Below are 54,696 nucleotides of genomic sequence, written 5' to 3' on the forward strand. Positions count from 1 at the left end.
CCCGACGGCAAAGAGAGAGCCTAGCGACCGTGTGATCGCCAGGCTCTCCCCAGCCGTCGTTCAGCCCCCGTGCGCGCTCGTTACTCCTGCCACCACTCCGCGTCGTCCTCGGCCTTGGCCTCGGCCTTGGGAGCGGGCGTCGTCGCCGGAGCGGCCGGCTCGGCGGCCGGCGCCGCGGCGGCAGCGAGAGCGGGCTTCGGCGGAGCCGCGGTGACCGCGGCCTCGGAGGGCTCCATGCCCGGCAGCGCGGCGCCGCCGAGGAGCTGGCGGAGCTGGGCCAGGTGGCTGGTGATGCTGTCACGCTGGCGGGTCAGCTCGTCGACCTGGCGCTGCATGGCGGTGCGGGTGCGCTCGGCCTCGTTCTTCGCCTCGGTGACGATGGTCTCGGCGCTCGTCTTGGCCTCGGCCACGATGGTCTCGGCGCTCTTGCGGGCGTTGGCGACCAGCTGCTTGGCGTGCAGGTCGGCCTCGCGGCGGGTCTGCTCGGCCTGCTGCGTGGCCTTCGTGGCCCGCGACTCGGCGGTGGCGGCGCGCTGCTCGGCCTCGGCGACCAGCTTCTGTGTGGCGGCCTGGGCGGTGGCGTGGCGCTCTGCCTCCTGGCGCTCGGCCTCCTCGCGGCGGGCGGCGAGCTGGATCTCGAACTCGGCCTCGTCCTGGGCCCGCTTGGCCTCGGACTCCTCCAGCACCCGCTGCGCCTGCGCGCGCATCTCGTCGGCCTGCCGCTTGGCGGTGGTCAGCACCTCGTCGCGCTCGCGCTTGGTCGAGGCCCGCAGCTGGGCGACCTCGCGCTCGGTGGTGGTGCGGAGCTTGGCGATCTCCCGCTCGGCGTCGGCGCGCTTCTCCGCCACCTCGTGGTCGGCGGTGGCGCGCAGCTTGGCGGCCTCGCGCTCGGTGGTGTTGGTCAGCTCGTCGGCCTCGCGGCGGGCGGTGGAGCGGATGTCCTCGGCCTCGCGCTCGGCGGTCGTGCGCATCTCGTCGCTCTCGCGGGCGGCCTGGGCGCGCTTGTCGGCGGCCTCGGCCTCGGCGGCGGCGCGCAGGTCGGCGGCCTCGACCTTGGCGGCGGCCTTGATCTCGTTGGCCTCGGACCTGGCGGCCTGGACGAGCTCGGTGGCCTGCTCCTCGGCCAGGCGGAGCAGCTGCTCGATGCGGGCGCCGAGACCGGAGTAGGTGGGGCGCTCCTGCTCCTGCAGCTGGCGCTGGGAGTCGGACAGGTCGCGCTGGAGGGCGGTGACCTGCTCGCGGGCCTGGCGGAGCTCCCCGTCGAGCTGCTTGAGATGGTCGTGGACCTGGTGCCGGTCGTAGCCGCGCAGCACCACGTCGAACTCGCGTGCTGGGGCGTCCTCGAAGAAGTTGTTGAGCTGGGCGTCGATGTCGGACTGCATGGAGGCTCGATCCTGGGTTGTCGAGACGGCTACACGGGCCGGACGGGGGGTTCGGGGCATCCGTACCAGGAGCCTGTGCCTCTCGGCAGGCCCCATGTCCGGTGGAAGGTCAAGCGTACTCCGCTGGTGCCGCGTGCGAAGCCCCGTCCAACTTTCTGCGTGACTAGTTACATATGAACGGTTTTTACGTTTTGTGGTGGTCTGCTATCGCTTGGCCGCTTGGACCAGCTCTGTAAGCATTCCGCCCACGTCCTTGGGATGCAGGAACGCGATTTCCGAGCCCATCGACCCGTGCCTGGGACGCTCGTCCAGGAGTCTCACACCTTTCTCGCTGATCTGGGACATGGCCTCGGCGACGTCGGGCACCCCGAATGCCACGTGATGGACGCCCTCGCCCCGCTTAGCCAGGAATTTTCCCACAGGCGAGTCGTCGGAGAGCGGCTCGAGGAGCTGAATGTAGGAGCCCCCGCCTTCGCCGTCGGCGATGTGCAGCATGGCCTCCTTCACCCCCTGCTCCTCGTTGACCTCCCTGGCGACGACCTCCAGTTCGAACAGGCGGGAGAACAGCTCGATCTTCTCCTCGAGATCGCGGCAGGCGATCCCTATGTGGTCGATACGCAGGAACATGTGTGGTCCACCTCCATGGCGAGCGGCGTAGTACCCGTGGGTATGGTGTCAAAGACCCGACGCGCGAGCACAGGAGGCCGTTGTCATGTCAGGTTCCGTCATCGTCGCCGGAGCTCGCACCCCCATCGGCAGGCTGCTCGGTTCGCTGTCCGGGCTGCAGGCCGTCGAGCTCGGCGGCATCGCCATCAAGGCGGCGCTGGAGCGGGCCGGGGTCGCGCCCGACGCGGTCGAGTACGTCATCATGGGCCAGGTCCTCCAGGCCGGCGCCGGGCAGATCCCCTCACGCCAGGCCGCCGTCAAGGCCGGCATCCCGATGACCGTCCCCTCCATCACGATCAACAAGGTGTGCCTGTCGGGCCTCGACGCCATCGCGCTGGCCGACCAGCTCATCAGGGCGGGCGAGTTCGACATCGTGGTGGCCGGCGGCATGGAGTCCATGACCAACGCGCCCCACCTGCTCCCGGGGCTGCGCAGGGGCGTCAAGTACGGCGGCTCGGAGGTCGTCGACTCGATGGCGCACGACGGCCTGTTCTGCGCGTTCGACCAGTGCGCGATGGGCGAGTCCACCGAGCGCTACAACGCCAGGCTCGGCATCGGCCGCGAGGAGCAGGACGGCCTGTCGGCCCGTTCACACCAGCTCGCCGCCGCCGCGATCAAGAACGGCGTCTTCGAGGACGAGATCGTCCCCGTCGAGATCCCGCAGCGCAGGGGCGAGCCGGTCGTCGTCAAGGAGGACGAGGGCGTACGCGGTGACACCACCGCCGAGACGCTCGCCAAGCTCCGCCCCGCCTTCGCCGCCGACGGCACGATCACCGCGGGCTCCGCCTCCCAGATCTCCGACGGCGCCTGCGCGGTCGTCGTCATGTCGAAGTCGAAGGCCGAGGAGCTGGGGCTGCCCTGGCTGGCCGAGATCGGCCGCCACGGCAACGTCGCGGGCCCCGACGCGTCCCTGCAGTCGCAGCCCGCCAACGCCATCAAGCACGCCATGGCCAGGCAGGGCGTCACGGCCGACGACCTCGACCTGGTGGAGATCAACGAGGCGTTCGCCAGCGTGGTGCTCCAGTCGGTCAAGGAGCTGGGCGTGCCGCTCGACAAGGTCAACGTCAACGGCGGCGGCATCGCGCTCGGCCACCCGATCGGCGCGTCGGGCGCACGCATCGTGCTGACGCTGGCCCACGAGCTGCGCCGCAGGGGCGGCGGGCTGGGCGCGGCCGGTCTGTGCGGCGGCGGCGGCCAGGGCGACGCGCTGCTGATCAGCGTCCCCAGGTCCTGAGCCCGATGTCAGGGGTCGGGCTCCGTCGTCATGCGGACGTCGGCGGCGTCGCCGGTGGCGATGACGCCTGAGTTGTCGCCCTTGACGACCACGGAGCCCGGTCCTGGGCCTGCGGGCGGGCCGCCGCGGACCATGCCGTACACCGAGACGCCCAGCCCGGCCAGGCCGACGAACGCGCCGATCACCCCGGCCAGCTTGTCGGCCTCGTCCAGCCCCGTCCGCGCGACGTAGACGACCAGCCCCACCAGGGCGACGACCGCGACCGCGGAGCCGCTCCACACCAGTGCGCGCCTGCTCATACCGGCATCATCCTCCGCACACGAGCGGTCGCACAATGTGACGGCAGGCGGGCAGACGCGAAGCCCCGGTCCGCCAGGAACGGGACCGGGGCCTCGGAATGCCGTCTCCCTGAGCCCGACCAGGATTCGGGCGGGGAACGCGGCCGCCCCGCTAAGGAGGCGCTTCAGCCCGGCCGCGAGGGAGGGTGCGGCCGGGCTGCTTGTGGGCGGTCATGAGGACAGCAGACGGGCGAACACCGAGCGGTGCCGGCGCTCGGCCGGCCGCTCCTGCCCTGCCTCGCGTGCGCGGCGGTGCTCGGCGGCCGCGCGGCGCAGTTCGGAGGCGTGGTGCTGCATGACGGTGTATTCGAGTTCGGCGTGCATCCGAGTGCTCCTTCGGTTCGTTCCCTGCACTCTTAAGACTCCGCCTAAGGCCCCCATCCGCACATCGGGCGGATGTCCTATCTCTCGGCATCGCGCAGACAGGAAGTACTTAGACGGGTGCGAGGGAACGCCTAAGGCGCCTCTCTAGGGCTCGTCGGTGAACTTCACCGTGACCTTCGTGAAGCCCAGCGACCTGAGCATGCCGGACAGCATCGCCTTGGTGTTGGCGTCGGCCCTGGCCCGCAGGTCGCTCGCCACGGCCGCCTCGGTGATCTTCTTCTCCGCCAGGAGATAGAGCTCGCGCTGGTCGGCGGGGGAGCCGGACAGGAAGTCGCTCACCCGGTCGAACAGACCGCGCTGGTGGGCGAAGACGTAGGAGCGGTTGTTGTCCAGGTTCGGCTTCTCGAGCTGCGCGCGCGGCACGCGTACGGTGGCCTCGGTGCGGTCCTGCGACACCGTCACGCCGTTCGTGGCGAGCGTCGAGAAGTCCACGTACGCGTCCACGCCGCCCGCGCCGACGAACAGCGTGCGCGTGCCCTTGATGGCGTCCGGCAGGAACGCGGCGTCCTTCTCCAGGTCGACGACCACCTGGAAGTTCCCCGTCGCGGCCTCGAACCTGCTCAGGTCCTTGATGGACTGCAGCAGCACCGGCTGGCTGCGGTCGATGGTCCGCTCGCCCAGCGGGTCGAGCCACGACCAGGCCAGCCGCCCGGCCACCACCAGCAGCACCGCCACGACCAGCAGGCCCGCCGCGAGCCGCCACCACCGGCGGCGCCCCGAGGCCACCGCGGGCGGCGTCGTCTGGGAAGTCGTCATGCGAGCATGACTACCCGCTGGGCGATCATCAGTGCCCGCTCTATGGTGACAACTTGGCTCCTTTTAGGAGACGTCCCCGGTGTTCGCCACCGAGCTCACCCCGCCCGCGCCGGGCGTCTGCGGCGCCGACCTGGCGGAACCGCCGGGCGTCGGGTAGACGGGGTAGACGTGGCTCGACTCGGGGGTCGGGCGCACCGACGGGGTCATGCCCGCGTGCGCGGGGCCGCCGCCGAAGTGCGTGCTCGACAGCCGGCAGCCCTGGAAGTCGGTGTAGAACATGCGCAGCCACTCGCGGCGCTGCGGCTCGCTCAGCGATGAGAACCACTGGGTCGCGTACTGGTGCTCGGGCAGCGGGGTGCCCGGCAGCGGCTCGCCGCGCAGCCAGGCCGTGACGATCTGGCGGTAGCCCTCGGCGACTGTGGTCGGGCAGCGGGGCGCGAGCGACTCGACGTACTCGTACGCCGCCTCCTCGGCGAACCCCGCCGACAGGTCGGGCACGTGCACGGGGGCCAGCCCGTTGGCCGGCTTGAGCGCGTCGTCCAGCGGGCGCTGCTCCACCCGCGTGAACGCGGCGGGCGTGCCCGCGAGCCGCGAGGCGATCTGCGTGAACGCCGCCCCCAGCTCGGTCAGCCCCGCCCGCATGCCCGGATGCACGCACACGGTGATCGGCCACTCCTGGCAGCTGTAGGCGATGTCCACCGCGGCGGCCGGCTTCGCCTGGGTCAGCACCCGCGAGACGCCCATGCCGGCCGCGAGCACGGCGAGCAGCGCGCACGCCAGCACCATGGCCTGCCTGGTCACCAGCGCCGCCCAGCCGAGCAGCAGCGCGGCGGTGAGGCCGAGCAGCCAGATCGTCTGGTCGAAGAACGGCGCCCCGCTGAGCCCCTGGAACAGGTCGTACGGCTCGCCGGTGCCCGGCGCGAGCTTGTCGGCCCACCCGCGGTCGTCGGCCAGCCACGAGAACACCCCGTAGCAGGCCAGCCCCGCGACTGGCGGCGTGTACGGCTTCGGCACCACCCATCCGGCCACCCACCCGATCACCGAGTAGAGCGCCAGTCCCGCCATGCCCATGCCGAGCCCCGAGAGGCTGAGCCGGCCGGCCTGGTCGGTGAGCACCGTCTTGACGGCGAGCACCAGCACCGTGGCGCCGAACGAGCCCAGCACCACCACCACGATCGCCAGCGGCGCCTTGAGCGCCCGCCACGTCGTGAGCGAGCGCCCGCGCAGCGCCCGGCGCTTGCGCAGCGCCACCCAGGCGGCGAAGGCCGCGGCGACGGGCCCGGTCAGCCGGAGCGAGCCGATGACCGCGGCCACGATGTTCTCCCACGCGTCCACACCCGGGATCAGGACGTTCCACGCCGCGATCAGGCCGACAGCAAGCAGGACGGCAACCGTGACGGCCGCGCTGTGCTTCAGCTCCTCCCGTGAAACGCCCGCGTGCTCACGCACCCTTATCCCCGTTGACGTTCATCAAGCACCCCCCGTGCCCCTAGGCGACGCGGCCGCCGCGCGGTCCTGGCCCGTCCCCACAGGCCGTGAACTTGGCGTCCGCGTCACCATACGTACGAGAACCATAACTGAGCGTGATGATTGGCGTCCGGATTCTTGGTCAAGCAAAGAGAGCTGTCGCTGAGAGTAATCAGACGAACCGGGATGACCGGCGCGCTACCGTATCGCTGTGTCGCAGCCGAAGCCGCTCAACCTGCCGTTCGACCCCATCGACCGCGCCGCGGAGAGCTGGCGCGCTCACTTCGGACCTTCCTCCGCCATGGCCGCCGTCACCTCGATCATGAGAGCGCATCAGATCCTGCTGTCGCAACTTGACTCGCTCCTGAAGCCATACGACTTGACCTTCGCCAGATACGAGGCGCTGGTGCTGTTGACCTTCAGCAGGACGGGCGCGCTCCCGCTGTCCAAGATCGGCGAACGTCTCATGGTTCATCCCACGAGCGTGACGAACACGGTGGACAGGCTGGAGAAGTCCGGGTTCGTGACGCGTCGCCCCAACCCCCGCGACGGCCGCGGCGTGCTCGCCGAGATCACCGAGGCCGGCCGGGACGTCGTGCGCCGCGCCACCGCCGACCTCATGGCCGCCGAGTTCGGTCTGTCGATGTACGCCGAGGACGAACTCCACCAGATGTTCGACCAGTTGCGCACGCTACGGGTGGCGGCGGGTGACTTCCCGGCTTCGTCCATGCGGCAAGATGAAGGGCATGGCGGACTTCTCTAAGCCCGGGTCACTCTACGGAGCGATAGACCTGGGCGCGCGCAAGCAGGCTCTTGAGGCGCAGGCCCGGCGGGAGGCGGCAGGTCCCCAGGCGGCGTCGGCCTCAGTCGTCGACGTGACCGAGGAGACGTTCACGGCCGATGTCATCGAGCGCTCGATGACCGTGCCGGTCGTCCTCGACCTCTGGTCGCCGCGGGCTCCTGGCAGTGCCCAGCTCAGCCCGGTGCTGGAGAAGGTCGTCGGCGACCTGGGCGGCAAGGCCGTCCTGGCGAAGGTCAACGTCGATGCCAGCCCGCAGATCGCCCAGGCGCTGCGCGTGCAGGCCGTGCCGACCGTGCTGGCGATCTTCCAGGGCCAGGCCGTGACCGGCTTCCAGCAGGTGCTGCCCGAGCAGGAGGTGCGGCGCTGGCTCGACGAGCTGATGGGCGCGGTCGAGCAGTTCTACCAGGCCAACCCCGGCGCCAGGCCGCCGGAGGCCGAGGGCGGCGAGCCCGAGGCGCAGGCCGGCCCGCCGGCCGACCCCGACCTGGTGGCGGCCGAGCAGGCCATCGACGCGGGCGACTACGACGCGGCGATCGCGGCCTACGAGCGGCTGCTGGCCCGCGCGCCCGGCGACGAGGACGCGAAGATGGGGCTGGCGGGGGTCAGTCTCATCAAGCGCACGGCCGAGGCCGACCCCGCCGAGGTGCAGCGGCGCGCCCAGGACCCCGACGACCTCGACGCCCAGCTCATGGCCGCCGACCTCGAGATGCTGTCAGGCTCGGTCGACGAGGCGTTCAACCGCGTCATCGCCGTGGTCAAGCGCACCTCGGGCGACGACCGCGACCGTGCGAGAAAGCATTTGCTGGGGCTTTTCGACGCCTTGCCGGCCGAAGACCCATCTTTGGCGAAGGCGCGTAGGGCGTTGGCGAGCGCCCTGTTCTAACCTGGGGATATGCGGGTCGTCACCATATCGGCGACATACGGCACGGCCGGCAACCAGATCGGCCCGGCCGTGGCCGAGCGGCTCGGCGTGCCCTTCGTCGACCGGGCCATCCCCAGCACGGTGGCCCAGCACCTGGGCTGCACGCTGGAGGAGGCGCTGGCCCACGACGACCGCGCCGAGCACGGCCTCGGCCGGCTGTTCTCCGGGGCCATGCGGCTGCCCACGGTGACGTTCGGCGGCGTCGACATGTACGTCCCCGGCGCGATGCCGCTCGCGCCCGAGGAGTTCGTCCGCCACACCGAGCGGCTGCTCAGGGAGATGGCCGGCGACCACGGCGGCGTGTTCCTCGGGCGGGCCGGCGCGGTGGTGCTCGCCGACCATCCCGGCGCGCTGCACGTCCGGCTCGACGCGCCGCTCAAGCGGCGCGTCAGGCAGACGGCCACGCTCGCCGAGCTGAGCGAGCGCGAGGCGCGGCGCGTCATCGAGGACAACGACCGGGCGAGGACCGCGTACGTACGCCACTTCTACCGCGTCGACCCGGCCGATCCGTGCCAATATCACCTGGTTCTCGACAGCACCACCATTCCCGTGACGGCGTGCGTCGAGCTGATCGTCCTGGCCGCCGAGGCACTGGGTTGACCGAAAGCCCCCTAACATGGGAGGCATTCTTGGTCAGTCCCGAAGGAGCGATTGACGTGGCGACCGTCCCGAGTGTGTCGTACTCCATCACCGTGCGGCTCGAGGTGCCCGCAGGCGGCAAGGCCGTCAGCCTGCTCACCCACGCCGTAGAGTCGGCAGGGGGCGTCGTCACCGCCCTCGACGTCACCAACGCGGGGCACGAGAAGCTCCGCATCGACGTGACCTGCGCGGCCAGGGACACCGACCACGCCCAGGCCATCGTCGACCAGCTCGAGGCCGTCGAGGGCGTCGTCATCCACAAGGTGTCCGACCGCACGTTCCTCATGCATCTCGGCGGCAAGATCGAGATGAAGTCGAAGGTGCCGCTGCGCAACCGCGACGAGCTGTCCATGGCGTACACGCCGGGGGTGGCGCGCGTGTCGATGGCGATCGCGCGCAACAAGGAGGACGCGCGGCGCCTGACCATCAAGCGCAACACCGTGGCCGTCGTCACCGACGGCTCGGCCGTGCTGGGCCTCGGCAACATCGGGCCTGAGGCGGCGCTGCCGGTCATGGAGGGCAAGGCGGCGCTGTTCAAACGCTTCGCCGGCATCGACGCCTGGCCGATCTGCCTCGACACCCAGGACGTCGACGAGATCGTCCGTACCGTGCAGGTCATCGCGCCCGGGTTCGGCGGCATCAACCTCGAGGACATCGGGGCGCCGCGCTGCTTCGAGGTCGAGCGCCGGCTGCGCGAGCTGCTCGACATCCCGGTCTTCCACGACGACCAGCACGGCACCGCCATCTGCGTGCTCGCGGCGCTCACCAACGCGCTGCGGGTGGTCGACAAGAGCATCGAGACCGTCAAGATCACCATGGCGGGCGCGGGCGCGGCGGGCAACGCCGTGCTGCGGCTGCTGCTGGCGGCCGGCGCCCGCAACGTCGTCGTCTGCGACTACCTCGGCGCCGTCCACAAGGGGCGCGACGACCTCGACGAGTCGCTGCGCTGGATCGCCGACCACACCAACGCCGAGGGCTACGCCGGCGACCTGCGCGGCGCGGTCAAGGGCGCCGACGTGTTCGTGGGCGTGTCCGCGCCCGGCATCCTCACCGGCGACGACATCGCCGCGATGGCCGACAGCCCGGTCGTGTTCGCGCTGGCCAACCCCGAGCCCGAGGTCTCGCCCGACGAGGCCCGCGAACACGCCGCCGTGATCGCCACCGGCCGCTCCGACTACCCCAACCAGATCAACAACGTGCTGGCCTTCCCCGGGGTGTTCCGCGGGCTGCTCGACGCGCAGGCCACCGAGGTGACACAGGAGATGCTGCTGGCCGCCGCCGGCGCGCTCGCCGCCGTCGTCACCCCCGAGGAGCTGGGGCCCAACTACATCATCCCCAGCGTCTTCCACCCCGACGTCGCCACCGCGGTGGCCGCCGCCGTCCGCGAGTCGGCCGGTGGCCGCGCCCGCGGCTTCACCGAGGCCTGACCTCCCGGGGCGGGGCGCTCAGGTGATCGCCCCGCGAGCGTTTCTCTCCACCAGCCCGACCCGCCCACCGCACCTGGGCCGGTCGGGCTGTTCGCTTGCCGCACCGTTGTGGTGAGGTCAAGGGGAAGGCGACGGCGGCCTGCGGGCAACAACAGGTGACCGACGTCCCGCCGACCACGAGGCCGCGCAATGAATGAGCCGCACCTGGCCGACCCCCCGGACACCGCCTCACCGTCGCAGGACGACGCAGCGGCGATCGAAGGGTCCTGGCAGGAGCCCGAGCGTTTCGGCGCCGTCTTCGACGCGCACTACGCGGAGATCCACCGGTACGCCTCCCGCAGGCTCGGCCCGCAGGCCGCCGACGACGTCTCCGCCGAGACGTTCGCCCTGGCCTTCCGCGAGCGTCGCCGCTACGACCTGCGCCGTCGCAGCGCCCGCCCCTGGCTCTACGGCATCGCGACCAACCTCATCAGCCGGCACCGGCGCGACGAGGTACGTCTCCTCCGCGCCGTGGACCGGCTTCAACCGGGGGCGAAGCCGGTCGGAGGCCACGAGGACGAGGTGACGGCGAAGGTGAGTGCCCAGGCCGTCAAGAGGACCCTGGCCAGGGCCATCGCCGCCCTGCCCGCGGACCAGCGTGACGTGCTGCTGCTGGTGGCGCTCGGCGAGCTGAGCTACGAGGAGGTGGCGCAGGCGCTGGACGTGCCCTTCGGGACGGTCTCCTCGCGGCTCAACCGGGCCCGCAAGAAGCTCGTCGGGCGTGACCAGGACCGTCAGCGCGAAGTCCGGTGCCTGGCAGGAGGACGATCCGGACGCCGGAGGCGGCGGCATCTTCCACATCCCCGGCATCGGTCAGTTCACCTATCAGGAGCTCCAAGAGCTGCCCACCGACTCAGCAGGGTTGTACGAGTTGCTGTGCGAGGGCTCGGTCAGGTTCCTCGACGGCGGGTCGGGGGCGCCGAAGCGTTGCGACAACCCCAAGAAGGTGCTCGACCAGGCGTTCTCCGTCCTCACCGACACACCCGTGCCGCCCAAGGTGCGAGCCGGTCTCATGCGCCTGATCACCGACTATCCGGGCGTGCGGGGGCTGGGCGCCGTCAGGGATCTGCTCGGCCGTCCCGCGGTCGGCCTCGCCGCATCCTTCGAAACCGCTGACGGGCGCGGCACCCTCCAGGAGGAGGTGCTCTTCGACCAGCGGACCGGCAAGGTCCTCGGCCGTCGCCACGTCCAGCTCGAACCCGGCCCTGACAGCGAGAAGTGGCAGGTTCCCGGCAGGACGCTGGACTCCTGGCTGATCATGGACTCGGGCTGGAGCGACGCCAAGCCCGCCCTTCCCGGCTAGGGCCGTCCCATGGCGGTCAGGAGGTCGGGATGGCGGTGGTCAGGGCGGGCATCAGGCGGTAGCTCTCCTGGAAGACCAGGTTGTGTGCGTCGGCGGCGGCGATCGCGCGGAGCAGGTCGAGCTGCCCCGCCGCGTCGGACTCGTCGAAGACGTTCAGCGGCCAGTCGCCGACCGTGTTGCCGCGCAGGTGCGGGTGGTGGAAGTCGCAGCCGAAGTGGGCGACGACCGCGATCGGCTGCTCGCCCGTGGCGCGCTGTTCCGGCCAGGTGAGCGACCACATCGCGTTGAGCCCGCCCTCCCTCGACCGGGTGACGCCGCTCGCGACCACCTCCCCGGTGCCGAGCAGCAGATCGGCGTTCGCCTCGTCGAGCACCCTGCGCGCCACCGGGTCGAGCAGCTCCACGGCTCGGGCGAAGAGGCGTTCCTTGTCGTCCCGCGTGACGGCCTGGCCGTGCACCCCGTCGCGCAGGTCCGTGAAGTGCCTGATCAGGGCTTCGTTCATCGGTGTACGCATGCCCACCCCCTGCCCTGGCCGAGCCCTGCGCCACCTCTGTTCAGGTGCAACTCCCTCTGCAGATAATCTCTATGCACAAGTTGCGAAAAGTTGCTCATGGAGTTATAAGTTTTGCTGATCCGGGGGAAGTGCGACACCGCCCCGACCGCTGTTCCTCTGTCAGCCGTGGGTCCAGGAGTCCTTGTGGGGGGACATGTCTGTGCTGGATTTCCTCGGCCGTGACATGGCAGTCGACCTTGGCACGGCCAACACGCTCGTCTACGTCCGCAACCGGGGCATCGTCCTCGATGAGCCTTCGGTCGTGGCGCTGAACACCAGGACCGAGAAGATCGTCGCGGTCGGCGCCGAGGCCAAACAGATGATCGGCCGCACGCCCGGTCACATCGTGGCCATCCGCCCGCTCGCCGACGGCGTCATCACCGACCTGGAGGTGGCGGAGCGCATGTTGCGGTACTTCATCCAGAAGGTGCACCGCCGCCGTCTCTTCACCCAGCCGCGCCTGGTCGTGGCCATCCCGAGCGGCACCACCGGGGTGGAGCAGCGGGCGGTCAAGGAGGCGGGTTACCAGGCGGGGGCCCGCAAGGTGTACGTCATCGAGGAGCCCATGGCGGCCGCCATCGGAGCCGGGCTGCCGGTGCACGAGGCGGTCGGCAGCATGGTCGTCGACATCGGCGGCGGCACCACCGAGGTGGCGGTTATCTCGCTGGGCGGCATCGTGACCGCACGGTCCCTGCGGGTCGGCGGCGACGAGCTGGACGAGGCGATCATCGCGTACGTCAAGAAGGAGCACTCGCTGCTGCTGGGCGAGCGCACGGCCGAGCAGATCAAGATCGAGCTGGGCTTCGCCTGGCCGCAGGAGGAGGAGCCGAAAGCCGAGATCAGGGGCCGTGACCTGGTCAGCGGGCTGCCGAGGACGGTCACCATCTCGGCCGGCGAGGTCCGCGAGGCGATCGAGGAGCCGGTGCACGCGATCATCGACGCCGTGCAGACCGCGCTCGACCAGTGCCCGCCCGAGCTGGCCGGCGATCTGGTCAGGACCGGCATCACGCTGACCGGCGGCGGCGCGCTGCTGCGCGGCCTGGACCGGCGGCTGAGCCAGGCGACCGGCATGCCGATCAACACCGTGGACAACCCGCTGCACTCGGTGGCGCTGGGCTCCGGGCGCTGCGTGGAGGAGTTCGACCGGCTGCACGGCGTCCTGGTCCCCGAACCGAGACGGTGACCCGAGACGGTGACCCGACACGGGCGCCGACACGCGCTAAGGCGGTGACTGCGCCGTCACGTGCTGTGGCGGTGCCCTGTTGACGTCGGGTGCGGTGCGGGGCGGTTCGTCGCGATGGAGCCGGATGTGCGGGGCGGCGTGGTGAGCGGTGTGGAGTGAGGCGCGTGAGCTGAGGGGGTGCATGATGCGGGGGCGGTTTCTGCGGCGTCATCGGGTGCTGGTGGGGTTGCTGGTCGCCGGTGCGGTGCTGGTCACGCTCGACCTGCGGGGGCATGCGTCCGTGGTGCGGACGGCCTCCGCCGCGGTCATGGGGCCGGCTGAGCAGGTGGTTGGGGCGGCCACCAGGCCGTTCGGGACGATCGCGGAGGCCGATGAGACGCGGCGGCGGGCTGAGGAGGCCGAGCGGCGGGCCGCCCGGCTGGCGGCCGAACTGTGGGCGGAGCGGGCGGCGCGGGCCCGTGAGGCCCAGCGCCACCGGATCGAGGCCGCGCATCCACGTCTGTCACTCGTGCACGCGCGGGTGGTCGCGGTACGCGGCGACAGCGTCACCATCGACGCGGGCACCCGGGCGGGCATCGGCGAGGACATGGCCGTCGTCACCGCGGACGGCCTGGCCGGCCGGGTCGTGGAGGCCGGGCCCGACGTCGCCACGGTGCTCGCGACCACCGCCTCTTCGGCCGTCACAGGGGTCAGAGTGGCCGGATCCGGCGCGATCGGCACCGTCGAGGGCCGCCGTGACGGGCTGCTCACCCTGCGGCTGCTCGACCCTGACACCGAGCTGCGGCCCGGCCGGCGGGTGGAGACACTGGGATCGAGCGGGAGCAGGCCATACCCGCCCGGCGTGCCCGTGGGCACCGTCGAACGCGTGGAGCCCGCTCGCGACCAGCTCACCCGCACCGCCCTGGTGCGCCCCGCCGTCGCCTTCGGCGCTCTCGATGTGGTGGGGGTGATCAGGGATGCGGGTTAGGGTCGCGATCGCCCTGGTACGTCTTCCGTCGCCTTCGGCGCTCTCGATGTGGTGGGGGTGATCAGAGGTGCGGGTTAGGGTCGCGGCGGCGGTGGTGCTGGGCCCGCTGCTCCAGGTGACGCTGCTGGGGCGGCTGCCGTTCCCGGTGCCCGACCTGTCGCTGCTCGTGGCGGTGGCGGCGGGCGCTGCGACGGGGCCCGTCGGGGGAGCGGTCGCCGGGTTCGCGGCGGGGCTGGCGGCCGACCTGGTGCCGCCCGCCCTGCCGCCCGCTGGACGTACCGCGCTGCTGCTCTGCCTGGCCGGGCACGTCGCCGGGCTCTTCGCACGGCGGCTGTCCGGCACGGCGGGGGTGAACGCCGGGAGCGTGGCGGGCGGCCTGGTCCCGGTGCTCGCCGCGAGCGCGGCGGGCGGCCTGCTGCCGGTGCTCGCCGCGCTGGTCCTGAAGGTCTGGCCGGGCGTGCCCGGCCACGCCCCCGACGCCACGGCGATCGGCCTCTCGACGGACGCCGCGGCTGTCGCACTTCCGCCTGATCTGGGGGCGGCGCTCGCCGCGTTCCCGTGCAACCTGATCGCCGGCCCGCTGATGTGGCGCCTGCTGACCGGGCGCCGCAGGGCCTCACGGAGACTTACCGATGCGACAATCACGCTCCCGGCTGCCGCTGGTGCACCTGCTGGTGGCCGCGCTCTTCCTCACTCTGCTCGGACGTCTGTGGCAGGTGCAGATCCTGGACGGCGAGCGCTACACCAGGGCCGCCGTCGCCGACCACGTACGCCACATCACCGTCCCGCCCGTGCGCGGGCGCATCCTCGATGACCGCGGCCGCCCGCTGGCCCGCAACCGCGCCGAACTGACCGTCTCGGTCGACCGGGTGGCGCTGCGCCGGCAGCCCGACGGTGGCCGCGCCACGCTGCGCGCGCTGGCCGAACTGCTCGACCGGCCCTACATGGAGCTGGCCCGGCGGATCCGGCTGTGTGGGCCGAAGACGGGCGAACCGTGCTGGGCGGGCTCGCCGTACCAGCCGATCCCGGTGGCGGAGGGGGTGCGGGAGCGTACGGCGACGCAGATCCTCGAGCGGCCCGAGGACTTCCCCGGCGTGAGCGCGGCGCCCGCCCCCGTACGCGACCACCCGCGCGGCGACCTGGCCGCGCACGTGCTCGGCTACCTGTCGCCCGGCGAGGGGAAGGGCGCGGACGGGCTGGAGGCCGCGTACGAGGCCGACCTGCGGGGCCGCCCAGGCAGCAGGGAGGTGGTGGTGGACAGCGCGGGCCAGGTCCTGCGCACGGTGCGCGAGCAGCCACCGGTGCCCGGTTCGACGCTCGTCACCAGCATCGACGCCGACGTGCAGCGGGTCGTGGAACGGGCGCTCGAGAAGGCGGTACGCGGGGCGCGCGGCGCCGACTCGGGGGCGGCCGTGGTGCTGGAGGCGCGTACCGGGAGGGTCGTGGCCATGGCCTCCGTCCCCGGCTACGACCCCCGGGTGTGGACGGGCGGCATCGGCGCGGCCGACTACCGGCGGCTGACCAGCGACGACCGGCTGCTGTCGCGGGCCGTGCAGGGCCAGTGGCCGCCCGCGTCCACCTGGAAGATCGTCTCCGCGGCCGCGGCCGCTGCCTCCGGATACGCCCTGGACGGCCGCTACGACTGCCCTGGCTCGTACCGGGTGGGCGACCGCGCGTTCCGCAACGCGGGCGGCGCCGACCTCGGCACCATGAACCTGCACCGCGCGCTCGTCGTCTCCTGCGACACGATCTTCTACCGGTTCGCCGCGCAGCTGTGGGGCAAGGGCGGCGACGAGGGGATGCAGCGCATGGCGCGGGCGTTCGGGTTCGGCGCGAAGACCGGCGTGGACCTGCCGGGGGAGGCGGCCGGCCGGGTGCCCGATCGGGCGTGGAAGAAGGCGTACTGGGCGGCTACCAGAGACGAGACGTGCGAGCGGGCCCGGAAGGGGTACCCGGAGACCGCGAAGAAGGACCCGCGCAGGGCCGCCTACCTCAAGGCGGTGGCCGCCGAGCACTGCGCGGGCGGGCACGCGTGGAGTGCGGGTGACGCCGCGAACTTCTCGATCGGGCAGGGGGACGTGCTGGTCACGCCGCTGCAGCTGGCCCGCGCGTACGCGGCGCTGGCCAACGGCGGCACGCTGTTCAGCCCGCGCGTCGGCAAGGAGGTGCGCGGGCCTGATGGCACGCTGGTCCGCGAGATCACCCCGCCCGTCGCGGGCCGGCTGCCGGTGCCCGCGACGACCCTGCGCTACCTGCGGGACGCCCTCGCCGAGGTGCCGAGGTCGGGCACGGCGGCGCAGGCGTTCGCCGGTTTCCCGTTCGGCGAGCTCGCGGTGGCCGGGAAGACCGGCACGGCGGAGGCGTACGGGGCCGCCGACACCTCCTGGTTCGCCTCCTTCGCCCCCGCCGGCAAGCCTCAGTACGTGGTGGTGGCCGTCGTCTCGAAAGGCGGCGCCGGCGGCGAGGCCGCCGCACCCGCCGTCCGCGAGATCTGGTCCGGCATGTACGGCCTGGAAGGCGAAAAGCGCGCCCTCGTCGAACGGACCCGCCGATGACCAGAACCCCCGCGCCGTCAGGCGCACAGCCCGAGCGGATGACCAAAACCCCTGAGCCATCAGACGCGCTGTCCGAGCGGGGGCGCCGATGACCGCGACACAGGACCCCCAGGTCATCAGGCGCCTGCGGGCCGCCGGGGCGCTGCCGGGCGGTCGGACGCGGCGGCTCGCCCGGGCTGTGGACTGGGCGTTGGTCGTGCCCGCGCTCGTGCTCTCGCTGGCGGGCGTGCTGCTGGTCTGGTCGGCGACCCGGCCGAGGATGGCGGCGGCCGGGGAGGACCCGCAGACGTACCTGGTGCGGCAGGCCGCGAACGTGCTGGTCGGCCTGGCCGTCATGGCCGCCGTCGCGGCGCTCTCCGGAGCGCTGCGCGCCTGGACGCTGCCCGCCTACCTGGCGAGCGTGCTGGGCCTGGCCGCCGTGCTGACCCCGCTGGGCAGGACCGCCAACGGCGCCCAGTCGTGGCTGAGCGCCGGCGGCCTGGAGGTGCAGCCGTCGGAGCCGGCCAAGGTGACGCTGGTGCTCATGCTGGCCGCGCTGCTCGCCGAGCGGTCACGGCAGCGGGTGCCGCTCGCGCTGGCGGCGGCCGGGCTGCCGCTCGGCCTCATCATGCTTCAGCCCGACCTCGGCACCGCGATGATCATGGTGGTGACGACCGGTGGCATGCTGGTGCTGGCGGGCGTCCGCCGGCGGTGGCTCGCATTGCTGGCCGGGGCGGGCGCGGGGGCGGCGGTCGCGGCCTGGTTCCTCGGGCTGCTGCGCCCGCACCAGGTGCAGCGGCTGCTCACGTTCGCCGACCCGATGGCCGACCCGCAGGGCGCCGGTTACAACGCGGCGCAGGCGCTGGTGACGGTCGGCTCCGGCGGGCTGTTCGGCCGCGGCCTGTTCCAAGGGGACCAGACCGGCGGCAGGTTCGTCCCGGAGCAGCACACGGACTTCATCTTCACCGTCGCGGGCGAGGAGCTGGGGTTCGCGGGGGCGGCGCTGCTGCTGGCCCTGCTCTGGCTGGTGCTGCGCAGGGCGCTGGCGATCGCCGCGACGGCTCCCACCGCGTACGGCAGGCTGGCCGCGGCCGGGATCGCCTGCTGGCTGGCCGCGCAGACGTTCATCAACGTCGGCATGGTGGTGGGGCTGACCCCGATCGTGGGCGTGCCGCTGCCGTTCGTCTCGTACGGCGGCTCGTCGATCGTGGCCTGCCTGGCGGCGGTCGGCGTGCTGATGGCCGTGCGCTGCCAGGCGACCACGTGACCTCACCCCAGCAGGGTGGCGATCCGCTCCCGCACCTCGGGCGTGTCGAGGCCGCGGACGGTCAGGGTCGTGCGGCGGCGTACGACGTCGTCCACCGTGGCCGCCCACTCGTGGTCACGGGCGTAGACCGCCTGCGCCCAGATGTCGGGCCCGTCGGGGTGGATGCGCTCGCCGAGTGCCGGGTCCTCGCGGATGAGCCTGGCCAGGTCGAACGCGATCGAGCCGTAGTGGGTGGCGAGGTGCCTGGCGACCAGCGGGTCCATGCGGGCGTCGCGGTCGCGGTCGGTCCACAGGCGCAGCGCCACCGCGTCGGGGCTGGCCACGCCGGGCAGCGGCACCGCGGGCAGGATGTCGGCCAGGTCGTCGCCGAGCGGCCGGCCGGGCAGGTGGGCGAGGATGTCGAGCACGTGCTTTCCGATGTGCCGGTACGTCGTCCACTTGCCGCCCGCCACCGACAGCATGCCGCCCGACCCCCTGCTCAGCACGGTCTCCCGCTTGGCGGCGGTCACCTCCTTCGGCCCGCCGGGCAGCACCCGCAGGCCGGCGAAGGCGTAGGTGATGTCCTCGCGCCTGAGCTGGGCGTCGCGTACGGAATGACCCGCCTCGTCGAGGATCTGTGCGATGTCGGCCTCGGTCGGGCGCACGTCGGCGGGGTCGCCCTCGTACGCCTCGTCCGTCGTGCCGAGCAGCAGATGGTCCTCCCACGGAATGGCGAACGACACCCGGTACTTGTCGATCGGCGTGGTCAGCGCCGCCTTCCACGGCTCATGCCGGCGCAGCACCAGGTGGGCGCCCTTGGACAGCCGGATGCTCGGCGCCGCGCCCGGGTCCTCCATGCGCCGCAGGTGGTCGACCCACGGCCCGGTGGCGTTGAGCACGAGCCTGGCCGACACCCCGAACTCGGCCCCGTCGAGCCGGTCGCGCAGCTCGGCGCCCGTCACGGTGCCGCCCGTCTTGCGCAGGCCGACGACCTCGGCGTGGTTGAGCACGGTGGCGCCCGCGTCCACGGCCGCGCGTACGGTCATGACGGCCACGCGGGAGTCGTTCATCTGGTGGTCGCCGTAGACGGCGGCGCCCCGCAGCCCTTCCGTGCGCAGCGCCGGCACCTTGGCGAGGGCCTGGTGCGGCGTGATGACCTTGCCCATGCCGTCGCCGAACACCGACAGCGCCGAGTACAGGAACACGCCCGCGCCCAGCTTGGCCGCGCCGTGCGGCCCGCCCTTGTAGATGGGCACCAGGAAGGTCAGCGGCTTGACCAGGTGGGGCGCGATGTCGGCGGCCAGGGCCCGGCGCTCGCGGTGGTTCTCGGCCACCAGCTTGACGTTGCCGGTCTGCAAGTAGCGCAGGCCGCCGTGGACGAGCTTGGACGAGGCGCTGGAGGTGGCGCCGGCGAAGTCGCCCGCGTCCACCATCGCCACCCGCAGCCCCGCCTGCGCGGCCATCCAGGTCACCGAGGTGCCGAGGATGCCGCCGCCGATCACCAGCAGGTCGAAGGTGGTGGTGGAGAGCTCCTGCCGGACCTGCGCCCGGTCGGTGCCGATCGTGGTCGTCATGCGGTCTCCTCCTGCTCGACCCAGTCGAGGGTCCTCGCCACGGCCTTCTTCCAGTTGCGGTATTCGCGCTCGCGGGCCTCCTCGTCGATGGCCGGCCGCCACTCGGCCGCCTTGTGCCAGTTGGCGCGCAGGCTGTCGAGGCCGGGCCAGTAGCCGGTGGCCAGCCCGGCGGCGTACGCGGCGCCGAGCGCGGTCGTCTCCGACACCATCGGCCTGATCACCGGCACCGCCAGCACGTCGGCCAGCGTCTGCATGAGCAGGTTGTCGGCCGTCATGCCGCCGTCGGCGCGCAGCGTCGTCAGGTCGAGCCCGGAGTCGGCGTTCATGGCGTCCACGACCTCGCGGGTCTGCCACGCGGTGGCCTCCAGCACGGCCCGCGCGATGTGCCCCTTCGTCACGAACCCGGTCAGCCCCGCGATCACGCCGCGCGCGTCGGAGCGCCAGTGCGGCGCGAACAGCCCCGAGAACGCCGGGACGAAGTAGCAGCCGCCGTTGTCGTCCACGGTCCTGGCGAGGGTCTCGATCTCGGCCGCGCTGGAGATCAGGCCGAGGTTGTCGCGCAGCCACTGCACCAGCGAGCCGGTGACCGCGATGGCGCCCTCCAGCGCGTACGTGGCCGGTCCTTCGCCGATCTGGTAGCCCACGGTGGTCAGCAGGCCGTGCTTGGAGACGACCGGCTCGTGCCCGGTGTTCATCAGCAGGAAGCTGCCCGAGCCGTACGTGCTCTTCACCTCGCCGGGGGAGAAGCAGGTCTGGCCGAACAGCGCCGCCTGCTGGTCGCCCAGCGCCGACGCCACCGGCACGCCCGCCTCCGTGTGCCCGTAGACCTCGGCCGACGGCCGGATCTCCGGCAGCATCGCGCGCGGCACGCTGAGCGCGGCCAGCAGCTCGTCGTCCCAGGTCAGGGTGTGGATGTTCATCAGCATCGTGCGGCTGGCGTTGGTCACGTCGGTGATGTGGCGGCCGGTGAGGTTCCACAGCAGCCAGCTGTCCATCGTGCCGAACAGCACCTCGCCGCGCTCGGCGCGCTCGCGCAGATCGTACGCGTCGAGCAGCCAGCGGATCTTGGGCCCGGAGAAGTAGGTGTGCAGCGGCAGCCCGGCCCGCTCCCTGAACAGCGGCTCCTGCTCGGCCAGCGACCGGGTGAGCGCGTCTGTGCGGGTGTCCTGCCAGACCACGGCGGGGCAGACCGGGCGGCCGGTGGCGCGGTCCCACAGCACGGTGGTCTCGCGCTGGTTGGTGATGCCGAGCGCGGCGATCTGCCCGTCGTCGATGCCGGCCCCGGTGACCGCCTCGGCCAGCACGCCGCGTACGGACTGCCAGATCTCGTCGGCGTCGTGCTCGACCCAGCCGGGGCGGGGGAAGATCTGGCGGTGCTCGCGCTGGGCGACGGAGATGATGTGGCCGCCCTCGTCGAAGACGATGCACCGGCTGGACGTGGTGCCCTGGTCGATGGCTGCGATGTACTGGGGTCCAGGCACGGGGTTCCTCGCTAGTGCTGCTGGTTCGACATTGTCGAACGGTCTGCCGAACGAATGCTATGGGGTCGCTGGTAGGTGTTCAAGTGTCATCTGGCCAGGTCACGGCTTATCGCCCGGGCCGCGTCGCGGACGTAGGAGACGAACTCCATGTGCAGCTCGCCGCCTGGCGCCAGCCGCTCGACGGCGCCGCGGATGCCGATCGCGCCCACGACGATGCCGCGCGGGTCCTTGATGGGCGCGGCGATGGCCACCTCGCCCTCGGTCAGCTCCTCCATCTCGCACGCCCAGCCGCGCGACCTGACCCGGTCGAGCTCCGCCGCCAGCGCGGCGGGATCGGCCAGCGTGTGCTTGGTGTAGGGCTCCAGAGGGGCCGCGGGCGGCTCGTCGTACGGGTCGTAGGCGAGCAGCACCTTGCCGAGCGCGCTGGCGTGCACCGGCAGATACGTGCCCACCTGGAGGGTCTGCATGCTGTCGTCGGGCCTGAAGACGTGGTGGATGACCAGCACGTGGTCCTCGTGCAGGGTGCCGATCCAGGCGCTCTCCCTGCTGCGGCCGGCCAGCGCGTCGGCCCAGTTGATCGACCTGCCGCGCAGCTCGTTGACGTCGAGGTAGCTGCTGCCGAGGTGGAGCAGCGTGGCCCCGAGGCGGTACTTTCCCGTCGCCTGGTCCTGCTCGACGAACCCGACGCGCACCAGAGTCCGCAGGATGCCGTGTAGCGTCCCCTTCGGCAGTCCCAGGGCTCTGGCCAGTTCGGCGACCCCGAGCTGTCTCGGGCCGGAGGCGAGCAGCCGCAGGATCGCGGCGGCTCGTTCGACGGACTGAATCGTCTCTCCCACAGGAGCGACATTAGCGCAGTTCCGTTCGGCAATGCCGAACGAGCTGCTAATGGAACAAGAGTTTCGATAATATGGTCGGCTACACGGCGAGGAGACTCGATGGACCAACCCTCCCGTTCCGCGGGAACCGTACGGCCGGGTGGCCGTACCGCGCGGGTGCGCGCCGCCGTCCTGGAGGCCACCCAGGACGCGCTGGTCGAGCACGGCTTCCACGCGTTGACCATGGATCAGATCGCGGCCAGGGCGGGCGTCGGTAAGACCACCGTCTACCGGCGCTGGGGAAGCCCCGCCGGTCTCGTGACCGATCTCATGAACGAGTTCGCCAACCAGTCCTCGCCGCACGCCGACACCGGAAGCATCGAGGGCGACCTGCGGGCCAACGCGCTGATGGTGATGGAGGCGCTCAACGACCCGCGGCTCGGTGTGACGCTCCAGGCCGTCATCGCCGCGGCCACCAGCGACGAGCAGGCGGCGCTCGCGCTGCGCACCTTCTACCTGCGCCGCATCGACGAGTGGGCCACCGTCGTGGAGCTCGCCGTCGCCAGGGGCGAGCTGCCCCGGGGCACCCATGCGGAGGAGCTCATCAGGGCCGTCTCCGCGCCGCTCTACTACCGGCTGGTCGTCACGCGCGAGCCGGTCACGCGGGAGGTCGCGGAGGCGTCCGTGGCCCGCGCGCTGGCCGCCGCCAGGGCGGGAGCCTTCGTGACCGCAGGAGACCGCTCACCTTAGGACGAGCGCGGCCAGATCGAGCCGTACCACCACAGGATCCCGCCCATCACCACCATGCCGCCCGCCGTCGCGAGCTTGGCCAGGAGATCGGTGGGCGGGCCCGTGAACGGCAGCTGCTTGCGGTGGTGACCCCACGGGCAGTCGTTCTCCAGCCGGGTGGAGTCGATCAGCGTCTCGGGGGCGTTGTCGCTCACCGAGAACGCCTCGATCTCGGCGCCGCTGCCCCTCGTCACCCGTACGTGCCGGACGATCGTCTTGCGCGCCGGGATCGAGCCGCTGGCCACGCTGACTCCGTCCGACTTCAGGTCGAACCTGGCCAGCTGGCGGGTCTGGTTGTGCAGGCGTACGGTGGCGCGGCCGGTACGGCAGGCGACGCCGTCCACCGTCATCGTGAACGGGTCACCGGTGTCGGACCCGGGCCAGGCGTGGGCCGGCAGCGTCAGGAAGAGCAGGAAAGCCCCCAAGGGGAGACAGACCAGGACGAGACGAGTACCGATGCGCATGTGCTCCCCCGAATGTGATCTTCGCTACCTAAAGTTCCCAAGCGTGCACGAAAAGTAACATGGGGGACTCGGGGGAGCGCGCACCCCACCGGAGCCTTCATGATGGAGGTATGGCGGAAGCGATCTACGTCGGCGGTTTGTTGGTGGCGACGCCGCTTCTCGACGACCCCAACTTCCGGCGTAGCGTCGTGCTCATCCTCGAACACGACCACGACGGCGGCACACTGGGCGTCGTGCTCAACAGGCCGAGCGACATCTCGGTGACCCAGGTCCTGCCGGTCTGGGATCCGCTGGTGACCGGGCCGCCGGTGCTGTTCGAGGGCGGGCCCGTGCAGACCGACAGCGCGCTCGCGCTGGCCGCGGTGCCGAGCGGCGAGGAGCCGCTGGGCTGGCGCCGGCTGCACGCGGGCACCGACGCGGCGGCCAGGCTGGGCACGGTCGACCTCGACGCGCCCCCGGAGATCCTCCAGGACGAGATCGCCCAGATGCGCATCTTCGCCGGTTACGCGGGCTGGACGTCGGGACAGCTGGAGAGCGAGATCGCCGAAGGGGCCTGGTACGTCGTCGACTCCGAGGTCGGCGACACCTTCCATGCCGACCCGTCCTCCCTGTGGCGCCAGGTGCTGCGCCGCCAGCGCGGGGAGCTGGCGTTCGTGGCGACCTGCCCCGACGACCCGACGATGAACTGAGGCCGGGTCAGGGCTGCTGGTCCCACCCGGGCCGCAGGCAGCGCTCGGTCAGTTCCAGCGTCTGCGCCATGCGCTCCTTGATCTCCGCCATCGGGGCGTCGCGGCGCGGGCACTCGAACCCGACCCGCATGGTGGACATCGCGAACGCCACGATCAGGTGAGCGAGCTGGTCCTCGTCGGGGTCGGTGCCGCGACGGGCGGCGACCTTCTCGGCCAGCCGCCGCTCGGTCTCGGCGCCTCTGGCCGCCGAGAGGCCGACCAGGTGCGGGTGCGACTCGAACAATCTGCGAAGCTTGAGGAACCTCTCCGCGTCCTCGGGCGTTGACTCATCCAGGTCGGCGAGCAGGGCGCGCAGGCCCCACATGAGCGAGGCGAACGGCGGCTCGTCGTGCGGGCGCTCGGCCAGGGCGTCGAGCATGATCTCCTCGCCGTGGTCGTGAAACCACAGCACCAGGTGATCCTTGCTGGTGAAGTAGCGGAAGAAGGTGCGGGGGGAGATCTCGACGGCCCCCGCGATCTGCTCCACAGTGGTCGATTCGTATCCTTGTTCGAGGAAGAGATCGAGCGCCGCGTCGAGGATCGCCAGGCGCGTCTTCTCCTTCTTGCGTTCCCGCAGACCCACGGTCGTCATCTCCTCGACACAAAGCTGTCATAGTGTGCCATAAGTCATAGCCCGCCGACTTTAAGTCAGTTGTGAAGTGTCACCCTGTGCCATAGATTACCGGAGGCTTAGGACTTTTCTGCCCCGGTGTGGGGCGATCTGTGGAAATAGGGGGACTTAATGGCTCACGCGAAGGCGGTCGACGCACCGTCATCGCCCGGCCCGGCCGGCACGGGGACCGGGGGCAACCCGTGGCTCGTTCTGCTGGCGGTCAGCCTGGGCGTCATCATGGTGATGCTCGACGGCACGGTCGTCGGCATCGCCAACCCGGTCATCCAGACGGACCTCAAGGCGTCGCTCTCCGACCTGCAGTGGGTGACCAGCGGCTATCTGCTGGCGCTCGCGGTCTTCTTGATCACCGCCGGCAAGCTCGGTGACCTGTTCGGGCACAAGCGCGTCTTTCTCATCGGTGTGGGGGGCTTCGCCGTCTCGTCGGTGGGCATCGGCTTCAGCGCCGAACTCGCCGACGTCGTTCCCGGTGTCACGCCCATCGGCGCGCTGATCGGCCTGCGCGTGCTGCAGGGCCTGTTCGGCGCCCTGCTGCAGCCCGCCGCCCTGGCGCTGCTGCGCGGCGCGTTCCCCGGGCCGAAGCTGAACCAGGCCATGGGCGCCTGGGGCGCCATCATCGGCCTGTCCAGCGCGGCCGGCCCGATCGTGGGCGGCCTGCTCGTCGGCGGTGGCAACTGGGAGTCGGTCTTCTTCATCAACGCCCCCGTGGGCGTCATCGCCCTGGTCATGGGCATCATCCTGATCAAGGAGAACCGCGCCAAGAGCCTGGCCAGGATCGACTGGCTCGGCGTGGTGCTGCTGTCCGGCGCCATGTTCTCGCTGGTCTGGATGATCATCAAGGCGCCCGACTGGGGCTGGGGCGACAGCACGACGCTGACCTTCCTCGCCGTGTTCGTGGTGCTCATCGGCCTGTTCGTCTTCTGGCAGAGCCGCGCGAGCCAGCCGCTGGTGCCGCTGTCATTGTTCGCGAACCCGTCCATCTCCATCGGCACGTTCCTGATGATGATGGTCGCCTTCGCGATGTTCGGCGCGATGTTCTTCCTGGGCTTCTTCTTCCAGGGCGTGCACGGGCTCGAGCCGCTGGACGCCGGTCTGCGCATGCTGCCGATGAGCGCGGGCATGATCGTCGCATCGCCGCTGGCCGGCATGATGCTGAGCAGGTTCGGCCCGAAGATCACCATGGCGGGCGGCCTGCTGATCACCGCGTTCGCGATGTTCCTCATGTCGCGGCTCGGCATCGACGCCTCGTTCATCGAGAGCGGCATCCCGTTCGTGCTGCTGGCCTTCGGCCTCTCGCCGGTCTTCGTGGGCGCCACCGAGATCATCGTCGGCAACGCTCCCGTCGAGCTGAGCGGCGTCGCCGGTGGCGTGCAGCAGTCGGCCATGCAGGTCGGCGGCGCGCTCGGCACCGCGATCCTGGGCGCCGTGATGGCGTCCGAGATCTCCAGCAAGATGCCCGGCTACCTCGGCCCGATCGCCCAGCAGATCCCGCCGGAGCAGATGACGGCGCTGGAGAAGGCCGCCGCCTTCGGCGCGGCGCCGCCCGGGCTGCCCGAGCCCATCGTCAGCGCCGTGCACAACTCCTTCATGGACGGCATGCACCTCGCCTTCGTGGTGAGCACCTGCATCGCGGTGCTGACCGCCGCGCTGACGATGTTCGTCAGGGCCGGAAGGAAGACCGAGGGCGCTCCCGTCCACATGGGCTGATCGCTTCTCTCGTACGGCCTCCGTCCCTCACGGGCGGGGGCCGTCGCGCTGTGCGGGGTCCTGGGCGGGCATAAACTCGATGGGGTGAGCACGAAGATCCTCCCAGAGCAGGAGACCACTCCGCGGACGTCGCACGGCGACGGCGATCACGAGCGGTTCGCCCACTACGCGGACAAGCACAAGATCACCGAGAGCATGGTGACCGGCACGCCCATTCGCGCCCTGTGCGGCAAGATCTGGGTGCCCAGCCGCGACCCCAAGAAATATCCGGTCTGCCCGGAGTGCAAGGAGATCTACGAAGGTCTGCCTCCCGGCGGCGGCGAGGGCGACGACAAGCAGTGAGTGTTGCTGTGCGCTAATCCCCACACGGAGGGTTACGGTCTGTAGCCAGATCGTCTCAAGCCGTGGGGGATATGCATGGTCCGGCGCGCGACCGCCGTCTCGTTGGCATGCCTGCTCGCCGCCGGGCTCATCCCGCCGCTTCCTCACGGATCGGCGGCGGGCGCCGGCGCCGCGCTGAGGTCGGGGTCCGCGCCGGCGGATCGGTGCGCGGGGGGACAAGCGGGCGGACAACGCGCCGAGCAGCACCCCAGGCGCCACGCTGGGCGGCGCCCGATGACCGGCCCTGCTCGCGCGCCCGTGCCGCGCTCGCCCAAGCCGGAAGACGTCGCCAAGGTCGTCGGCGAGCTCGGCCGCCGCCTGGCCGGTGTCACCCCGCCGACCCGCATCACCGTGCCCACACGCGTGCACGTGATCGCCTCGGGCCCCGACCACCAGGTCTCAGAAGAGACGGTCAAGGCCCAGATCGAGGTGCTCAACGCCGCGTACGCCGGCAAGTTCGGCGGCGTCGACACCGGCGTGCGCTTCCGCCTCGACAACATCTCGCTCCGGCGCAGCGCGGCCTGGTTCACCGACCCCGTCGGCAACGAGAAGGTCATGAAGAAGGCCCTGCACGAAGGCGGGGCCGACACGCTCAACCTCTACATCGCCCAGCTCAGCGAGCTGATGCTGGGCTTCGCCAGCTACCCCTACTGGTACGCGGGCGCCCCCGCGCTCGACGGCGTCGTGATCGACTGGCGCACCCTGCCGGGCGGCGCGATGAGCAACTACAACCAGGGCTTCACCGGCGTGCACGAGATCGGCCACTGGCTCGGCCTGTTCCACACCTTCGAGAACGGCTGCCGCGAGCCCGGCGACGGCATCGACGACACGCCGGCCGAGGCCAGGCCAACCGAGGCGTGCCCGCAGGACAAGGACACCTGCGCCGACCGGCCGGGCAAGGACCCGGCGCACAACTTCATGGACTACGCCCACGACCGCTGCATGTGGGAGTTCACCGCAGGCCAGGCCCACCGGATGCACGAGATGTGGGCCGCGTTCCGGGCCTCGTCCGCGGCCTGAACGGGGCGAACTACGATGTCCAGGTGACAGCACCAAAAGCACTCGACACTCCCACAAAACCGCCCGGCATCTTCGACACCGCGTATCGGGCGGCCACGTTAGGGATCCTCCTGGTGGTCACGCTGATCGCCTTCGAGGGCATGTCGGTCGGTGTGGTGATGCCGTCCATCGCCAAGGAGCTGAACGCCCTCGACCTCTACGGCATCAGCTTCTCCGCCTTCCTCATCGCCAGCCTGTTCATGAACGTCGTCTCCGGGCTCTGGTCCGACAAGCGCGGCTACCCGGCGCCGTTCCTGGCCGGTGTGGTGCTGTTCGCGGCCGGCATGGGGCTGGCCGGCGCCGCGTCGTCCGCGGAGATGTTCCTGCTGGCGCGGGTCGTGCAGGGGCTCGGCGGCGGCTCCGCGATCGTCGCCCTGTACGTGATGATCGCCCGCGTCTACCCCATGGACGTGCGGCCCAAGGCGTTCGCCGCGCTGTCGGCCGCCTGGGTCGTGCCCGCCATGGTGGGGCCGTCCGTGGCCGGGTTCGTCGGCGACACGTGGGGCTGGCGTTACGTCTTCTACGGCATCGTCCCGCTGGTCATCCCCGCGCTGGTGATGCTCGTACCGGCGTTGCGGATGGGCTCGGCGCACGAGGCCCAGCCCAGCACCGGGCCGCGTTCCAAGCCGGTGGCGATGACGCTGGCCGCCACCTCGACCGCCGGCGGCGCCGGGCTGCTGCTGTACGGCGTGGACGGGCTGCACCGCGACGTGCTGCCCGCCGCGGTGGCGAGCGTGGCCGGGCTGGCGCTGCTCGTCATCGGGCTCTACCGGCTGCTGCCGCCGGGCTCGCTGCTGCTGCGGCGCGGGCTGCCGACGACCGTCCTCATGCGCGGGTTCTTCTCGGCCTCGTTCTTCGGGGTCAACTCCTTCATCCCGCTGGCTCTGCAGGAGGTGAAGGGCTTCGAGACCACCGCGGCCGGCATCGCGCTCACCACGGGCGCGCTGGGCTGGTCGGCCGGGGCGTACCTGCAGAGCAGGCAGTCCGCCGACCCGCACAGGCGGATCAGGCTGGGCGCCGGCTTCGTCACGGCCGGCATCCTGGTCAGCCTGCTGTCCGTGCTGCCGGGTGTCACGGGGTGGATCGCCGTGCCGGCGTGGATTCTGGCCGGGCTCGGCATGGGCTACGGCATCACCACGACCAACGTCACCGCGCTCAAGCAGTCGCCGGTGAACGAGCAGGGCGCGAACTCGGCCTCGCTGTCGGTCTCCGACCAGCTCGGTTCGGCGCTGTCCGTCGGGATCGGCGGCGCACTGGTGAACGTGATCGGTCACGCGCCGCAGCAGATCGCCACCGGGTTCCTCGTCATCTCGGGCCTCATGGCGGCCATCGCGCTCAGCGGGACGCTGCTCGCCGGTCGTACGCGCTGAAATTCCGTCCCTCCCGTCACACCGGTCACAGTTCGCCTGTCGCCGGTCGCTAGGAGTGATAGGACAGCGGGCGAGGAGGTGACATGGACGATGATCACCGGGTCTGGCCCCCGCAACCGGGGCCCAGGCACCGCCGCCCGCCGTCGCCTCCCCCCGATCCGGCCCCGCCCGACGACGTCCCGCCGCCGCGCCCCAAGAGGACGCGGCCGCCGTACCAGGATCAGCAGCGCCAGGTCGAACGCCAGCGCGCCGAGCAACACTGGGCGGAGGCCCGCCCCGCCGCGCCCCTGTCCGAGCCGCCGGCCGCCTGGAGGCGCCGCGACGAGCCGCCCGCCGACGCGGAGTGGGGCCGCTCCGACGGCTCAGGGTGGGCGCGCACCGAAGACCGGCAGCGGCGGCATCCGCTCGACCTGGAGCCGGACGAGTCGTTCTGGAACGAGGACGACCCGGACGACGCGGACGAGCCGTCGTGGAGCCCGCGCATCCGCGGCGCCCGCGACGACTCCGACGACCTGCCGCCGTCGGCGCACCTCTACGGCGCTCCCACCGCCCCCGGACAGCGCGCGGGAGGCGCCCAGAGCGGCACGGGGACGCCGCGGAAGGTGGCGGCCGTGCTGACGGCTCTGGCGGCCGCTGCGGCGCTCGTGACGGCGGCCACGGTCACCGCCCTGCGCTTCGTCACCGAGCAGCCCGAGCCGGGCCGCCTGAGCGACCCACGGGCCGGCGTGACGGCGACACTCCCCGAGGGCTGGCGGACGGACCCGGTGCCCCCGGTCACGGGCTTCACCTCGGTCGCCCGCGACGACGCCGGCGGGCTCGTGATGGCCCGCCCCATGAAGGGGCCGATCGAGGACGCCAAGAAGGCCACGGCCCAGGCCACCGAGCTCTACTCCAAGCTGCTGCTCAAGGGCGACCGCGTGACGGTCGTGGACGACCGCCGCACCCAGGACGGCCACACCCGGGCGCTGCGCGCCGAATACCGCGACGTGGTCAACCGGCCGGCGTACCTGCGCGTGATGCTCGTCACTCGCCAGGGCAGGCCGGTGCTGCTCCTCGGGCTCCTCCAGCCAGAGGAGGAAAGCCGCAGGCAGGCACTCGACACGGTGCTGACGAGCCTCCGATAAGCCGCATAGCACGTGAGGAGAACGTTGGCCAGAATCCTCGGCTCACGGCACGTCTTGTCGGTGGGCCCGATTACCCTTGGGTCACTGTGAGAGAGCGAAGCACACCAACCTCAGAGGTGATGCGGTGAGCACCTTCGCCGCGTCCCACCTTTCGCCTTCCTATCCAGACCGCGCCGCATGGGGCACCGCCCCCAAGCTCAGGGCCTGGCAGCAGGAGGCGTTCGACCTCTACTTCAGGCGCGAGCCGCGTGACTTCCTCACCGTGGCGACGCCGGGCGCCGGCAAGACCACCTACGCCCTGCGCATCGCCAGCGAACTGCTCGCCAACGGGGTGATCAAGGCGATCACCATCGTGACGCCCACCGAGCACCTCAAGCGCCAGTGGGCCGACGCCGCGGGCAAGGTGGGCATCGCCATCGATCCCGAGTTCAAGAACAGCCAGGGCACCACCTCGCGCGACTACACCGGGGTGGCGGTGACCTACGCGCAGGTCGCCATGCATCCCGCGCTCCACAGGGCCCGCACCGAGGCCCGCAGGACGCTCATCATCTTCGACGAGATCCACCACGCCGGCGACGCCAAGTCGTGGGGCGACGGCGTGCGCGAGGCGTTCGAGCCCGCCACCCGGCGGCTGCAGCTCACCGGCACGCCGTTCAGGTCCGACGACAACCCCATCCCGTTCGTCGCCTACGAGGAGGACGGCGAGGGCGTCAAGCGCAGCGTCTCCGACTACTCCTACGGCTACGGCCCCGCGCTCGCCGACGGCGTCGTCCGTCCCGTGATCTTCCTCGCCTACTCCGGCGAGATGAAGTGGCGCACCCGCGCCGGCGACGAGATCGCCGCGACGCTCGGCACCCCGCTCACCAAAGACCAGCTCTCCCAGGCGTGGCGGGCCGCGCTCGACCCCAAGGGCGACTGGATCCGCCAGGTCATGCAGGCCGCCGACCGCCGGCTCACCGAGGTGCGCAGAGGCGTGCCCGACGCGGGCGGCCTGGTCATCGCCACCGACCACGAGACCGCCCGCGCCTACGCCCGCCACCTGCGCAACATCACCGGCGAGGGCGCCACGGTCGTGCTGTCCGACGACCCCGGCGCATCGAAGAAGATCAAGCAGTTCGCGGCCTCCGAGGACCGCTGGCTGGTCGCCGTCCGCATGGTGTCCGAGGGCGTCGACATCCCGCGCCTGTGCGTGGGCGTCTATGCCACCTCCACCTCGACCCCGCTCTTCTTCGCCCAGGCCGTGGGCCGCTTCGTGCGTGCCCGCAAGCGCGGCGAGACCGCGTCCGTCTTCCTCCCCTCGGTGCCGACCCTCATGGGCCTGGCCAACGAGATGGAGGCCGAGCGCGACCACGTGCTCAACAAGCGGCCACCCGAGGACGGCCTCGACGACACCTTGCTCGACCAGGCCAACCGGCAAAAGGACAACCCGGACGTCCTCGGCGACGAGCTGCCGTTCGAGACCATGGAGACGTCGGCGACGTTCGACCGGGTGCTGTTCGACGGCGGCGAGTTCGGCACGGGCGCCGAGATCGGCTCCGCCGAGGAGGAGGACTTCCTCGGCCTGCCCGGCCTGCTCGAGCCCGACCAGGTGGCCACGCTGCTGCGCAAGCGGCAGTCCGACCAGCAGGCCGCCAGGCGCAAGCAGCAGACCGCTGAGCCCCGGCAGGAGCTCGCGCCCCACGAGCAGATCGCCGAGCTGCGGCGGGAGCTCAACGGCCTCGTCGGCGCCTGGAACCACCGCACCGGCCAGCCCCACGGGGTGATCCACAACGAGCTGCGGCGGGCGTGCGGCGGGCCGCCGATCGCGCAGGCGACGGTGGAGCAGATCCAGGAGCGCATCGCCATGATCCGCCGCTGGGCCACCCAGCGCCGCTGACCCTCACGGCCGGCGGGCGCGCCCGCCGGCTGAGGCGCAGGTCAGCAAGGGTGGGGATGGCCGTCACGGTACGTGACTATGCGCATTTGGTCACAGAGCACTGGCCTTCTGTTAGAAGCTCGGCGGAACCGGCAACAACCACTCTTGGCTGTCTTGGGATACGCAGAAGGACTTTGCCCATGTCGTCTGAGGCCACCGGAAAGCCGACGCTCACCGTCACTTCAGGCCTCTCTCGAAACGCCATCATCGTCAGGCTCGAAGGCGAGCTCGACGTCAACGCGTTGCCGATTTTCCAGGAGAACCTGCAGCAGATCTGGGAGCTGCTGCCCCAGCCCTTTCTGATCCTCGACCTCAGCGAGGTCTCGTTCTGCGACTCCATGGGCATGAACGAGCTCGTCCACCTCATGCAGCGCTGCGAGGCGGGCGGCACCAGGCTGGTGCTCGGCGGGGTGCAGGGGGTCATGGCGCGGGTGCTGTCGATCACGGGGCTGCGGCACGCGTTCGAGGTGTACGCCAGGATCGACGACGCGCTGCGGCTGGCCGTCACCCACGCCTGACGCGGCTCAGGCGGGGCGTGAGGGGATCGGGCGGCCGCTGCGGCCGTCGACCGGCACCACGCCCGTCTCCGGGTGCAGCGGCACCGTCAGCGAGGCGGTGCCGTCCTTCACGTGGACGGGCCGGGTGTAGGAGTGGCGCGAGGGTGCCCGGCCGGGGTGGCCGGCCGCGTACAGCCAGATGAGCAGCTTTTTGCCGCGGGGGAGCACGACGACCTCGGCGGTGCGGCACTCGCCGGGGACCGCGGGCCACGTCAGCACCAGGTGCCGGCTCACGTCGGCTGTGCGGGGGACGGGCGCGCGCCCACGGCAGGACGGCTCGGCCGGGGTGGCGGCGACGGCCACGGCCTGCGGGGAGGGGTCGGCGGCGGGGGCGGGCGGTGGGCGCAGCGCGCTCATGGCGACGGTGCCCGCCTCCAGCAGGACGAGCGTCACGACGGCGGCGGCGCGGTCGATCGTGGTGCCCCTGACCAGCAACCACAGGGCGAGGGGCCCGAGGACGAGCCAGGCCACGCCGAGGGACAGAGGCAGCATGGAGAACCTCCCACCGCTTGGAAGAGTGATCACTCTCCGTGGTACTCCGGCTTCGGAGCGGGGTCCGTTCTCCTCGATATCACATGACCGCAGCGTTGCAAACTGTGTACGTATCGTGATCGGCTCAGCCGACGGCGGGAGCGCCCTGGAGGGTGATGCCCGCCTGCTCCATCTCCGCCAGCGCCGCCTGCGTCGTCGCGGGCGCCACGCCGGCCGTCAGGTCGAGCAGGACCCGCACCGCGAAGCCGTGCTTGACCGCGTCGAGGGCGGTGGCGCGGACGCAGTGGTCGGTCGCGATGCCCACCACGTCGACCTCCGTGACCCCGCGCTCGCGCAGCCACTGATCCAGCGGCACCTCGTCGCCGGAGGCGCCCTCGAAGCCGCTGTAGGCCGCCTCGTAGGCCCCCTTGCTGAAGACCTCCTCCACCTTCGAGACGTCGAAGTCGGGGTGGAACTCGGCCCCGGGCGAGCCGGCCACGCAGTGGGCGGGCCAGCTGGCCGCGTAGTCGGGGGTCTCGGCGAAGTGGTCGCCGGGGGAGATGTGGTAGTCGCGAGTGGCCACGACGTGGTCGTAGGGGTGGCCGGCCACGTGGCGGCTGATCGCCGCGGCCACCTCCGACCCACCCGCGACGGCCAGGCTGCCGCCCTCGCAGAAGTCGTTCTGCACGTCAACGATGATCAACGCGGTGCCCATAGACAGCACCATACGTCAGGCGAACTCGGTCGGAATCGCCGCGTACCCCCTGCCGAGCTGCAGCGCCTCCTGGGGGAGGGTGGCGACGGCGGCGGCGTGGCGGTCGCGGGCGGCCGACAGCGGCTCGCGGCCGACGACCTCGCCGTCGCGGACGAGCTCGTGCAGCAGCGGCACCCCGCCCTCGGGGACGAGCCCGCCGGTGGTGATCAGCTCGGTCTCGGCGTGGCCGGCCGCGTCGACCATCCGGTACGCGTCCTTGCGCCCCCCGCGCGACGGCTTGCCCACCGACCGCTTGGCCACCGCCTCCAGCTTGCCCGTGGCCGTCTCACGGGCCACCAGCTTGTAGACCAGGGCCGCCGTCGGCACCCCTGAGCCGGTCACCAGGGACGTGCCGACGCCGTAGCCGTCGACGGGGGCGGCGGCGAGCGCGGCGATGGCGTACTCGTCGAGGTCGGAGGTGACGAGGATGCGGGTGTCGAAGGCGCCGAGCGAGTCGAGCTGCTCGCGCACCTCCTGGGCGGCGGCGGCCAGGTCGCCCGAGTCGATGCGGACCGCGCCCAGCTTCGGCCCTGCCAGCTCGACGGCGGTGCGCACGGCCCCGGCCACGTCGTACGTGTCCACCAGCAGCGTCGTCTCCGGCCCCAGCGAGGCGATCTGGGCCTCGAACGCGTCGCGCTCGCTGTCGTGCAGCAGCGTGAACGCGTGGGCCGCCGTGCCGGCCGTGGGCACGCCGTACAGGTGGCCGGCCATCAGGTTGGAGGTGGAGGCGAACCCGGCGATGTAGGCGGCTCTGGCGGCGGCCACGGCGGCGTGCTCGTGCGTGCGCCGCGAGCCCATCTCGATGATCGGCCGCTTGCCCGCCGCGTTGGTCATGCGGGAGGCGGCGGAGGCGATGGCGCAGTCGTGGTTGAGTATCGACAACGTGAGCGTCTCCAGCAGCACGGCCTCGGCGAACGTGCCCTCCACGACCATGATCGGGGAGGCGGGGAAGTAGAGATCGCCTTCGAGATAGCCGTAGATGTTGCCGGAAAACCGGTAATCGGCGAGAAACGCCAGGGTCGCCTCGTCCACGACGTGATGGTCGCGCAGAAAGGTGAGTTCATTGTCACCGAAACGGAAGTGTTCCAGCTCGTCCAGAACACGCCCGGTACCAGCGACGACGCCGTAACGCCGTCCACCGGGGAGATGCCGGGCGAACACCTCGAAAACCGCCCGCCGGTGCGCCGCGCCGCTGCGCAGGGCGGCCTGCAACATTGTCAGCTCATAGTGATCTGTGAGCAACGCAGTGCTCATGGTCATTCTCACGACTCGAAGACTACGGCCCAGATAGGGCAGACTCGGGGATGTGGGTAGCACCGCTCCAATCGCCGTTGAGCGTCCGTCATCGGACGTCCGGCCCGATCTGCCATGGGTGACCATCGTCTGGAACGACCCCGTCAACCTCATGTCCTACGTGACCTATGTCTTCCAAACGGTCTTCGGCTACACCCGCGAGAAGGCCGAGAAACTGATGCTCGACGTGCATCACAAGGGCAAGGCCGTCGTGTCCAGCGGCACGCGCGAGGAGATGGAAAGGGATGTGCAGATTCTCCACTCCTACGGCCTGTGGGCGACGCTCCAGCCGGACTCGGTCAAGTGAGATCCACGGGCCGCGGCACTCCTACCGGGAAGAGGCACAGGTGAGTTCGGGGTTCTCGCGGGGCAAGGACGGCGGCGTCGTCGCCGAGTTCGAGGCGGCGGAGATCTCGCTGCTGCGCTCGCTGGTCTCCATGATGCTGGGCATCGTCTCGCCGGGTCAGACCAGCGACGACCCGCTCGAGCGGGCGCTCGGCATCGGTGACAGCGCGGCGCCGTCCGATCCGGTGCTGGCCAGGCTGTTCCCCTCGGCGTACGAGGACGACAAGGACTCCGCCGAGTTCCGCCGCTACACCGAGGCGACGCTGCGCGACGGCAAGCGGGCCGACGCCCAGACCGTGCACGCCACCGCCAGGGCGGGCCGGGCCGAGCTGTCGGCCGAGGAGGCCCAGGCGTGGCTGCGCTCGCTCAACGACCTGCGCCTGACGCTCGGCACCAAGCTCGACGTGACCGAGGAGGTCCACGACGAGATCGCGGTCATGTCCGAGGACGACCCCCGCTACCCGGCCTACGTCACCTACGACTGGCTGACCTACCTCCAGGACAGCCTGGTCCGGGCCCTCTGGTAGCTTCCGGGCATGCTGTCGATCTCGCAGGAACTGGCGGACAAGATCGTCGCCCACGCCCGCGCCGATCACCCCGACGAGGCGTGCGGCGTCATCGCGGGCCGTAACGGCGTGCCCGAGCGTTTCATCCCGATGGAGAACGCCGAGCGCTCGCCCACCTTCTACCGCTTCGACTCGATGGAACAGTTCAGGGTGTGGAAGGAGATGGACGACCGCGACGAAGAGCCCGTCGTCATCTACCACTCCCACACGGCCACCGAGGCGTACCCGTCGCGCACCGACGTCTCCTACGCTTCCGAGCCCGACGCCCACTACGTGCTGGTCTCCACGCGGGACGAGAACGAGGTGGAGTTCCGCTCCTACCGGATCCTCGACGGGCAGATCACCGAGGAAGAGGTAAGGTTTCTCCCATGATGGTCAGGCCTGTGCAGAGCTTCCTGTTCGCACACACTCCTGCCGTCGTCGTCTACGACTGTCCGGCGGGCGAACCGCCGGTTTCCCGCCCGTAGGACATCCGTCCGCGCGTGGCGCTATCGGCGTACGAGCCCATGGAATCCGCACCCCTCCATCGGCGTTGCTGCCGATGGGACGACGACTGACACCTTGAGGAGACTGACCGCGATGGCCATCGAGGTACGCATTCCGACGATCCTGCGCAACTACACCGACGGCGCGAAGGCCGTGAACGCCGAGGGCGCCACGCTCGAAGAGCTGATCAGCAATCTCGAGTCCCGCCACCCCGGCATCAAGGACCGCCTGGTCGACGACGGCAGCCTGCGCCGGTTCGTCAACGTCTACCTGAACGACGAGGACGTCCGCTTCCTCGGCGGCCTCGGCACCCCGTTGTCCGACGGCGACACGGTGACCGTCCTGCCTGCCGTCGCCGGCGGATGACATGCGTTTCGACTCGCTGATCGACTCGGTCGGGCGCACCCCGCTGGTCGGGCTGCCCCGGTTGTCGCCCTCCGACGAGGTGCGCGTCTGGGCCAAGCTCGAAGACCGCAACCCGACCGGGTCGATCAAGGACAGGCCGGCGCTCTGGATGATCCAGGAGGCCGAGAAGGACGGGCTGCTCACCCCCGGCTGCACGATCCTTGAGCCCACCAGCGGCAACACCGGCATCTCGCTCGCCATGTCGGCCAAGCTCAAGGGCTACAAGCTGATCTGCGTGATGCCGGAGAACACCTCGGAGGAGCGCCGCCAGCTGCTGCGCATGTGGGGCGCGGAGATCATCTCCTCGCCCGCCGCCGGCGGCTCCAACGAGGCCGTGCGGGTGGCGAAGGAGCTGGCGGCGAAGAACCCGTCGTGGGTGATGCTCTACCAATACGGCAACCCGGCCAACTGGCGCTCCCACTACGAGTCCACCGGCCCCGAGATCCTCGCCGACCTGCCCACGGTCACCCACTTCGTGGCCGGGCTCGGCACCACCGGCACGCTCATGGGCGTCGGGCGCTACCTGCGCGAGCACGTGCCCGACGTGCAGATCGTCGCCGCCGAGCCGCGCTACGGCGAGCTGGTCTACGGGCTGCGCAACGTCGATGAGGGGTTCATCCCCGAGCTCTACGACGAGTCCGTGCTGACCACCCGCTTCTCGGTCGGCTCGGCCGACGCGCTGCGGCGCACCCGCGAGCTGCTGGCCGCGGAGGGCATCTTCGCCGGCGTCTCCACCGGCGCGGCGCTGCACGCGGCGCTGGGGGTGGCGAAGAAGGCGGTCAAGGCGGGGCAGCGGGCCGACGTCGTGTTCGTGGTGGCCGACGGCGGGTGGAAATACCTGTCGACGGGCGCGTACGAGGGCACGCTCGACGAGGCGGAGGAACGCCTCGAAGGCCAGCTCTGGGCCTGACTCCCACGGAAACCCACGGAAACGCCAGGCGGCCGGTCCCCTCGGGGGCCGGCCGCCTTTCACGTTCTCTCCGGATGGGTCAGTTGAACAGCAGGCGCAGCGAGAACGTCGCCTCGGTGTCGGTCTGGCTGCCGCTCAGGCCGACCGCCCGCAGCACCTCGGCGTTGGCCTTGTCGTCGCCCTGCATCGACGCGAGGTACAGCTTCTCGATCTTGTCGAGGTCGACGAAGATGGCGTAGTTGGCGTCGTCGGCGTTCGGGATGGCCGTCTGGAACGTCTCCGACTCGCCCAGCGTGCCCTCCTCGGCCAGCTTCTTCGCGTAGTCCTGGGAGGTGGCCACGGTGAAGACGCCGTCGCCGGCGACCTTGGCGATCTGCGGCGCGGGCTGGCCGTTCTGCGACATCGCGTTCAGCACCTTGTCCACGATCGCCTGCGCCTTGGCCGCGTCGGTGGCGACCCGGACGCCGCCCTTGATCTGGTTGGTGTCCAGGCCCTCGCTGTCGACGGCGACGGTGAAGTTCTTGCCGACGACGGTGGCGAGGTCACCGGGCAGGCTCAGCCCGAACTGGGTCTTGACCTGCTGCAGCATCTGCGCGACCTGGGCGCCGCCGGTCGCGCTCGCCTGCTTCTCGATCTCGGCCCACTGCTTGGTGAGCACCTGGTCGAGGCCGGAGATCGAGACGGCGCCGGCCGTGGTGGCGGGCAGCGTGCCGATGTTCGCCTTGGGCAGGTCGCCCTCCGGGGCCATGCCCTTGGCGCCGCGCACGACGCCGGCCAGCTCCACGTAGGCGCTGTCGAAGCGCAGCGCGCCGGCGAACCTGGCGTCCTTGACCTGGTCGAGCACCGCGGTCTGGTTGGCCGGGACCTCCTTCTTGGCGAGCTCGATCAGGCCGCCCATGGAGGCCCAGAACGACAGCACGCCCTGCTCTCCGAGGGCGCCCATGTCCTCGCTGAACCCGGCGTTGTCCGACAGGCTGCCCTCGGCCTGGGCGTACTTGGTGGCGAGGTCCTGGGTCGGGGTCAGCAGCGCGTAGTCGTCGCGGAAGGCGATGCCGTACTTGTCGTTCTCCATGATCTTGGCGATGCCGGCCTTGGCGGCCTCCTCGTCCGTGATCTGGATGGCCACCGCGAAGTCGGGCTGCGCCTTGCCCGACGGCATGGCGGCGAAGCCGACGCGGCTGCCCAGCCAGGGGTCCACGTCCTTGGCGAAGTCGATCTTGCTGTCGCCGTCCTCGTTCAGCAGGTCGAACAGCGCCTTGCGCGGGTCGTCCCCGGTGAAGGAGTCCTTGGTGACGGTGAACTTGCTCGCGAGCTGGAACAGCGCGACCTTCTGGTTCGCGGCCGGGTCGAGGTCGAGGCGGGCGTAGGCGATCGCGTCGGCCGGCAGGACGTCGCTCGGCTGGGTGCCGCCGCCGCCGAGTGCGCCCACGGCCCACACCGCGCCGCCGCCGAGCAGGACGACGGCCAGCGCCGCCGCCACCGCGATGATCCAGCTCTTGCGGCCCTTCTTGGCGGGCTCCGCCGGGCCGAAGCCCTCAGGGCCCTGCTGCTGCCAGCCGCCCTGCTGCGGGCCCTGCTGCTCGTACTGCCAGCCCTGCTGTTGCTGCTGCTGGTCCCAGCCGCCCTGCTGGGGGTACTGCTGCTGGGGCTGCTGCTGCCAGCCGCCCTGGGCCTGCTGGCCGCCGTACGGCTGCTGCTGAGGAGGCTGCTGGCCGTACTGGGGGTTGTAGGGGGGCTGCTGGCCGTAGGACGCCTGCTGGCCGTATGCCCCCTGCCCCTGAGCCGGCTGCTGGCCGTAAGGCTGCTGGGGAGGGTAGGGCTGCCCCGGATACTGCGCCGTCGGCGCGCCCTCCGGCTGCTGCCCCTGGTTCCAGTTGTACGCCGTGGTCCGGTCAGGATTCTGGCCATAGGGGGGATTGTTAGCAGACATCACTCAACTCACAATGTGGACTTTTGACCACAGAGAAGGTAGCTGATGTTGCTAGACGTGCGCTTGCAATGTACTGAAGTTGCGATTAGACACGATTCAGCTCTTTTCTCAGGACATCGATGTGCACCTCCCCGCCTCCGTAGTCGACGACGTTCTCCCACGGGACGAACGTGCACCCCGCGTACACGACCCGGGCGAGCAGCTGTGACAGCCAGGCCGATCGGCCCTGGCGATCACGGGTGAGCCCGAGCAGGAACGGCGCCCGCAGGCCGGAGACGACGAGGCCGTAGACGGTGTGGCTCTGCTGGAGCTCGCCCTTGTGCCTGACCACGCGGATGTCCACCACGAAACCGACCCACACCCCGTTGGAGTCCCAAACGGACTGACCGATGAGTTCGGTGACACTTGCCATGATCAAACGTTGTCAGCCGAATCACGTTTTCGCAGGTAGGCGCGCTGATGGGCGAATGCTCTAGCATGTCTAGAACATAGTTCGGACATGAGGCGGGACTGATGACGAAGTTCGACGAGGCGACGCAGGCGATCAGGGTCGACGAGCACACCTATGACGTCTGTCTCGATCCCGGATACGCGATCGGCGGGCCGCTCAACGGCGGTTATCTGATGGCCGTGATCTTGCGGGCCGCGGTGGACGCCTCGCCGTTCGAGCATCCGGTGAGCACGACGGCGCAGTTCCACAAGGCGCCCGTGGCCGGTCCCGCGCAGGTCGTCGTGGAGCCGCTGAAGGCGGGCAGGACGGTGGCGTTCGCGCGCGCGAGGCTGGTGCAGGACGGCGTGACGCAGATCGAAAGCCTGATCACGACGGCCACGTTGCAGGACGTCGAGCCGATTTATGCTGACGAACCGGCTTTTGAGATGCCACCCGTCGAGGAGTGCGCCAAGCTGCCCGACCCCAAGCCCGAGTCGGGCATGACCCTCAACGCCCAGATGGAGTTGCGCTTCGACCCGCCCACCATCGGCTGGCTGCACGGCAGGCCCAGCGGCAGGCCCGAGTCGCGGGCGTACTTCAGGATGGCCGAGCCGCAGGACCCCGACCCCTACGTGCTGGCGCTGGCCGTGGACGTGCTGCCGCCGGTCATCTTCTCCTCCGGCTCGCGCGGCTGGGCGCCCACCGTGGACCTCACCTGGCACCTGCGCGCCCTGCCCGCCCCCGGCTGGCTCACGCTGCTCGGCAGCGGCCGGCTGGTCGCCGACGGCTGGTTCGACGAGGAGGTCGAGGTACGCGACTCCACCGGCCGCCTCGTCGCCCAGTCGCGCCAGCTCGCCCGCGTCGGAAGAGGCTGAAGGTCGCGATGTGACCAAGGCGACACCGCATCATGCTCATGTGTCGCAGGTGTGAGCATTCTTACGCAGTGCTGATCGTGCAGGTCGCCTACCCTCAAGAGCGTGCCGGACGCGAGCATTGGGATCTTCGACAGCGGGGTGGGCGGGCTGACGGTCGCGCGAGCGATCATCGACCAGCTGCCCCACGAGTCCATCACCTACGTGGCCGACACGGCCCGCCAGCCGTACGGGCCGAAGCGCATCGCGGAGCTGCGGGCGTACGCGCTGGAGGTCATGGACCACCTGGTCGAGCAGAACGTGAAGATGCTCGTGATCGCCTGCAACAGCGCCAGCGCGGCCGTGCTGCGCGACGCTCGTGAGCGGTACGACGTCCCGGTCGTCGAAGTGATCATGCCGGCCACGCGGCGGGCGGTGCGCGCCACCCGCAACGGCAAGGTCGGCGTGATCGCCACCAGGGCCACCATCGAGTCCATGGCCTACCACGACGCCTTCACCGCCGCCCCAGACGTGCAGCTCACCGGCGTGGCCGCCCCACGCCTGGTCGAGTACGTCGAGCGCGGCGAGACGATGAGCGACGAGCTGATCGAGGTCGTCCGCGGCTACCTGGAGCCCGTCAGGGCCGCCGGCTGCGACACGCTCATCCTCGGCTGCACCCACTACCCGCTGCTTGCCGGTGCGATCTCCTACGTCGCCGGCGAGGGGGTCACGCTCATCTCCAGCGCCGACGAGACGGCCAAGGACGTCTATCGGATCCTGCACGACCGCGGACTGGCGGCAGGAGGCGAGGCCACCCCCCGGCACCGTTTCCGCGCCACCGGCGACTCCCTGCTCTTCGCCCGGCTCGGGCGGCGTTTCCTGGGGCCGGAGATCGACGCGGTCGAAGTCGCACCAGTGGGGGGTACTACCTTTAACGGGAGGCCCACATGAAGGTGACCATCGTCGGGTGCTCGGGCAGCTACCCCGGGCCCGACAGCCCCGCGTCCTGCTACCTCCTCGAGGCCGACGGGTTCAGGATGGTGCTCGACCTCGGCAGCGGCTCGCTGGGCGCGCTCCAACGCCACATCGGCCTGTACGACGTGGACGCGATCTGCCTGTCCCACCTGCACGCCGACCATTGCCTCGACATCTGCGGCTACCACGTGGCCAGGACGTACGGGCCGGCCGCGCCCTACCCGCTCGTCCCCGTCTACGCCCCGGCCGACGCGCCGAGGCGGCTGGCGGGCGCGTACGGCATGCCGGAGGAGCCCGCGCTGGAGACGGCCTTCGAGTTCGTCCCGCTGCGGCCTGGCTCGTTCGAGATCGGCCCGTTCACGCTGACCGCCGGCCTGGTCAACCACCCGGTCGAGGCGTACGGCTTCCGCGTCGCCAACGGCGGCAGGAGCGTCGCCTACTCCGGCGACACCGGCGAGTCGCAGGAGCTGGTCAAGCTGGCGACGGGCACCGACCTGCTGCTGTGCGAGGCGTCGTTCGTCGAGGGGCCCGACCTGCCGCCCGACCTTCACCTGACCGGCCGGCAGGCGGCCGAGCACGCCGCGAAGGCGGGCGTCGGCCGGCTCGTGCTGACCCACCTCGTGCCGTGGAACGATTCGGCGACCGTGCTGGAGGAGGCGTCGGCGGGCGGCTTCGCGGGGCCGGTCGAGCTGGCCCGCAGCGGCGCCGTCTACGAGCTGGGCTGAGCCCGGCCTGTTCGCGAGCCCGTCACTGGTGAGGCCGCGCGTCGGCGAAGTCACGCATCCGCGGCAGCGGCGAGAACAGCAGCGGCACGAACGCCACCGCCCTGCCCACCATCAGCAGCCACAGCGCCTGCCGCACCCCGATCTGCTGCGCCACGATGCCGCCGAGCAGCGCGCCCAGCGGCATCACGCCCCACGTCACGAACCGCACGGACGCGTTCACCCGGCCGAGCAGGTGATCGGGGGTGACGGTCTGGCGATAGGTGCTCTGGCCGACGTTCGACATGGCCGCGGCCCACGAGATCCCCATCGAGGCGAGCGCGAAGCAGACCACCCGCCAGTCGGGCTCGGTCAGCGGCAGCAGCAGCCCGAACGGCGCCCCGACGGCGGTGGCCACCAGGGTCGTCCTGGCACTGCCGAACCTGCGCGACAGCCACCCGCCGGTCAGGCCGCCCAGCACCCCGCCGATGCCGCCGGACATGAGTAAGGCCCCGACAGCGCCCGGGGCCAGCTTGACCGTCTCCGCCAGGAACAGCACCGACAGGCCGAGCACGCCGCTCACGCACAGATTGCCGAGCGCGGACGAGGCGCCGAAGGCCCGCATCAGGCGGTCCTGCCACACGTACGTCAGCCCTTCCTTGATGCCCCGCAGCATCGGGCCGCGCTCGGTGTCGGCCGGCGGCTTGTCCGGCACCTTCACCGTGGACAGGAAGAACACTGACGCGAGCGCCCCGAGAGCGGTGGTCAGGACCGTCCGGGGCGCGCCGAGTAACTGCACCAGCGCCCCGCCCACGCCGGGGCCGGCGAGGAACGCGCTCGCCCGTACGGTCTCCAGCTTCGCGTTGCCGTCGCTGAGCTGCGTGGTGCTGACCAGGTTGGGCAGGTACGTCGAGTCGGCCACGTCGTTGAACACCTGCGAGACGCCCGCCAGCAGCGCCACCACGAACAGCAGCTCGATGCTGAGCAGGCCGAGACCGGCCGCCAGCGGGATGCTGCCGAGCAGCACGAACCGCGCGAGGTCCGACGCCATCATGACGCGGCGTTTGCGCAGCCTGTCGACCCACACCCCCGCAGGCAGGCCGAGCAGGAGGAACGCCACCGTCTGCAGCGACGACAGCAGACCGACCTGAGCCGGACCGGCGTGCAACGTCATGACCGCGACGAGCGGCAGCGCCACACGCGAAACGTTCGCTCCGAGTTCGTTCGCGGCGTGCGAGCTGAGGAACCGGAGGAAGTCAGGGTTACGCAACACCCCCGTTGTCATTGCGTAAGGATCCATGTGGCGGACACATTTGGTCAAGCGTGCAGTGGCGCGGAGATAGGGTGATCTGTATGTCCCGACAGGATGGCCGCAGTATGTCTCGACAGGATGGCCGCAACCCTGGCCAGCTCCGTCCCATCACCATCACCCGGCAGTGGCTGGCCCACGCCGAAGGATCGGTGCTGGTCGAATTCGGCGGCACCAAGGTCCTGTGCGCGGCGTCCGTGCAGGACAGCGTGCCTCGCTGGCGCAGGGGCAGCGGCCAGGGCTGGGTTACGGCCGAATACGCGATGCTGCCGCGGGCGACCAATACTCGTAACGATCGCGAATCGGTCCGCGGGAAAATCGGCGGGCGCACCCATGAGATTTCCCGGCTGATCGGTCGGTCGCTGCGGGCCTGCGTCGATTACAAGGCGCTGGGGGAGAATTCCATCCTGCTCGACTGCGACGTGCTGCAGGCCGACGGCGGCACCAGGACGGCCGCCATCACCGGCGCCTACGTCGCGCTCGCCGACGCCGTCGCGTGGATGCGCCAGCGGCGCATGTGCCCGGGCGAGCCGCTCATCGGCTCCGTCGCGGCCGTGTCCGTCGGCGTGGTCGGCACCGTCCCGATGCTCGACCTCTGCTACGGCGAAGACGTCGCCGCCGAGACCGACATGAACGTCGTGATGACCGGCGACGGCCGCTTCGTCGAGGTGCAGGGTACCGCCGAGGGCACGCCGTTCGACCGGGGCGTGCTCGACCAGCTCCTCGACCTCGCCGTCACCGGCTGCGCCGAGCTGACCCTGCTGCAGCAGGAGGCGCTGGCGTCATGAAGATCGTGCTGGCCACCCGCAACGCGGGCAAGATCGCGGAGCTGCGCCGCATCCTCGACGGGTTCGACATCGTCGGGCTCGAAGAGTTCCCCTCGATCGGCGAGGTCGCCGAGACCGGGGTCACGTTCGAGGAAAATGCCCTGCTCAAGGCGCACGCCGTGGCTCAGGGCTCCGGCCTGCCCGCCGTCGCCGACGACTCGGGGCTCTGCGTCGACGTGCTCAACGGCATGCCCGGCGTCTTCTCGGCCCGCTGGGCCGGCCGCCACGGCGACGACCAGGCCAACCTGGAGCTGCTGCTCGCCCAGGTCGCCGACGTGCCTGAAGACAAGCTCACCGCCCACTTCGCCTGCGCCGCCGCCCTGGCCCTGCCCTCGGGCGAGCACCGCGTCGCCAGCGGCACCCTGTCCGGCCGCCTGATCAGGACACCCCGGGGCACCAACGGCTTCGGCTACGACCCGATCCTGGTCCCCGAGGGCGAAGAGCGCACCACAGCGGAAATGGCGCCAGAGGAGAAGGACGCGATCAGCCACCGCGGCCGCGCCTTCCGCGCCCTCGCCCCCATGGTCCAGACCCTCCTCGCCACCTGACCCCCACCCACCCCAGGCCCCGGCCCTCCGGCTCCCGCCTCTTGGCCGGCCCTCGGCCTTCCGTCTCGCGGCCCTCTGCCCCTCGGCCTTGGTGCTCCTGGCCGGCCCGCTGCCTGGCGGTCGTGCGGATGGCCTTCCAGGGCGCTGAGGGCACCCGTAACCATCGCGTAAGAAACCTCTGGGGTGCGGGGGCGTAGCGTCGGATTGTGATGAGGAATGTGCGCGTTCCCGCTTGGGCGGGCGGGCTTGTGGGGCTGGTGTCGGGTGGTGTGGCACTCGGGGTCGCGCAGCTCGTGGCCGGGGTCGTCGGACCCGCGGCGTTTCCCGTGGTGGCCGTCGGAGACGCCGCCGTGGACGCGGCGCCCGCGCCGCTCAAGGATTTCGCCATCGCCGCGTTCGGCGAGAACGACAAGGCCGTGCTGGTCGGTGGCGTGCTGGTGGTGCTGGCCGTAGTGGCGGCGCTCATCGGGGTGCTGGCCAGGCGTCGGCTCAGCCTGGGGTTCGCCGGGTTCGCGGTGTTCGGGGTGGTCGGGCTGCTGGCCGTGCTCACCAGGCCCGACACGGGGGTGCTGGATCTGCTGCCCACCGTCGTGGGTACGCTCGCCGGCGCGTGGGCCCTCAGATGGCTGCTGCGCCGTGCCACGACGTTCACCCCCGCCTTGGCGTCCGGCCCCGCCTACGACCGAGCCCCCCAGCCCGCGATGGTGCCTGGTAGGTCTGCGGACGATGAGGACGCGCCGCTCGAAGAGGGGCCGGAGGACGAGCTGGAGCGTCCTGCGGTGATGCGGGCCGGCGGCTGGGTGCCCGAGTTCGACCGGCGGCGGCTGCTGACCGGCGTCGCCGGCGGCGTGGTCGTGGCGGGCGCCGCGACCTGGCTGGGCCGGGAGTTCGGCGGCCGGCAGGCGGTGGACGCCGCCAGGACCAGCGTGGCCCTGCCCAAGCCCGCCACCCCGGCCGGACCGCTCCCCGCGGGCGTCGACTTCAGGCTCCCGGGGCTGTCGCCGTTCGTCACGCCGAACAAGGACTTCTACCGGGTGGACACCGCGATCGTCGTCCCCCAGGTGGACCCCAACGACTGGACGCTGCGCATCCACGGCCTGGTCGACCGTCCCGTCGAACTCACCTACGCCGACCTCCTGGGGCGCCCGCTCACCGAGGCCGACGTGACCCTGACCTGCGTCTCCAACGACGTGGGCGGCCCGTACGTCGGCAACGCCCGCTGGCTGGGCGTGCGCATGGCCGACGTGCTGCGCGAGGCGGGCCTGCGTTCCGGCGCCGACATGCTGCTGTCCACCTCCGCCGACGGCTTCACCTGCGGCACCCCGGTGGACGTCGTCATGGACGGCCGCGACGCGCTGTTCGCGATCGCGATGAACGGCGAGGCGCTCCCGGTGGACCACGGCTTCCCGGTACGCCAGGTGGTGCCCGGCCTGTACGGGTACGTCTCGGCGACCAAGTGGGTCGTGGACATCAAGGTGACCAGGTTCGACGAGGACGAGGCGTACTGGACGCCGCGCGGCTGGGCCGCCAAGGGCCCGATCAAGACCCAGTCGCGCATCGACATCCCCGGCTACGGCGACCGGCTCAAGGCGGGCCGCACCACGATCGCCGGGGTGGCCTGGGCGCAGCACACCGGCGTGGACGCCGTCGAGGTGCGGGTGGACAGCGGCCAGTGGCGAGTGGCGAAGCTGGCCGAGGTGCCGGGCCCGGACACCTGGCGGCAGTGGTCGATCGACTGGGACGCGACTCCGGGCGAGCACGCGATCCAGGTACGCGCGACCGACGCGGCCGGGCGTACGCAGACCGACCAGCTCGCCCCGCCGGCTCCCGACGGAGCCACCGGCTGGCACACGGTCACCGTGCAGGTGAGCTGAGGTATGCCCCGTTTGCCCAGGTAGAGCCCCTAGCTCGGATGGAGAATCTCTCCGACTTCGCCCCCTTGTCACCGCGTCGCCTCTACGATCGTTCGTCGAAGCATGACAGGAGGCAGGCCGTGTTCCGCGAGCACAAGCCGAGTGTCCGATGGGTTCTTCCAGATGGCCGATACAACCCCGTCGTGGCCGACGGGATGCGGTGGCTCGACTACGAGCACGCCGCCGAGACCGATGCCGACTCGCCTGCAGCCCTCCCTGACGGGTCCTCGGCAGGGTCCTCAGCAGGGTCCTCTGCAGGGTCCTCGGCCGGGTCCTTCGCTGCCGAGCCTCTGATCGCCGCCGAGGACGGTGACTGGTTCGACGGGGCGCACCGGCCGCCCAGGCTGGCCGACAGCCGCCCGTACGGCGTGCCGGGCGGGCTCGCGCAGCCCGACCCGCAGGTGGAGCGGGACCTCGCCGACGCCGTACGCGGCGGCGCCCGCTTCCCCGACCCGCGCGGCACCTGGGTGCGCCTGGTCAACGGCGGCGGGCCCGCCGACGACCCGTTCCGGGCCTCCAACGCCGCCGACTGCGCGCTGGCCGTGCTGTCCACCTGGCACGGCGAGCCCGCGGCGGCCGCGCCCCGGCTGCCCGAGTACGACCGGATCGGCCGTCCCGTGCTGACCGGCGAGCAGGGGAGCGTGGCCAGGATCGAAAGCTGGGTGGGCCACCGCCTGCAGTACGCCGGGCAGGGACGGCACGCCTACCCGATGATCGCGCACCGGCTCGTCGAGGCCGGCCACGGGGCGAGCGCCGTGCTCGTGGTGCGCTGGCCGGGCGGCGGGAGTCACGCCTGGAACGCGGTCAACTTCGACGGCGAGGTCATCTGGATCGACGCGCAGCGGGGTCACATGTCGGTCGAGCCGCCGTACCGGACGGTGACCGGGGTGTTCTGCGTGATCCTCGACCGGTGGGGGCGGCCGCGATGAACCTGGAGCAGGCCAGGGCGCTGGCCGAGGAGTACTTCAACGGGGTGCGCCCGCCTGAGGAGGCGGTCCCCGTGGGTGTGTACGGCTTCGAGGGCGGCTACGTCGGCTGGGTCCGCGACCTGGAGCCCGACGACCCGGCCAGCCTGCCGGAGACGGCCGGCGGCGCCTGCATCGTGATCGACCGGGCGACCGGCGAGGTGGTGGCGCGCCCGCTGCTGGACGTGGAGACCGTCGCGGAGCTGTGGCCCGGCCGCACCCCTCGCTGACCCCCGAACGGTGTGGGGCCGCACGGGCAAGGCCGGGCGTCGCCCCCATCGGACGCCCGACCTGCTTCGTACCCTCTAACCGGGTTTTCCGGGTTTATTCGACAATGTCGTTATTCGTCCGAAGTCAGCCGGCCGCCAGCGACCCCACGATGGACGCCCGCGCCGCCCGCCGCGCCGGGATCACGGCCGCCAGCACCCCGGCCGCCCCCGACAGCACCACGAACAGCAGCACCTGGGGGACGGGCACCGCGTACTGCGAGCCTTCCAGCAGCGCCCGCATCGCCGCCCACCCGAAGACGAGCCCGAGCGCGACGCCCACCAGCGCCCCGATCAGCCCGAGCACCAGCGCCTCGACGGACAGCATGCGGCGCAGCTGCGGCCGGGTCAGGCCGAGGGCGCGCAGCAGCGCGGACTCGCGGGTGCGTTCGTGGACGGACAACGACAGGGTGTTCGCGATGCCGAGCAACGAGATGAGGATGGCGAGCCCGAGCAGTCCCGTCATGATCATCAGCACCATGTCGAGCGTCTCGTCGAACTGCCCGCGTACCTCGGTCGCGCTGTTGACCATCAGGGTCGGATAGGCGGCCGTGGCGGCGTCCACCACCGCGCGGGCCCGCGCGGCGGGCACGCCGTCCTTGATCGTGACCAGCACCTGCGTGTCGGGCACCGCGCCGAAGTAGGCGTCGAACGCGCGCTCGGGCACGGTGACGGCGGGCAGCATCGTCTGGTCGCCGTCGAGCAGCGCGACGATCCGAAGGGAGACCGTGCCCGCCCGCTTGGTCACGAGCGTCGCCGTGCCGCCGAGCCGCAGCCCGAGCCTGGCCGCCGTCCGCTCATCGACCGCGACCTGCCCGGCCGCGAACCCGCGCAGGGACCCGGCCGTCACATAGGGCTCCACGTGCCCGGCGAACGTCCCCACGCTCTGCGTCCTTCCGCCGAAGCCGGCCTCGACCCTGCGGATCTGCCCCACCGAGGCCAGCTCGGGCCGGGTGCGCAGCTCCTCGCCCACCGAGCGCGGGATGAGCGGCTCGCGTTCCTGGTCGACCAGCAGGTAGTCGACGGGGAACTGGTCGTCCAGCTTGGCCGTCATGGTGAGCCGGGTCGAGACGGTGATCACGGAGATGAGCGTCATCAGCGTCACCCCGATCGTCAGCGCGACCGTGGTGGTGGCCGCCCGCCTGGGGTTGCGGACGGAGTTGTCCACCGCGAGCTTGCCCGGCACCCCGAACCAGCGGCGCGGCACCCATCCCACGACCGCGCTCAGCGGCCTGACCAGCACGGGCCCGAATATCAGCACCGCCAGGAAGGTCAGCGCGCCCCCGGCCATGACGACGACCAGCGCGACCTGCCCAGGGGGCAGCGCGAACGCGCCCACGCCGGTCGTACCGGCTCCTGCCAGCAGGAAGAGCGCCGCGAACAGCATCCGCGCCCGGCCGGCGCGGAACGTGCGCTCCTCCGGCTCGCTGCGCAGCGCCGCGACCGGCGCCACGCGGGTCGCGGACCTCGCGGGCAGCAGCGCCGCGCCCACCGTGACCAGCACGCCCACGGTCAGGGCGATGCCGGCGGTGACGGGGGTGAGCGTGACGGCCGCCTCGGTGGGCAGCGGGGCGTCCAGCGCGCCGAGCACGGTCAGCGTGAGCGCGGCCAGGCCGTACCCTGCGGCGAGACCTGCCAGCGAGGCCAGCAGGCCCACGGCGGCCGCCTCCACCAGCACCTGGGAGAACACCTGCCCCCGCGTCGCCCCGATGCAGCGCAGCAGCGCCATCTCGCGGGTGCGCTGGGCGACGAGGATCGTGAAGGTGTTGTAGATGACGAGCGCGGCCACCAGCATGGCGACGAGCCCGAACAGCAGCAGCCCCACCGTGAGCAGCCGGGTGTCCACGCCGGCGGACGCGGCCAGCTCGTCGGCCAGCTCGGCGCCGGTTCTGACCGCGTACGAGCCGCCGGCCGCCGCCGCGACGGCCTGCTTCAGCCCGGGACCGGAGCCCTTGACGTCGATCTCGGCGTACCCCTCGGCGCCGGTCATGCGCCGCGCGGTGTCCGTGGTGAAGCCGACCGCGCCGGTGAAGGCGAGCTGCTGGTCGAGCCCGGTGTCGATGAGCCCGACCAGGCGGAAGGCGTGCGGCCTGCGCCCGGAGTCGAGCACGGTGATCGTGTCGCCGAGGCGCAGGCCCTGGGCCTCGGCGGTGTTCTCGTCCAGGACGGCGACGTGGTCGTCGGTGCCGGGGCCGGTGCCCGCGACCACGTCGGTACGGTCGAGCGGGCCGGTGACGACCGAGACGGCCGTGGTGGGCAGGGCGCCGACGGCCTTGCCGTCCTTGCCGAGCAGGGGCGCGGCGCCGCGTACGATGCCCTGCGCCTCGGTGACGCCCGGCAGGCTCCTGATCCGGTCGAGCAGTCCGGCGGGCAGCGGCTCGCCGGAGCCCTTGGGCAGCACGGCCACGTCCACCTTGCCCGCGTCGGCGGTCACCCGCTGGGCGAAGCCGGCCTCGACGGTGTCGTTCAGCACGAACGTGCCCGCGATGAAGCCCACCCCGAGCAGGATCGCCAGCGACGTCAGCAGGAACCTCAGCCGGTGCGCGCGCAGCCCGGCCAGTGTGGTCCTCAGCACCTCACGCCTCCAGCCGGACGAGCGTGTCCAGCACGGACTGCGGCGTCGGCGCGGCGACCTCGGTGACCAGCTCGCCGTCGCGCAGGAAGACCACGCGGTCCGCGTACGAGGCCGCCACCGGGTCGTGGGTGACCATGACGATGGTCTGGCCCAGCTCGCGTACGGACGTCCGCAGGAACGCCAGCACCTCCGCGCCGCTGCGTGAGTCGAGGTTGCCGGTGGGCTCGTCGGCGAAGATGACCTGCGGCTTGCTGATCAGCGCCCTGGCCACCGCCACCCGCTGCTGCTGGCCGCCGGACAGCTCGGCGGGCCGGTGCGCGAGCCGCTCGCGCAGCCCGACGGTGTCGATGACCCGCTCGAACAGCGTCTCGTCGGCCTGGCGGCTCGCGATGTCGAGGGGCAGGCGGATGTTCTGCTCGGCGGTCAGCGTGGGCAGCAGGTTGAACGCCTGGAAGATGAACCCGATCCGCTCGCGGCGCAGCAGCGTCAGCCGGTGGTCGTTCAGCCCGGTCAGCTCGACGTCGCCGACGTGCACGGTGCCGGAGGTGGCCGTGTCGAGCCCGGCCAGGCAGTGCATGAGCGTCGACTTGCCGGACCCGGACGGCCCCATGATCGCGGTGAACGCCCCTGTGGCGAAGGACACGCTCACCCCGCGCAGCGCGTGGACCTGGGCGTCGCCCTGGCCGTACACCTTGGTCAGTTCTGTTGCCACCACGGCGGCCGGTGCCTGCCGCCGGGTCTCGGTGAGCGTCACGTTCACTCCTTGGTCGCGGGGGTCGTGGAACGCGACCAACGCTAGGAGCGGAAATGTCCCTTTCCCTGGGTCTTGAGGAGGGACTTCGTGTGCGCCGCCAGATGACCCCGGGTCAGCCTTCCGGCCGATACGCGGGCGATTGGGCGGGCGGCTGGGCGGGGACGATCAACCCCGCCTCGTACGCGTACACGACCGCCTGCGCCCGGTCCCGCAGCCCCAGCTTGGCCAGCACCCGGCCGAGGTGCGTCTTGACCGTCGCCTCCGCCACCTCCAGGCGGGCCGCGACCTCCGTGTTGGACAGGCCGCGCGCCACCATGAGCAGCACCTCGCGCTCGCGCGGCGTCAGGTCGCCCGCACCGGGCGGCGCCTGCCCGCTGGGAAGCTGGGCGGCGAAGCGGTCGAGCATGCGGCGCAGCGTGCTCGGCGACACCACCGACTCGCCCGCGTGCACCACCCTGATCGCGCTGACCAGGTCGGCGGGCGGCACGTCCTTGAGCAGGAACCCGGCCGCGCCCGCCTTGACCGCCGCGAAGGCGTACTCGTCGAGGTCGAACGTGGTCAGGATGAGCACCCGTGGCCCCCTGATCAGCCTGGTGGCCTCCACGCCGTCCATGACCGGCATGCGGACGTCCATGAGCACGACGTCCACCTCGACCCGCTCCAGCAGCCGCAGGGCCGCCGCGCCGTCGCCCGCCTCGGCCACCACCTCGATGTCGGGCTGCGCCCCGAGCACCATCCTGAAGCCGGCCCGCAGCAGCTCCTGGTCGTCGACCAGCATCACCCTGATCACGCCGCCTCCTTCGCCAGGGGCAGCCTGGCCAGCACCTCGAAGCCGCCGCCCTGGCGGGGGCCGGCCGACACCGCGCCGCCGTACATGCCGGCCCGCTCGCGCATGCCGATCAGGCCATGGCCGCCGGCGCCGCGCGGCGCGGCGGCGCCCCTGCCGTCGTCGGTGACCCGGACGAGCACGTCCGTGCCGCTGTAGTCGATCTCGACCGTGGCGCTGACGCCGGGGCCGCCGTGCTTGAGGGCGTTCGTCAAGGCCTCCTGGACGATGCGGTAGACGGCGAGCTGCTGGCCCTCGGGCAGCCCGGCCGGCGTCCCCGCGACGCGCAGGCTGGCGGGCACCGCGAAGCCGCTGACCAGCTCGTCGAGCTGGCCGAGACCGGGTTGCGGGGTGTAGTCGGTGGGCGTGCTCTCGTTCTCGCGCAGCACGCCGACCAGCCTGCGCATCTCGGCCAGCGCGGCCCTGCCGGTGGCCGAGATGGTCGCGACGGCCGCGCGAGCCTGGTCGAGGTCGGTGCCGAGGGCGTAGTTCGCGCCGTCGGCCTGGACCACCATGACACTGACGTTGTGGGCCACGACGTCGTGCAGCTCCCGCGCGATCCTGGCCCGCTCGGCCGCCGCGGCCATCCTGGCCTGCTGGTCGCGCTCGCGCTCGGCGCGCTCGGCGCGTTCCTCCAGGCTCTCCAGGTAGCGGCGGCGGGTGCTGGCGTACAGGCCGGTCAGCCAGACCGTCACCACGAGGATCGAGCAGCTGAAGAACATGCCGAACGTGGGGCGGTACCAGTTGACCATGGCCAGCGCCACCCCCAGCTCCGCCACGAGGCAGGCCGCCATCGCCCAGCGGAACAGGCATCGTGAGGCCACCGCGTAGAGCGCGACCAGCACGGCCAGGTTGGCGGGCACCGGGGCCAGGCCGGCCAGCCACTGCCCGAAGCTGACCAGCGCGACGGCCGAGAACGCCGGCAGCGGACGGTCCCGCCACACCAGCGGCAGCAGCAGGAGCGCCGTCAGGCCGAGGTAACCGGGCAGGCCGGGCGCGGAACCGCCGCCCAGCTGCGCGGCGCCGCCCGCCGACACCCCGGTCAGGACGCAGAACAGCGCCAGAGGGCTCGCCCACAGGGCGCCCGCAAGCTTCTCGTGGCGTCGCGACCACGCCCGTACCCTGCCGAACACATCCTCACGATATGCAGCGCATACGAAGCTTCTGTCCGCCTGAAGACTGAAGTGTGAGTACGACCCAGGTCTTAGATGACGGGGAGCTTACGGGCGGCTTACGGTGTATTTGGCATTCTCATTACCGGGAGCGCCCCCTGCGGGGCGAGTAAAGGGAGATCGTGATGGCGGATCATGATCGCGATGCCGGGTCGCGCGGCGATGAGGAAGCGCCGCGCGGCCCGAGTCCCGAGCAGCCGGCTCTGAAGTACGGCGAACAGGCCGATCAGGCATACGCCGAGATCCCTCCCACGCAGCCCGTCGACTGGGAGACGCCGCGGAGCGGCGGCCGTCGCGGGCGCAAGGCGCTCATCGGCGCGGGACTCGTCGGGTTGCTCGCGGGAGCCCTGATCGGCGGTGTCAGCGTGGCCGCCGTCAACGACGCCGACCATGATCACGGCAGGTTCGGCGTCTGGTACGACATGCCGCGCCCGGACCGTTTCCGCGTCCACGCCGTGCCTGACGTGAGCTGCTGGGAGCGCGAGAATGAGGTGCGCTGCAGTGCGCCCTCGCCGCCCCGCGTGCCGCGACCGCCGCGCCCCGAGGACGCCCCTGCGGCGCCCGTCGCGCCCGCCTACGACGACTGAGAAACGGCCGGTCAGGGGCGCGGAAACGCAATGGTTCGTAGGGCCGGTGGGATTCGAACCCACACTAACAGCCACCTAAAGACTGCGCCTCTGCCATTGGGCTACGACCCCTTTGCCATTGCCATGCCCCGAGATTTTCGGTCGGGAAATGACAATTCGGGCACGGGAAGTGCCACGTGCCGCCAATCTTACCGCCTGCTTACGCGGTTCGGCGCCCGCCCGGTCGGCGGCGTTATCACACGAATAACGCCGCCCGCCGGAGAGGTCTAGGCGAGGCCGAGCTTCTTCTTCAGCGAGGCCACGTGACCCGTCGCCTTCACGTTGTAGAGCGCCTGCTCGATCTTCCCGTCGCCGTCGATGACGAACGTCGAGCGGATCACGCCCACGACCTCCTTGCCGT

General features: G+C 71.3%; 57 protein-coding genes, 1 tRNA gene and 1 pseudogene (1 of these 59 running past the window's edge). 35 read left to right on the forward strand and 24 right to left on the reverse strand.

Translation table 11 applies throughout. The features are described from left to right. Nucleotides 1-80: 80 nt before the first annotated feature. On the reverse strand, nt 81-1,382 hold the full coding sequence (locus tag AB0K12_RS04710) for a DivIVA domain-containing protein (RefSeq protein WP_364555564.1): 1,302 nt from the start codon (nt 1,380-1,382) through the stop codon (nt 81-83). A gap of 204 nt (nt 1,383-1,586) precedes the next feature. Beyond that, nucleotides 1,587-2,009, reverse strand: a complete 423-nt coding sequence (gene mce, locus AB0K12_RS04715) for a methylmalonyl-CoA epimerase (RefSeq protein ID WP_355429855.1) — start codon at nt 2,007-2,009, stop codon at nt 1,587-1,589. A gap of 85 nt (nt 2,010-2,094) precedes the next feature. Between mce and AB0K12_RS04720 the strand changes: the two genes are divergently transcribed. Then, complete coding sequence (locus tag AB0K12_RS04720) at nt 2,095-3,282, forward strand: acetyl-CoA C-acetyltransferase (RefSeq protein ID WP_364555566.1); 1,188 nt, start codon at nt 2,095-2,097, stop codon at nt 3,280-3,282. A gap of 8 nt (nt 3,283-3,290) precedes the next feature. Here AB0K12_RS04720 and AB0K12_RS04725 read toward each other — a convergent pair whose 3' ends face one another. From AB0K12_RS04725 to AB0K12_RS04740, 4 genes are all read right to left on the reverse strand, one after another. After that, nucleotides 3,291-3,581, reverse strand: a complete 291-nt coding sequence (locus tag AB0K12_RS04725; RefSeq protein ID WP_364555567.1) for a hypothetical protein — start codon at nt 3,579-3,581, stop codon at nt 3,291-3,293. 210 nt (nt 3,582-3,791) lie between these two features. Continuing rightward, on the reverse strand, nt 3,792-3,944 hold the full coding sequence (locus tag AB0K12_RS04730; RefSeq protein ID WP_345397648.1) for a hypothetical protein: 153 nt from the start codon (nt 3,942-3,944) through the stop codon (nt 3,792-3,794). A gap of 144 nt (nt 3,945-4,088) precedes the next feature. After that, entirely contained in the window at nt 4,089-4,760 is a 672-nt protein-coding gene (locus tag AB0K12_RS04735; RefSeq protein ID WP_364555568.1) for a DUF4230 domain-containing protein, read from the reverse strand. 63 nt (nt 4,761-4,823) lie between these two features. Then, a complete protein-coding gene (locus tag AB0K12_RS04740) occupies nt 4,824-6,209 on the reverse strand; it encodes a hypothetical protein (protein ID WP_364555570.1) in 1,386 nt (461 codons plus the stop codon). A 229-nt stretch (nt 6,210-6,438) separates the two neighbouring features. Between AB0K12_RS04740 and AB0K12_RS04745 the strand changes: the two genes are divergently transcribed. The 6 genes and pseudogenes from AB0K12_RS04745 (at nt 6,439) to AB0K12_RS04770 (ending at nt 11,359) form a co-directional block, all read left to right on the forward strand. Continuing rightward, entirely contained in the window at nt 6,439-6,990 is a 552-nt protein-coding gene (locus tag AB0K12_RS04745; protein ID WP_364555572.1) for a MarR family transcriptional regulator, read from the forward strand. After that, a complete protein-coding gene (locus AB0K12_RS04750) occupies nt 6,974-7,912 on the forward strand; it encodes a tetratricopeptide repeat protein (protein WP_345397659.1) in 939 nt (312 codons plus the stop codon). The genes AB0K12_RS04745 and AB0K12_RS04750 overlap by 17 nt, the downstream gene beginning before the upstream one ends. Nucleotides 7,913-7,921: 9 nt before the next feature. Beyond that, nucleotides 7,922-8,551, forward strand: a complete 630-nt coding sequence (locus AB0K12_RS04755; RefSeq protein ID WP_364555574.1) for a cytidylate kinase-like family protein — start codon at nt 7,922-7,924, stop codon at nt 8,549-8,551. 56 nt (nt 8,552-8,607) lie between these two features. Then, nucleotides 8,608-10,017: an NAD-dependent malic enzyme gene (locus AB0K12_RS04760; RefSeq protein ID WP_364555576.1), complete on the forward strand. Its 1,410-nt coding sequence runs from the start codon at nt 8,608-8,610 to the stop codon at nt 10,015-10,017. A gap of 189 nt (nt 10,018-10,206) precedes the next feature. Then, nucleotides 10,207-10,758 (forward strand): annotated as a pseudogene (locus AB0K12_RS04765) (RNA polymerase sigma factor); the annotation flags it as partial. Nucleotides 10,759-10,777: 19 nt separating this feature from the next. Then, nucleotides 10,778-11,359: a hypothetical protein gene (locus AB0K12_RS04770; protein ID WP_364555758.1), complete on the forward strand. Its 582-nt coding sequence runs from the start codon at nt 10,778-10,780 to the stop codon at nt 11,357-11,359. A 16-nt stretch (nt 11,360-11,375) separates the two neighbouring features. Here the strand turns inward: AB0K12_RS04770 and AB0K12_RS04775 are convergent, their stop codons facing one another. Then, nucleotides 11,376-11,873 (reverse strand): hypothetical protein, encoded by a 498-nt coding sequence (locus tag AB0K12_RS04775; protein WP_364555577.1) that lies wholly within the window; start codon nt 11,871-11,873, stop codon nt 11,376-11,378. Nucleotides 11,874-12,066: 193 nt separating this feature from the next. On the opposite strand from AB0K12_RS04775, the gene AB0K12_RS04780 reads away from it, so the two are divergent. The 5 genes from AB0K12_RS04780 to rodA all read left to right on the forward strand — a co-directional run bounded on the left by AB0K12_RS04780 (nt 12,067) and on the right by rodA (nt 17,863). Then, nucleotides 12,067-13,095: a rod shape-determining protein gene (locus AB0K12_RS04780; RefSeq protein ID WP_364555579.1), complete on the forward strand. Its 1,029-nt coding sequence runs from the start codon at nt 12,067-12,069 to the stop codon at nt 13,093-13,095. 181 nt (nt 13,096-13,276) lie between these two features. Then, the gene (mreC, locus tag AB0K12_RS04785) at nt 13,277-14,062 is read left to right on the forward strand and encodes a rod shape-determining protein MreC (RefSeq protein WP_364555581.1); all 786 of its coding nucleotides are present in this window, start codon (nt 13,277-13,279) and stop codon (nt 14,060-14,062) included. Nucleotides 14,063-14,129: 67 nt separating this feature from the next. Beyond that, complete coding sequence (locus AB0K12_RS04790; protein WP_364555582.1) at nt 14,130-14,876, forward strand: hypothetical protein; 747 nt, start codon at nt 14,130-14,132, stop codon at nt 14,874-14,876. Further along, on the forward strand, nt 14,758-16,617 hold the full coding sequence (gene mrdA / locus AB0K12_RS04795) for a penicillin-binding protein 2 (RefSeq protein WP_364555755.1): 1,860 nt from the start codon (nt 14,758-14,760) through the stop codon (nt 16,615-16,617). The genes AB0K12_RS04790 and mrdA overlap by 119 nt, the downstream gene beginning before the upstream one ends. 88 nt (nt 16,618-16,705) lie before the next feature. Further along, nucleotides 16,706-17,863, forward strand: a complete 1,158-nt coding sequence (gene rodA / locus AB0K12_RS04800) for a rod shape-determining protein RodA (protein WP_364555583.1) — start codon at nt 16,706-16,708, stop codon at nt 17,861-17,863. Nucleotides 17,864-17,865: 2 nt separating this feature from the next. On the opposite strand, the gene AB0K12_RS04805 is transcribed toward rodA, so the two are convergent. From AB0K12_RS04805 to AB0K12_RS04815, 3 genes are all read right to left on the reverse strand, one after another. Continuing rightward, a complete protein-coding gene (locus AB0K12_RS04805; protein WP_364555584.1) occupies nt 17,866-19,416 on the reverse strand; it encodes a glycerol-3-phosphate dehydrogenase/oxidase in 1,551 nt (516 codons plus the stop codon). Next, nucleotides 19,413-20,897: a glycerol kinase GlpK gene (glpK, locus tag AB0K12_RS04810; protein ID WP_364555586.1), complete on the reverse strand. Its 1,485-nt coding sequence runs from the start codon at nt 20,895-20,897 to the stop codon at nt 19,413-19,415. Before glpK ends, AB0K12_RS04805 begins: the two co-directional genes overlap by 4 nt. An 86-nt stretch (nt 20,898-20,983) precedes the next feature. After that, on the reverse strand, nt 20,984-21,733 hold the full coding sequence (locus AB0K12_RS04815) for an IclR family transcriptional regulator (RefSeq protein ID WP_345397677.1): 750 nt from the start codon (nt 21,731-21,733) through the stop codon (nt 20,984-20,986). Nucleotides 21,734-21,832: 99 nt separating this feature from the next. Between AB0K12_RS04815 and AB0K12_RS04820 the strand changes: the two genes are divergently transcribed. Beyond that, the gene (locus tag AB0K12_RS04820) at nt 21,833-22,462 is read left to right on the forward strand and encodes a TetR/AcrR family transcriptional regulator (protein WP_364555588.1); all 630 of its coding nucleotides are present in this window, start codon (nt 21,833-21,835) and stop codon (nt 22,460-22,462) included. Here the strand turns inward: AB0K12_RS04820 and AB0K12_RS04825 are convergent. After that, a complete protein-coding gene (locus tag AB0K12_RS04825; protein ID WP_364555589.1) occupies nt 22,459-22,965 on the reverse strand; it encodes a hypothetical protein in 507 nt (168 codons plus the stop codon). The genes AB0K12_RS04820 and AB0K12_RS04825 overlap by 4 nt on opposite strands. A 110-nt stretch (nt 22,966-23,075) precedes the next feature. Between AB0K12_RS04825 and AB0K12_RS04830 the strand changes: the two genes are divergently transcribed. Beyond that, nucleotides 23,076-23,654 carry a YqgE/AlgH family protein gene (locus tag AB0K12_RS04830; RefSeq protein WP_364555591.1) on the forward strand — a complete coding sequence of 193 codons (579 nt, stop codon included), beginning with the start codon at nt 23,076-23,078 and terminating at the stop codon, nt 23,652-23,654. A gap of 7 nt (nt 23,655-23,661) precedes the next feature. Here AB0K12_RS04830 and AB0K12_RS04835 read toward each other — a convergent pair whose 3' ends face one another. Beyond that, a complete protein-coding gene (locus tag AB0K12_RS04835; protein ID WP_355421223.1) occupies nt 23,662-24,285 on the reverse strand; it encodes a TetR family transcriptional regulator in 624 nt (207 codons plus the stop codon). Nucleotides 24,286-24,435: 150 nt separating this feature from the next. Here AB0K12_RS04835 and AB0K12_RS04840 point away from each other — a divergent pair, with 150 nt between their 5' ends. The 7 genes from AB0K12_RS04840 (at nt 24,436) to AB0K12_RS04870 (ending at nt 32,398) form a co-directional block, all read left to right on the forward strand. Continuing rightward, the gene (locus AB0K12_RS04840; RefSeq protein WP_364555593.1) at nt 24,436-26,031 is read left to right on the forward strand and encodes a DHA2 family efflux MFS transporter permease subunit; all 1,596 of its coding nucleotides are present in this window, start codon (nt 24,436-24,438) and stop codon (nt 26,029-26,031) included. 84 nt (nt 26,032-26,115) lie between these two features. Continuing rightward, entirely contained in the window at nt 26,116-26,373 is a 258-nt protein-coding gene (locus tag AB0K12_RS04845) for a DUF3039 domain-containing protein (RefSeq protein ID WP_237101223.1), read from the forward strand. A gap of 273 nt (nt 26,374-26,646) precedes the next feature. Next, nucleotides 26,647-27,432, forward strand: coding sequence for a zinc metalloprotease (locus AB0K12_RS04850; RefSeq protein WP_364555595.1), 786 nt, complete (start codon nt 26,647-26,649; stop codon nt 27,430-27,432). A gap of 23 nt (nt 27,433-27,455) precedes the next feature. Then, a complete protein-coding gene (locus AB0K12_RS04855; protein ID WP_364555597.1) occupies nt 27,456-28,841 on the forward strand; it encodes an MFS transporter in 1,386 nt (461 codons plus the stop codon). A gap of 83 nt (nt 28,842-28,924) precedes the next feature. Further along, nucleotides 28,925-29,965, forward strand: a complete 1,041-nt coding sequence (locus tag AB0K12_RS04860) for a hypothetical protein (RefSeq protein ID WP_364555599.1) — start codon at nt 28,925-28,927, stop codon at nt 29,963-29,965. Between the two features lie 124 nt (nt 29,966-30,089). Beyond that, nucleotides 30,090-31,841: a DEAD/DEAH box helicase gene (locus AB0K12_RS04865; protein WP_364555601.1), complete on the forward strand. Its 1,752-nt coding sequence runs from the start codon at nt 30,090-30,092 to the stop codon at nt 31,839-31,841. A gap of 179 nt (nt 31,842-32,020) precedes the next feature. After that, nucleotides 32,021-32,398, forward strand: coding sequence for an STAS domain-containing protein (locus AB0K12_RS04870; RefSeq protein WP_364555603.1), 378 nt, complete (start codon nt 32,021-32,023; stop codon nt 32,396-32,398). A 6-nt stretch (nt 32,399-32,404) separates the two neighbouring features. Here the strand turns inward: AB0K12_RS04870 and AB0K12_RS04875 are convergent, their stop codons facing one another. The 3 genes from AB0K12_RS04875 to AB0K12_RS04885 form a co-directional block, all read right to left on the reverse strand. Next, entirely contained in the window at nt 32,405-32,929 is a 525-nt protein-coding gene (locus AB0K12_RS04875; RefSeq protein WP_364555605.1) for a hypothetical protein, read from the reverse strand. A 124-nt stretch (nt 32,930-33,053) separates the two neighbouring features. Further along, nucleotides 33,054-33,623, reverse strand: coding sequence for a nicotinamidase (locus AB0K12_RS04880; protein ID WP_364555606.1), 570 nt, complete (start codon nt 33,621-33,623; stop codon nt 33,054-33,056). 15 nt (nt 33,624-33,638) lie between these two features. Next, nucleotides 33,639-34,922 (reverse strand): nicotinate phosphoribosyltransferase, encoded by a 1,284-nt coding sequence (locus AB0K12_RS04885; protein WP_364555608.1) that lies wholly within the window; start codon nt 34,920-34,922, stop codon nt 33,639-33,641. Nucleotides 34,923-34,968: 46 nt separating this feature from the next. Between AB0K12_RS04885 and clpS the strand changes: the two genes are divergently transcribed. The 5 genes from clpS to AB0K12_RS04910 all read left to right on the forward strand — a co-directional run bounded on the left by clpS (nt 34,969) and on the right by AB0K12_RS04910 (nt 37,667). After that, nucleotides 34,969-35,262 (forward strand): ATP-dependent Clp protease adapter ClpS, encoded by a 294-nt coding sequence (gene clpS, locus AB0K12_RS04890; RefSeq protein ID WP_345397727.1) that lies wholly within the window; start codon nt 34,969-34,971, stop codon nt 35,260-35,262. Nucleotides 35,263-35,302: 40 nt separating this feature from the next. Continuing rightward, nucleotides 35,303-35,827: a DUF2017 domain-containing protein gene (locus tag AB0K12_RS04895; protein WP_345397730.1), complete on the forward strand. Its 525-nt coding sequence runs from the start codon at nt 35,303-35,305 to the stop codon at nt 35,825-35,827. A gap of 9 nt (nt 35,828-35,836) precedes the next feature. Then, nucleotides 35,837-36,238: a M67 family metallopeptidase gene (locus AB0K12_RS04900; protein ID WP_364555610.1), complete on the forward strand. Its 402-nt coding sequence runs from the start codon at nt 35,837-35,839 to the stop codon at nt 36,236-36,238. Nucleotides 36,239-36,445: 207 nt separating this feature from the next. Continuing rightward, on the forward strand, nt 36,446-36,718 hold the full coding sequence (locus AB0K12_RS04905) for a MoaD/ThiS family protein (RefSeq protein WP_345397736.1): 273 nt from the start codon (nt 36,446-36,448) through the stop codon (nt 36,716-36,718). A 1-nt stretch (nt 36,719) separates the two neighbouring features. Continuing rightward, the gene (locus AB0K12_RS04910; RefSeq protein WP_364555612.1) at nt 36,720-37,667 is read left to right on the forward strand and encodes a cysteine synthase; all 948 of its coding nucleotides are present in this window, start codon (nt 36,720-36,722) and stop codon (nt 37,665-37,667) included. 79 nt (nt 37,668-37,746) lie between these two features. Here AB0K12_RS04910 and AB0K12_RS04915 read toward each other — a convergent pair whose 3' ends face one another. Continuing rightward, the gene (locus AB0K12_RS04915) at nt 37,747-39,597 is read right to left on the reverse strand and encodes a DUF3352 domain-containing protein (RefSeq protein WP_364555613.1); all 1,851 of its coding nucleotides are present in this window, start codon (nt 39,595-39,597) and stop codon (nt 37,747-37,749) included. Between the two features lie 85 nt (nt 39,598-39,682). Then, nucleotides 39,683-40,009, reverse strand: a complete 327-nt coding sequence (locus AB0K12_RS04920) for a hypothetical protein (RefSeq protein ID WP_364555615.1) — start codon at nt 40,007-40,009, stop codon at nt 39,683-39,685. A 101-nt stretch (nt 40,010-40,110) separates the two neighbouring features. Between AB0K12_RS04920 and AB0K12_RS04925 the strand changes: the two genes are divergently transcribed. From AB0K12_RS04925 to AB0K12_RS04935, 3 genes are all read left to right on the forward strand, one after another. Next, a complete protein-coding gene (locus AB0K12_RS04925; RefSeq protein WP_364378712.1) occupies nt 40,111-40,902 on the forward strand; it encodes a thioesterase family protein in 792 nt (263 codons plus the stop codon). A gap of 102 nt (nt 40,903-41,004) precedes the next feature. After that, a complete protein-coding gene (murI, locus tag AB0K12_RS04930; RefSeq protein ID WP_364378709.1) occupies nt 41,005-41,829 on the forward strand; it encodes a glutamate racemase in 825 nt (274 codons plus the stop codon). Then, the gene (locus tag AB0K12_RS04935; protein WP_364555618.1) at nt 41,826-42,578 is read left to right on the forward strand and encodes an MBL fold metallo-hydrolase; all 753 of its coding nucleotides are present in this window, start codon (nt 41,826-41,828) and stop codon (nt 42,576-42,578) included. Before murI ends, AB0K12_RS04935 begins: the two co-directional genes overlap by 4 nt. A 22-nt stretch (nt 42,579-42,600) precedes the next feature. Here the strand turns inward: AB0K12_RS04935 and AB0K12_RS04940 are convergent, their stop codons facing one another. After that, a complete protein-coding gene (locus AB0K12_RS04940; RefSeq protein WP_364555620.1) occupies nt 42,601-43,854 on the reverse strand; it encodes an MFS transporter in 1,254 nt (417 codons plus the stop codon). A gap of 77 nt (nt 43,855-43,931) precedes the next feature. Here AB0K12_RS04940 and rph point away from each other — a divergent pair, with 77 nt between their 5' ends. The 5 genes from rph to AB0K12_RS04965 all read left to right on the forward strand — a co-directional run bounded on the left by rph (nt 43,932) and on the right by AB0K12_RS04965 (nt 48,346). Next, the gene (gene rph, locus AB0K12_RS04945; protein ID WP_364555622.1) at nt 43,932-44,651 is read left to right on the forward strand and encodes a ribonuclease PH; all 720 of its coding nucleotides are present in this window, start codon (nt 43,932-43,934) and stop codon (nt 44,649-44,651) included. After that, a complete protein-coding gene (gene rdgB / locus AB0K12_RS04950) occupies nt 44,648-45,238 on the forward strand; it encodes an RdgB/HAM1 family non-canonical purine NTP pyrophosphatase (protein ID WP_364555624.1) in 591 nt (196 codons plus the stop codon). The genes rph and rdgB overlap by 4 nt, the downstream gene beginning before the upstream one ends. A 218-nt stretch (nt 45,239-45,456) precedes the next feature. Next, on the forward strand, nt 45,457-47,112 hold the full coding sequence (locus AB0K12_RS04955; RefSeq protein ID WP_364555626.1) for a molybdopterin-dependent oxidoreductase: 1,656 nt from the start codon (nt 45,457-45,459) through the stop codon (nt 47,110-47,112). Nucleotides 47,113-47,294: 182 nt separating this feature from the next. Next, nucleotides 47,295-48,080 carry a toxin glutamine deamidase domain-containing protein gene (locus AB0K12_RS04960; RefSeq protein ID WP_364555627.1) on the forward strand — a complete coding sequence of 262 codons (786 nt, stop codon included), beginning with the start codon at nt 47,295-47,297 and terminating at the stop codon, nt 48,078-48,080. Continuing rightward, nucleotides 48,062-48,346: a hypothetical protein gene (locus AB0K12_RS04965; protein ID WP_364555629.1), complete on the forward strand. Its 285-nt coding sequence runs from the start codon at nt 48,062-48,064 to the stop codon at nt 48,344-48,346. Before AB0K12_RS04960 ends, AB0K12_RS04965 begins: the two co-directional genes overlap by 19 nt. Before the next feature lie 124 nt (nt 48,347-48,470). On the opposite strand, the gene AB0K12_RS04970 is transcribed toward AB0K12_RS04965, so the two are convergent. From AB0K12_RS04970 to AB0K12_RS04985, 4 genes are all read right to left on the reverse strand, one after another. Beyond that, nucleotides 48,471-50,957 (reverse strand): FtsX-like permease family protein, encoded by a 2,487-nt coding sequence (locus AB0K12_RS04970; protein ID WP_364555630.1) that lies wholly within the window; start codon nt 50,955-50,957, stop codon nt 48,471-48,473. Between the two features lies 1 nt (nt 50,958). Continuing rightward, on the reverse strand, nt 50,959-51,711 hold the full coding sequence (locus AB0K12_RS04975; RefSeq protein WP_364555632.1) for an ABC transporter ATP-binding protein: 753 nt from the start codon (nt 51,709-51,711) through the stop codon (nt 50,959-50,961). Nucleotides 51,712-51,823: 112 nt separating this feature from the next. Further along, nucleotides 51,824-52,501 (reverse strand): response regulator transcription factor, encoded by a 678-nt coding sequence (locus tag AB0K12_RS04980; protein ID WP_364555633.1) that lies wholly within the window; start codon nt 52,499-52,501, stop codon nt 51,824-51,826. Further along, nucleotides 52,498-53,670 (reverse strand): histidine kinase, encoded by a 1,173-nt coding sequence (locus tag AB0K12_RS04985; protein WP_364555635.1) that lies wholly within the window; start codon nt 53,668-53,670, stop codon nt 52,498-52,500. Before AB0K12_RS04985 ends, AB0K12_RS04980 begins: the two co-directional genes overlap by 4 nt. 164 nt (nt 53,671-53,834) lie before the next feature. Here AB0K12_RS04985 and AB0K12_RS04990 point away from each other — a divergent pair, with 164 nt between their 5' ends. Continuing rightward, nucleotides 53,835-54,296: a hypothetical protein gene (locus tag AB0K12_RS04990; protein ID WP_364555637.1), complete on the forward strand. Its 462-nt coding sequence runs from the start codon at nt 53,835-53,837 to the stop codon at nt 54,294-54,296. Between the two features lie 38 nt (nt 54,297-54,334). Here AB0K12_RS04990 and AB0K12_RS04995 read toward each other — a convergent pair. Then, nucleotides 54,335-54,407, reverse strand: a tRNA-Leu gene (locus tag AB0K12_RS04995). Between the two features lie 155 nt (nt 54,408-54,562). Further along, nucleotides 54,563-54,696: the 3' portion of a thioredoxin-dependent thiol peroxidase gene (gene bcp / locus AB0K12_RS05000; protein WP_364378676.1), read on the reverse strand. Its footprint extends 340 nt past the window's final position; the window shows 134 of its 474 coding nt (coding positions 341-474); its start codon lies beyond the right edge, outside the window — the gene reads right to left on this strand; the stop codon is at nt 54,563-54,565.

The organism is Nonomuraea sp. NPDC049419 (genome assembly GCF_040676995.1).
GTDB classification, from domain to species: Bacteria; Actinomycetota; Actinomycetes; order Streptosporangiales; family Streptosporangiaceae; genus Nonomuraea; species Nonomuraea salmonea.

Bases quoted from the DNA above. Each gene is read 5' to 3' on its own strand.
- AB0K12_RS04710 (WP_364555564.1), bottom strand. From the start codon at position 1,382: ATGCAGTCCGACATCGACGCCCAGCTCAACAACTTCTTCGAGGACGCC.
- mce (WP_355429855.1), bottom strand. From the start codon at position 2,009: ATGTTCCTGCGTATCGACCACATAGGGATCGCCTGCCGCGATCTCGAG.
- AB0K12_RS04720 (WP_364555566.1), top strand. From the start codon at position 2,095: ATGTCAGGTTCCGTCATCGTCGCCGGAGCTCGCACCCCCATCGGCAGG.
- AB0K12_RS04725 (WP_364555567.1), bottom strand. From the start codon at position 3,581: ATGAGCAGGCGCGCACTGGTGTGGAGCGGCTCCGCGGTCGCGGTCGTC.
- AB0K12_RS04730 (WP_345397648.1), bottom strand. From the start codon at position 3,944: ATGCACGCCGAACTCGAATACACCGTCATGCAGCACCACGCCTCCGAA.
- AB0K12_RS04735 (WP_364555568.1), bottom strand. From the start codon at position 4,760: ATGACGACTTCCCAGACGACGCCGCCCGCGGTGGCCTCGGGGCGCCGC.
- AB0K12_RS04750 (WP_345397659.1), top strand. From the start codon at position 6,974: ATGGCGGACTTCTCTAAGCCCGGGTCACTCTACGGAGCGATAGACCTG.
- AB0K12_RS04755 (WP_364555574.1), top strand. From the start codon at position 7,922: ATGCGGGTCGTCACCATATCGGCGACATACGGCACGGCCGGCAACCAG.
- AB0K12_RS04775 (WP_364555577.1), bottom strand. From the start codon at position 11,873: ATGCGTACACCGATGAACGAAGCCCTGATCAGGCACTTCACGGACCTG.
- AB0K12_RS04780 (WP_364555579.1), top strand. From the start codon at position 12,067: ATGTCTGTGCTGGATTTCCTCGGCCGTGACATGGCAGTCGACCTTGGC.
- mreC (WP_364555581.1), top strand. From the start codon at position 13,277: ATGATGCGGGGGCGGTTTCTGCGGCGTCATCGGGTGCTGGTGGGGTTG.
- rodA (WP_364555583.1), top strand. From the start codon at position 16,706: ATGACCGCGACACAGGACCCCCAGGTCATCAGGCGCCTGCGGGCCGCC.
- AB0K12_RS04805 (WP_364555584.1), bottom strand. From the start codon at position 19,416: ATGACGACCACGATCGGCACCGACCGGGCGCAGGTCCGGCAGGAGCTC.
- AB0K12_RS04820 (WP_364555588.1), top strand. From the start codon at position 21,833: ATGGACCAACCCTCCCGTTCCGCGGGAACCGTACGGCCGGGTGGCCGT.
- AB0K12_RS04825 (WP_364555589.1), bottom strand. From the start codon at position 22,965: ATGCGCATCGGTACTCGTCTCGTCCTGGTCTGTCTCCCCTTGGGGGCT.
- AB0K12_RS04830 (WP_364555591.1), top strand. From the start codon at position 23,076: ATGGCGGAAGCGATCTACGTCGGCGGTTTGTTGGTGGCGACGCCGCTT.
- AB0K12_RS04835 (WP_355421223.1), bottom strand. From the start codon at position 24,285: ATGACGACCGTGGGTCTGCGGGAACGCAAGAAGGAGAAGACGCGCCTG.
- AB0K12_RS04840 (WP_364555593.1), top strand. From the start codon at position 24,436: ATGGCTCACGCGAAGGCGGTCGACGCACCGTCATCGCCCGGCCCGGCC.
- AB0K12_RS04850 (WP_364555595.1), top strand. From the start codon at position 26,647: ATGACCGGCCCTGCTCGCGCGCCCGTGCCGCGCTCGCCCAAGCCGGAA.
- AB0K12_RS04860 (WP_364555599.1), top strand. From the start codon at position 28,925: ATGGACGATGATCACCGGGTCTGGCCCCCGCAACCGGGGCCCAGGCAC.
- AB0K12_RS04870 (WP_364555603.1), top strand. From the start codon at position 32,021: ATGTCGTCTGAGGCCACCGGAAAGCCGACGCTCACCGTCACTTCAGGC.
- AB0K12_RS04875 (WP_364555605.1), bottom strand. From the start codon at position 32,929: ATGCTGCCTCTGTCCCTCGGCGTGGCCTGGCTCGTCCTCGGGCCCCTC.
- AB0K12_RS04880 (WP_364555606.1), bottom strand. From the start codon at position 33,623: ATGGGCACCGCGTTGATCATCGTTGACGTGCAGAACGACTTCTGCGAG.
- AB0K12_RS04885 (WP_364555608.1), bottom strand. From the start codon at position 34,922: ATGACCATGAGCACTGCGTTGCTCACAGATCACTATGAGCTGACAATG.
- AB0K12_RS04900 (WP_364555610.1), top strand. From the start codon at position 35,837: ATGCTGTCGATCTCGCAGGAACTGGCGGACAAGATCGTCGCCCACGCC.
- AB0K12_RS04905 (WP_345397736.1), top strand. From the start codon at position 36,446: ATGGCCATCGAGGTACGCATTCCGACGATCCTGCGCAACTACACCGAC.
- AB0K12_RS04910 (WP_364555612.1), top strand. From the start codon at position 36,720: ATGCGTTTCGACTCGCTGATCGACTCGGTCGGGCGCACCCCGCTGGTC.
- AB0K12_RS04915 (WP_364555613.1), bottom strand. From the start codon at position 39,597: ATGTCTGCTAACAATCCCCCCTATGGCCAGAATCCTGACCGGACCACG.
- AB0K12_RS04920 (WP_364555615.1), bottom strand. From the start codon at position 40,009: ATGGCAAGTGTCACCGAACTCATCGGTCAGTCCGTTTGGGACTCCAAC.
- AB0K12_RS04925 (WP_364378712.1), top strand. From the start codon at position 40,111: ATGACGAAGTTCGACGAGGCGACGCAGGCGATCAGGGTCGACGAGCAC.
- AB0K12_RS04935 (WP_364555618.1), top strand. From the start codon at position 41,826: ATGAAGGTGACCATCGTCGGGTGCTCGGGCAGCTACCCCGGGCCCGAC.
- AB0K12_RS04940 (WP_364555620.1), bottom strand. From the start codon at position 43,854: ATGGATCCTTACGCAATGACAACGGGGGTGTTGCGTAACCCTGACTTC.
- rph (WP_364555622.1), top strand. From the start codon at position 43,932: ATGTCTCGACAGGATGGCCGCAACCCTGGCCAGCTCCGTCCCATCACC.
- rdgB (WP_364555624.1), top strand. From the start codon at position 44,648: ATGAAGATCGTGCTGGCCACCCGCAACGCGGGCAAGATCGCGGAGCTG.
- AB0K12_RS04990 (WP_364555637.1), top strand. From the start codon at position 53,835: ATGGCGGATCATGATCGCGATGCCGGGTCGCGCGGCGATGAGGAAGCG.